Source organism: Longimycelium tulufanense (assembly GCF_014645795.1).
Lineage (GTDB): Bacteria > Actinomycetota > Actinomycetes > Mycobacteriales > Pseudonocardiaceae > Longimycelium > Longimycelium tulufanense.
The window spans coordinates 466183-520387 of the sequence record NZ_BMMK01000002.1 but is presented as its reverse complement, the minus strand read 5'-3'; the positions used below and the strand labels follow the sequence as shown (position 1 = coordinate 520387).

General features: G+C 71.2%; 51 protein-coding genes (1 of these 51 cut by a window edge). 35 read left to right on the top strand and 16 right to left on the bottom strand.

Features of this window, described 5'->3' with window-relative positions; translation table 11 throughout:
• Positions 1 to 2416: 2416 nt before the first annotated feature.
• A complete protein-coding gene (locus IEY55_RS04700; protein ID WP_189054177.1) occupies positions 2417 to 3118 on the bottom strand; it encodes an IclR family transcriptional regulator in 702 nt (233 codons plus the stop codon).
• An 87-nt stretch (positions 3119 to 3205) separates the two neighbouring features.
• Here IEY55_RS04700 and leuC point away from each other — a divergent pair, with 87 nt between their 5' ends.
• From leuC to IEY55_RS04685, 3 genes are all read left to right on the top strand, one after another.
• The gene (leuC, locus tag IEY55_RS04695) at positions 3206 to 4609 is read left to right on the top strand and encodes a 3-isopropylmalate dehydratase large subunit (protein WP_189054175.1); all 1404 of its coding nucleotides are present in this window, start codon (positions 3206 to 3208) and stop codon (positions 4607 to 4609) included.
• Positions 4610 to 4651: 42 nt separating this feature from the next.
• On the top strand, positions 4652 to 5254 hold the full coding sequence (leuD, locus tag IEY55_RS04690; RefSeq protein WP_189054173.1) for a 3-isopropylmalate dehydratase small subunit: 603 nt from the start codon (positions 4652 to 4654) through the stop codon (positions 5252 to 5254).
• A 308-nt stretch (positions 5255 to 5562) separates the two neighbouring features.
• A complete protein-coding gene (locus tag IEY55_RS04685; RefSeq protein ID WP_229686018.1) occupies positions 5563 to 6141 on the top strand; it encodes an HU family DNA-binding protein in 579 nt (192 codons plus the stop codon).
• A gap of 469 nt (positions 6142 to 6610) precedes the next feature.
• Here the strand turns inward: IEY55_RS04685 and IEY55_RS04680 are convergent, their stop codons facing one another.
• From IEY55_RS04680 to cofC, 4 genes are all read right to left on the bottom strand, one after another.
• Positions 6611 to 7603: an NUDIX hydrolase gene (locus IEY55_RS04680; protein WP_189054169.1), complete on the bottom strand. Its 993-nt coding sequence runs from the start codon at positions 7601 to 7603 to the stop codon at positions 6611 to 6613.
• Between the two features lie 5 nt (positions 7604 to 7608).
• Positions 7609 to 9933 (bottom strand): RNA degradosome polyphosphate kinase, encoded by a 2325-nt coding sequence (locus tag IEY55_RS04675; protein ID WP_373289959.1) that lies wholly within the window; start codon positions 9931 to 9933, stop codon positions 7609 to 7611.
• Between the two features lie 45 nt (positions 9934 to 9978).
• The gene (locus IEY55_RS04670) at positions 9979 to 10188 is read right to left on the bottom strand and encodes a hypothetical protein (RefSeq protein ID WP_229686017.1); all 210 of its coding nucleotides are present in this window, start codon (positions 10186 to 10188) and stop codon (positions 9979 to 9981) included.
• A 173-nt stretch (positions 10189 to 10361) separates the two neighbouring features.
• Positions 10362 to 11006 carry a 2-phospho-L-lactate guanylyltransferase gene (gene cofC / locus IEY55_RS04665; protein ID WP_229686015.1) on the bottom strand — a complete coding sequence of 215 codons (645 nt, stop codon included), beginning with the start codon at positions 11004 to 11006 and terminating at the stop codon, positions 10362 to 10364.
• A 156-nt stretch (positions 11007 to 11162) separates the two neighbouring features.
• Here cofC and IEY55_RS04660 point away from each other — a divergent pair, with 156 nt between their 5' ends.
• The 4 genes from IEY55_RS04660 to IEY55_RS04645 all read left to right on the top strand — a co-directional run bounded on the left by IEY55_RS04660 (position 11163) and on the right by IEY55_RS04645 (position 14755).
• On the top strand, positions 11163 to 11888 hold the full coding sequence (locus IEY55_RS04660) for a lysophospholipid acyltransferase family protein (RefSeq protein ID WP_189054165.1): 726 nt from the start codon (positions 11163 to 11165) through the stop codon (positions 11886 to 11888).
• On the top strand, positions 11885 to 12904 hold the full coding sequence (locus tag IEY55_RS04655) for an NAD(P)H-dependent glycerol-3-phosphate dehydrogenase (RefSeq protein ID WP_229686014.1): 1020 nt from the start codon (positions 11885 to 11887) through the stop codon (positions 12902 to 12904). Before IEY55_RS04660 ends, IEY55_RS04655 begins: the two co-directional genes overlap by 4 nt.
• Positions 12901 to 14028, top strand: a complete 1128-nt coding sequence (locus tag IEY55_RS04650; RefSeq protein WP_189054163.1) for a cystathionine gamma-lyase — start codon at positions 12901 to 12903, stop codon at positions 14026 to 14028. Before IEY55_RS04655 ends, IEY55_RS04650 begins: the two co-directional genes overlap by 4 nt.
• Positions 14029 to 14275: 247 nt before the next feature.
• Positions 14276 to 14755 (top strand): cysteine dioxygenase, encoded by a 480-nt coding sequence (locus IEY55_RS04645; protein ID WP_189054162.1) that lies wholly within the window; start codon positions 14276 to 14278, stop codon positions 14753 to 14755.
• A 120-nt stretch (positions 14756 to 14875) separates the two neighbouring features.
• Here the strand turns inward: IEY55_RS04645 and IEY55_RS04640 are convergent, their stop codons facing one another.
• Positions 14876 to 15535, bottom strand: a complete 660-nt coding sequence (locus IEY55_RS04640) for a pyridoxamine 5'-phosphate oxidase family protein (protein ID WP_229686012.1) — start codon at positions 15533 to 15535, stop codon at positions 14876 to 14878.
• A gap of 76 nt (positions 15536 to 15611) precedes the next feature.
• On the opposite strand from IEY55_RS04640, the gene pdxR reads away from it, so the two are divergent.
• Together pdxR and IEY55_RS04630 are read left to right on the top strand one after the other, a co-directional pair.
• Positions 15612 to 17027 carry a MocR-like pyridoxine biosynthesis transcription factor PdxR gene (gene pdxR / locus IEY55_RS04635; RefSeq protein ID WP_189054158.1) on the top strand — a complete coding sequence of 472 codons (1416 nt, stop codon included), beginning with the start codon at positions 15612 to 15614 and terminating at the stop codon, positions 17025 to 17027.
• Between the two features lie 83 nt (positions 17028 to 17110).
• On the top strand, positions 17111 to 18208 hold the full coding sequence (locus IEY55_RS04630; RefSeq protein ID WP_189054156.1) for a D-alanine--D-alanine ligase family protein: 1098 nt from the start codon (positions 17111 to 17113) through the stop codon (positions 18206 to 18208).
• Between the two features lie 229 nt (positions 18209 to 18437).
• On the opposite strand, the gene IEY55_RS04625 is transcribed toward IEY55_RS04630, so the two are convergent.
• On the bottom strand, positions 18438 to 19064 hold the full coding sequence (locus IEY55_RS04625) for a DUF3515 domain-containing protein (protein ID WP_229686010.1): 627 nt from the start codon (positions 19062 to 19064) through the stop codon (positions 18438 to 18440).
• Positions 19065 to 19084: 20 nt separating this feature from the next.
• On the bottom strand, positions 19085 to 19321 hold the full coding sequence (locus IEY55_RS04620) for an Lrp/AsnC family transcriptional regulator (protein WP_189054154.1): 237 nt from the start codon (positions 19319 to 19321) through the stop codon (positions 19085 to 19087).
• Positions 19322 to 19429: 108 nt separating this feature from the next.
• Here IEY55_RS04620 and IEY55_RS04615 point away from each other — a divergent pair, with 108 nt between their 5' ends.
• From IEY55_RS04615 to IEY55_RS04600, 4 genes are all read left to right on the top strand, one after another.
• On the top strand, positions 19430 to 20395 hold the full coding sequence (locus tag IEY55_RS04615) for a thiamine-phosphate kinase (RefSeq protein ID WP_189054152.1): 966 nt from the start codon (positions 19430 to 19432) through the stop codon (positions 20393 to 20395).
• A 57-nt stretch (positions 20396 to 20452) separates the two neighbouring features.
• The gene (locus IEY55_RS04610) at positions 20453 to 20956 is read left to right on the top strand and encodes a GNAT family N-acetyltransferase (RefSeq protein ID WP_189054150.1); all 504 of its coding nucleotides are present in this window, start codon (positions 20453 to 20455) and stop codon (positions 20954 to 20956) included.
• A gap of 82 nt (positions 20957 to 21038) precedes the next feature.
• Positions 21039 to 21560: a gamma carbonic anhydrase family protein gene (locus IEY55_RS04605; RefSeq protein WP_189054148.1), complete on the top strand. Its 522-nt coding sequence runs from the start codon at positions 21039 to 21041 to the stop codon at positions 21558 to 21560.
• A gap of 260 nt (positions 21561 to 21820) precedes the next feature.
• Positions 21821 to 22498, top strand: coding sequence for a uracil-DNA glycosylase (locus tag IEY55_RS04600; RefSeq protein WP_189054146.1), 678 nt, complete (start codon positions 21821 to 21823; stop codon positions 22496 to 22498).
• A gap of 49 nt (positions 22499 to 22547) precedes the next feature.
• Here IEY55_RS04600 and IEY55_RS04595 read toward each other — a convergent pair whose 3' ends face one another.
• Positions 22548 to 23327, bottom strand: a complete 780-nt coding sequence (locus tag IEY55_RS04595; protein WP_189054144.1) for a VOC family protein — start codon at positions 23325 to 23327, stop codon at positions 22548 to 22550.
• Positions 23328 to 23732: 405 nt separating this feature from the next.
• The gene (rpmB, locus tag IEY55_RS04590) at positions 23733 to 23924 is read right to left on the bottom strand and encodes a 50S ribosomal protein L28 (RefSeq protein ID WP_189054142.1); all 192 of its coding nucleotides are present in this window, start codon (positions 23922 to 23924) and stop codon (positions 23733 to 23735) included.
• A gap of 274 nt (positions 23925 to 24198) precedes the next feature.
• On the opposite strand from rpmB, the gene IEY55_RS04585 reads away from it, so the two are divergent.
• From IEY55_RS04585 to IEY55_RS04560, 6 genes are all read left to right on the top strand, one after another.
• On the top strand, positions 24199 to 25917 hold the full coding sequence (locus IEY55_RS04585) for a DAK2 domain-containing protein (protein ID WP_373289964.1): 1719 nt from the start codon (positions 24199 to 24201) through the stop codon (positions 25915 to 25917).
• A 155-nt stretch (positions 25918 to 26072) separates the two neighbouring features.
• Positions 26073 to 28286, top strand: coding sequence for an ATP-dependent DNA helicase RecG (recG, locus tag IEY55_RS04580; protein ID WP_189054138.1), 2214 nt, complete (start codon positions 26073 to 26075; stop codon positions 28284 to 28286).
• Positions 28287 to 28426: 140 nt separating this feature from the next.
• Positions 28427 to 31804 carry a pyruvate carboxylase gene (locus IEY55_RS04575; protein WP_189054136.1) on the top strand — a complete coding sequence of 1126 codons (3378 nt, stop codon included), beginning with the start codon at positions 28427 to 28429 and terminating at the stop codon, positions 31802 to 31804.
• Positions 31779 to 32648 (top strand): arginase family protein, encoded by an 870-nt coding sequence (locus tag IEY55_RS04570; protein WP_229686007.1) that lies wholly within the window; start codon positions 31779 to 31781, stop codon positions 32646 to 32648. The genes IEY55_RS04575 and IEY55_RS04570 overlap by 26 nt, the downstream gene beginning before the upstream one ends.
• 207 nt (positions 32649 to 32855) lie before the next feature.
• Entirely contained in the window at positions 32856 to 33896 is a 1041-nt protein-coding gene (locus tag IEY55_RS04565) for a LacI family DNA-binding transcriptional regulator (RefSeq protein WP_189054135.1), read from the top strand.
• A gap of 402 nt (positions 33897 to 34298) precedes the next feature.
• A complete protein-coding gene (locus IEY55_RS04560) occupies positions 34299 to 35375 on the top strand; it encodes an aldo/keto reductase (RefSeq protein WP_189054133.1) in 1077 nt (358 codons plus the stop codon).
• Positions 35376 to 35726: 351 nt separating this feature from the next.
• On the opposite strand, the gene IEY55_RS04555 is transcribed toward IEY55_RS04560, so the two are convergent.
• Positions 35727 to 36674: an ABC transporter substrate-binding protein gene (locus IEY55_RS04555; protein WP_229686005.1), complete on the bottom strand. Its 948-nt coding sequence runs from the start codon at positions 36672 to 36674 to the stop codon at positions 35727 to 35729.
• Between the two features lie 193 nt (positions 36675 to 36867).
• Here IEY55_RS04555 and rsmD point away from each other — a divergent pair, with 193 nt between their 5' ends.
• A complete protein-coding gene (gene rsmD, locus IEY55_RS04550; protein WP_189054129.1) occupies positions 36868 to 37437 on the top strand; it encodes a 16S rRNA (guanine(966)-N(2))-methyltransferase RsmD in 570 nt (189 codons plus the stop codon).
• Between the two features lie 109 nt (positions 37438 to 37546).
• A complete protein-coding gene (gene coaD / locus IEY55_RS04545; protein ID WP_189054127.1) occupies positions 37547 to 38029 on the top strand; it encodes a pantetheine-phosphate adenylyltransferase in 483 nt (160 codons plus the stop codon).
• Between the two features lie 132 nt (positions 38030 to 38161).
• Here the strand turns inward: coaD and IEY55_RS04540 are convergent, their stop codons facing one another.
• Entirely contained in the window at positions 38162 to 38617 is a 456-nt protein-coding gene (locus tag IEY55_RS04540; RefSeq protein WP_189054125.1) for a GNAT family N-acetyltransferase, read from the bottom strand.
• 88 nt (positions 38618 to 38705) lie between these two features.
• Between IEY55_RS04540 and IEY55_RS04535 the strand changes: the two genes are divergently transcribed.
• The 6 genes from IEY55_RS04535 to mutM all read left to right on the top strand — a co-directional run bounded on the left by IEY55_RS04535 (position 38706) and on the right by mutM (position 42634).
• On the top strand, positions 38706 to 39152 hold the full coding sequence (locus IEY55_RS04535) for a guanyl-specific ribonuclease (protein WP_189054123.1): 447 nt from the start codon (positions 38706 to 38708) through the stop codon (positions 39150 to 39152).
• 142 nt (positions 39153 to 39294) lie between these two features.
• A complete protein-coding gene (locus IEY55_RS04530) occupies positions 39295 to 40020 on the top strand; it encodes a DivIVA domain-containing protein (RefSeq protein WP_189054121.1) in 726 nt (241 codons plus the stop codon).
• A gap of 118 nt (positions 40021 to 40138) precedes the next feature.
• Positions 40139 to 40723, top strand: a complete 585-nt coding sequence (locus tag IEY55_RS04525; RefSeq protein WP_229686003.1) for a YceD family protein — start codon at positions 40139 to 40141, stop codon at positions 40721 to 40723.
• A gap of 2 nt (positions 40724 to 40725) precedes the next feature.
• Complete coding sequence (gene rpmF, locus IEY55_RS04520) at positions 40726 to 40908, top strand: 50S ribosomal protein L32 (RefSeq protein ID WP_189054117.1); 183 nt, start codon at positions 40726 to 40728, stop codon at positions 40906 to 40908.
• A 16-nt stretch (positions 40909 to 40924) separates the two neighbouring features.
• On the top strand, positions 40925 to 41674 hold the full coding sequence (gene rnc / locus IEY55_RS04515) for a ribonuclease III (protein WP_189054115.1): 750 nt from the start codon (positions 40925 to 40927) through the stop codon (positions 41672 to 41674).
• 81 nt (positions 41675 to 41755) lie between these two features.
• Positions 41756 to 42634 carry a bifunctional DNA-formamidopyrimidine glycosylase/DNA-(apurinic or apyrimidinic site) lyase gene (gene mutM / locus IEY55_RS04510; protein WP_189054113.1) on the top strand — a complete coding sequence of 293 codons (879 nt, stop codon included), beginning with the start codon at positions 41756 to 41758 and terminating at the stop codon, positions 42632 to 42634.
• Between the two features lie 161 nt (positions 42635 to 42795).
• Here mutM and IEY55_RS04505 read toward each other — a convergent pair whose 3' ends face one another.
• Complete coding sequence (locus tag IEY55_RS04505) at positions 42796 to 43653, bottom strand: esterase/lipase family protein (RefSeq protein ID WP_189054111.1); 858 nt, start codon at positions 43651 to 43653, stop codon at positions 42796 to 42798.
• A 452-nt stretch (positions 43654 to 44105) separates the two neighbouring features.
• On the opposite strand from IEY55_RS04505, the gene IEY55_RS04500 reads away from it, so the two are divergent.
• The gene (locus IEY55_RS04500; RefSeq protein WP_189054109.1) at positions 44106 to 44426 is read left to right on the top strand and encodes a PadR family transcriptional regulator; all 321 of its coding nucleotides are present in this window, start codon (positions 44106 to 44108) and stop codon (positions 44424 to 44426) included.
• Complete coding sequence (locus IEY55_RS04495; protein ID WP_189054107.1) at positions 44423 to 45568, top strand: HAAS signaling domain-containing protein; 1146 nt, start codon at positions 44423 to 44425, stop codon at positions 45566 to 45568. Before IEY55_RS04500 ends, IEY55_RS04495 begins: the two co-directional genes overlap by 4 nt.
• Before the next feature lie 105 nt (positions 45569 to 45673).
• On the opposite strand, the gene IEY55_RS04490 is transcribed toward IEY55_RS04495, so the two are convergent.
• The 3 genes from IEY55_RS04490 to asnB all read right to left on the bottom strand — a co-directional run bounded on the left by IEY55_RS04490 (position 45674) and on the right by asnB (position 48451).
• Positions 45674 to 45967 (bottom strand): LysR family transcriptional regulator, encoded by a 294-nt coding sequence (locus IEY55_RS04490; protein ID WP_189054105.1) that lies wholly within the window; start codon positions 45965 to 45967, stop codon positions 45674 to 45676.
• Positions 45968 to 46146: 179 nt separating this feature from the next.
• Positions 46147 to 46578 carry a MarR family winged helix-turn-helix transcriptional regulator gene (locus IEY55_RS04485; RefSeq protein ID WP_229686002.1) on the bottom strand — a complete coding sequence of 144 codons (432 nt, stop codon included), beginning with the start codon at positions 46576 to 46578 and terminating at the stop codon, positions 46147 to 46149.
• Between the two features lie 34 nt (positions 46579 to 46612).
• Positions 46613 to 48451, bottom strand: coding sequence for an asparagine synthase (glutamine-hydrolyzing) (asnB, locus tag IEY55_RS04480; protein WP_189054103.1), 1839 nt, complete (start codon positions 48449 to 48451; stop codon positions 46613 to 46615).
• Positions 48452 to 48704: 253 nt separating this feature from the next.
• On the opposite strand from asnB, the gene IEY55_RS04475 reads away from it, so the two are divergent.
• From IEY55_RS04475 to IEY55_RS04450, 6 genes are all read left to right on the top strand, one after another.
• Positions 48705 to 48863 (top strand): hypothetical protein, encoded by a 159-nt coding sequence (locus IEY55_RS04475; protein ID WP_189054101.1) that lies wholly within the window; start codon positions 48705 to 48707, stop codon positions 48861 to 48863.
• Entirely contained in the window at positions 48860 to 48958 is a 99-nt protein-coding gene (gene kdpF, locus IEY55_RS04470) for a K(+)-transporting ATPase subunit F (RefSeq protein ID WP_189054099.1), read from the top strand. The genes IEY55_RS04475 and kdpF overlap by 4 nt, the downstream gene beginning before the upstream one ends.
• Positions 48958 to 50616, top strand: coding sequence for a potassium-transporting ATPase subunit KdpA (kdpA, locus tag IEY55_RS04465; protein ID WP_189054097.1), 1659 nt, complete (start codon positions 48958 to 48960; stop codon positions 50614 to 50616). The genes kdpF and kdpA overlap by 1 nt, the downstream gene beginning before the upstream one ends.
• A 76-nt stretch (positions 50617 to 50692) precedes the next feature.
• A complete protein-coding gene (gene kdpB, locus IEY55_RS04460; RefSeq protein WP_189054095.1) occupies positions 50693 to 52825 on the top strand; it encodes a potassium-transporting ATPase subunit KdpB in 2133 nt (710 codons plus the stop codon).
• Positions 52826 to 52830: 5 nt separating this feature from the next.
• Entirely contained in the window at positions 52831 to 53466 is a 636-nt protein-coding gene (locus IEY55_RS04455) for a potassium-transporting ATPase subunit C (protein ID WP_189054093.1), read from the top strand.
• A gap of 172 nt (positions 53467 to 53638) precedes the next feature.
• Positions 53639 to 54205, top strand: partial view of a DUF4118 domain-containing protein gene (locus IEY55_RS04450; protein WP_189054091.1) — the start only. 2016 nt of this gene lie beyond the right edge of the window; the window shows 567 of its 2583 coding nt (coding positions 1-567); its start codon is at positions 53639 to 53641; its stop codon lies off the right edge, out of view.

The window sequence follows — 54205 nt, the reverse complement described above, 5'->3', positions numbered from 1 at the left end:
CTTTCTGACCTTGGCCGCCGCCCTCACCTGCTACAAGAGACTCACCAAGTGAGACACGCTCTTAGTCATCCCATCTTCGGTACTCGGTGTGGGCGTTGCGCGGGACGCTGTTGCTTGGCCGGCAGCTCCTGCTCGTGCGGGCTCCCCACGCTGCGTCAGCAGTCACAAGTCCTCGTCCGGACCTTGTGGCGAGGTGGGTCCGCTGCTTCTTCGGTACCCAGCGCGTCCACCCACCAGCACCGGCGGTGTGCGGGCCCGCACCGAGGTTGAGTCCCTCGTTCCCTTGTGCAGCGGCGACCGAGTTCCGGAGCCGGTGCCGACGCAACCGGCATGCTTCGTCCGGTTCCTGCCATCACCCGGAACTTCCTGATGATCTTCCTGCTTCTCTGGGGCAGCGGCAACACGCATGCTGCGGGCTTGGCGGCGAAGCGGCTCGGTCCGTTCCTGGCGTCTGGTAGCAACCCCTAACCTCCGGGGCGGTGCCAAGAGGACCTGTCTGCTTCTCTGGCGTGCAAGTCGGATGTTCCGGACTCGATACGGCGCGATCCATCCGGTTCCTGGGCTGCTAGCAACGACGACCCCGGGGGTCCGGAGCAGGTGTCAAAATCCCCCGCCGGGGTCCCTGGAGTTGGGTGGTAGCCGCCGGGTTCCCGGGGGGCTGGTGCGAAGGTGAGTCGTCCGCTTCTCTGCCGTCTCGCGGCAGGCACCGGGTTCCGGGTCCGGTGTCATGTTGCTGTGGTTTCCTTCTTGGCGTCGGTGTGGACCATGGGCGTTCTGGCTTCGGTGGTGAAGCAACCGGCCCTGTTCCTTGGGAGAAGCGGCGCAGGGCGTCAAACGGTGTTCCACTTGTTCTTGGCAGGGCGGGCTGCGGAGCGGCTGGCGGTGGATAGCTCGCGTGCGTGCGAGTCGAGGTCAACGCTCGAGGTTCGAGGCAGAGCGCAGCGTGTCATCACAGCCGGTGCGGGTGCCGGTCCTTCCGTTGCTGAGCGCCGGGCTTGATCTGGGCGGGGCGGCGCACCGGGCCTTGTTCGTTCTCGGCTGGCTGTCCGTTGTTCGGTCCGGGCCTTGGGGGACGGGTGTCGCGTGCGGGCGCAGAGGCCTGACAAGTTGCGCTGATGGGACTACTGGTTGTGCTCTCGGATGGGGAACATCTGGGACATCCGCCGTGGAGTTGTCGCGGGGCCCGGTGAGTTCTGGCCCTCCCCCTGTCGCCGGTGCTTGCGGCTGAAGCCCTGCGGGCGATGGGTGGGATGGGTGGCCGTGGCCTGTTGGCGCTGGTTGGTACCTCGTCGCACCGCCTGACACGTGCCACAGTGGAGGTCCTTTCCGGCTGGCGGCAACCCGCTTCCCAGCGCATCGGCCGCTCTGGGCGCACGCACGGCAGGCGGGGCAGCAGGCCGTATCGCCGGAAGAGAAGGTCTCCTGTCCTCCCGTCTGGGCCAGGCTCGGGCGGCTTGAGGATCGGGGCGGCCTCGACGGTGCGGTCCGCGGTAGCGGTGGGGGAGCGGAGTTCGGCTCACGTAAGGTCGATCTTGGGGCGACTGGCTGGTTGAACTGTGCGTAGCAGAGGTTCGGTCGAGGAGACTCGTAGAGCTTCGACTCGCGAACCTCGTTTCCGGGGCAGACGGTTGGCACCGGGCCGGTTCGTCGGTGTGCTCTGGCGCTGGAGCTCAGCTGGGCGACACGGTGTCCGGGTCCTTCTGTAGGCCCCGGCACTGCTTCGCTCCCGGGTGGTCTCGGGCTGAGTCCGATCGTCTTCCCCGTGGTGGAAGCTTTGCTTGGTAGGGCTGGCTACCTCCGTCCACGGGCATGGTGCCTGGCGGCGGCCGGCGTGCGGGATGCGGCGGAGAGGGTTGGGTGGACGGCCGTCCGCAGTTCTGCGGGTGGTGAATAGGCGGGGCTCAGCTTCGTGGGTACCGACAGATCCTGGCGGTGGCGCAAGCGAAGCCGCGGTGCTGGACGGCTGTCCCACAACGGGTCCTTGTGTCGGGACCGGTGGCCGTGAATCGACAACTTCCGAAGCTGGCCCGAGGTCGACATGGGCCCTGGGCGGGCACTACGCATGGAGCACCCATCAGTACACAAGGTCCCCGGGCGTAATCGGCAACTTTTGGGCGGAGATTGCGGGCTGCCAGGCCGGCGGGTGGCTTGCCGGCCGGGGTGGAGCGGGTGCGCGAGGCTCGGTTGTGGTGCTCGCGGGCCGTTGATCGCCGGCCTGGCAGCGTTGGTGGCTCGACGAGTTGTCCTTCGGCGCGGTGCTGGGGCCGTGCGCGAGGGGAACAGGGTCCTCGGGAGCCGTGGGTGGGCATGGGATCGTGCGGATCCCTGTCCCAGGTGGGGTGTTGTGTCTGCGCGTTGCTGTTTCGCCGATGACCAGTGGGTGGAGCTTCCTGGCCGGTCGGGGGCGGAATCGGGTTCAGAGCCGGCTTTGTAGGGCCTCGGCGGCCGCGAGGAGGTCGGCGGCCCAGCGGGCACCGGGACGGCGGCCCATGCGGTCGATCGGTCCAGACACCGAAACCGCGGCGACAACGGCGCCGGAGCCGTCGCGGACCGGGGCGGACACGCTTGCCACACCCGATTCGCGCTCGGCCACGCTCTGTGCCCAACCGCGGCGGCGTACCTCGAGCAAGGTGCGCTCGCCGAAGACCGCCTCGCCGAGGACGGAGCGTTGCGTGGCCGGATCGGCCCACGCGGCGAGCACCTTCGCGCCCGAGCCCGCCGTCATCGGCAGGCGGGCACCCACCGGCACGGTGTCGCGCAGGCCACTCGGTGGCTCCGCGGTGGCCACGCAGATGCGCTGCATCCCGTCCCGGCGGTAGAGCTGCACGCTCTCGCCGGTGATGTCGCGCAGCCGTGGCAACACCGCGGCCGCCGCGTCGAGCAGCGGGTCGGTGGCGCCGCCGGCCAGCTCGGCCAGTGCCGCGCCCGGCCGCCACCGACCGTCCGGCCCGCGGCGGAGCAACCGGTGCACCTCCAGGCCCACCGCCAGTCGGTGCGCGGTCGCCCTGGGCAGGCCGGTGCGGTTGCACAGCTCCGCCAGCCCACACGGATCTTTTGCTACTGCCTGCAGGACGGCCACTGCCTTGTCCAGCACGCCGATGCCGCTATGCTGTCCCACGAACCGATACTAACTTCCCGCCATGTGGGAAGTCTAGCTCGATCGGGTCCCTTGACCAAAAAATCCGACCCTCGACGAGGAGGAGCGATGGGTCGCACCCTCGCGGAGAAAGTGTGGGACGCGCACGTGGTACGCCGCGGTAGCGGCGACGAGCCCGACCTGCTCTACATCGATCTCCACCTCGTGCACGAGGTGACCAGCCCGCAGGCGTTCGACGGGTTGCGGTTGGCCGGCCGTGGAGTCCGCCGCCCGGACCTGACACTCGCCACCGAGGACCACAACGTCCCGACCGTGGGGATCGACCTGCCGATCGCGGATCCGGTGTCGCGCACGCAGGTGGAGACGCTGCGCCGCAACTGCGCCGAGTTCGGCGTCCGGCTGCACCCCATGGGCGACGCGGAGCAGGGCATCGTGCACGTGGTCGGCCCGCAGCTCGGCCTGACCCAGCCGGGAACGACCGTGGTGTGCGGCGATAGTCACACCTCCACACACGGCGCGTTCGGCGCGTTGGCTTTTGGCATCGGCACGTCCGAGGTCGAGCACGTGCTGGCGACCCAGACCCTGCCGCTGCGGCCGTTCCGCACCATGGCGATCACTGTGGACGGTGAGCTCCGGCCGGGCGTCACGGCCAAGGACGTCGTCCTCGCCGTCATCGCGCGGATCGGCACCGGTGGTGGCCAGGGCCACGTGTTGGAGTACCGCGGCAGCGCCATCCGGGCGCTGTCCATGGAAGCCCGCATGACCATCTGCAACATGTCCATCGAGGCGGGCGCCCGGGCCGGCATGATTGCCCCGGACGAGACCACCTTCGCCTACCTGAAGGGACGTCCGCACGCGCCGTCCGGGGCGGAGTGGGACGCCGCGGTGGAGTACTGGCGGACGCTGCACACCGACGGCGACGCCACCTTCGACCGTGAGGTGCGTCTCGACGCCAACACCCTGGCGCCGTTCGTGACCTGGGGCACCAACCCGGGACAGGGCCTGCCGCTGTCCGAGCGGGTGCCCGACCCGGAAGCCATTGCCGACGAGGTCGAGCGGGTCGCGGCGGAGAAGGCGCTGGCCTACATGGGGCTACGGCCTGGCACGCCGCTGCGCGAGGTCATTGTGGACACCGTCTTCCTCGGCTCCTGCACCAACGGCCGGATCGAGGACCTGCGTGCCGCGGCCGAGGTGCTGCGGGGGCGGAAGGTGGCCGAGGGAGTACGGATGCTGGTGGTGCCCGGCTCGATGCGGGTGCGCGCACAGGCCGAGGCCGAGGGCCTGCACGAGGTGTTCCTGGCCGCCGGTGCGGAATGGCGGGCCGCGGGCTGCTCGATGTGCCTGGGGATGAACCCCGACCAGCTCGGGCCGGGCGAGCGCAGCGCCTCCACCTCCAACCGCAACTTCGAGGGGCGGCAGGGCAAGGGTGGCCGCACCCACCTCGTCTCGCCGCTGGTGGCCGCCGCCACCGCCGTGCGCGGCGCCCTGTCCGACCCCACCGACCTGGACTGACCAGCGCCGGAGCACCACCAGACAGCGAAAGGCCCTCCCACCATGGAACCCTTCACCAGTCACACCGGGGTCGGCGTGCCGCTGCGCCGGTCCAACGTGGACACCGACCAGATCATCCCGGCCGTCTACCTCAAGCGGGTCAGCCGCACCGGCTTCGCCGACGGGCTGTTTGCCGCCTGGCGGAGCGAGCCGGAGTTCGTGTTGAACCTCGAGCCGTACCGGGCCGGCAGCGTGCTGGTGGCCGGGCCGGACTTCGGCACCGGCTCCTCCCGGGAGCACGCCGTCTGGGCGCTGGCCGACTACGGCTTCCGGGTGGTCGTCTCCTCCCGGTTCGCCGACATCTTCCGGGGCAACGCCGGCAAGCAGGGCCTGCTGGCCGCCCAGTGCGAGCAGTCCGATGTGGAGCAGCTCTGGAAGGTGCTGGAGAACGAGCCGGGCACCGAGGTGACCGTCGACCTGCGGGAGAAGACGGTCCGGGCGAAGGACTTCACCGCCGGCTTCAGCATCGACGACTACACCCGCTGGCGGTTGCTGGAGGGTCTCGACGACATCGCGCTCACGTTGCGCCGCGCCGCCGACATCGACGAGTTCGAGAAGGGCCGTCCCTCCTGGCTGCCCAGCACACAACCGGCGGGGACCCGGTAGCGGGCCCGGTAGCACTGTGCAGTAGTGCTGCGGCGAAACGTGGCCGTACCGGGCGGACTGCCGCGATTTCACCAGCGCAGCAGCCGTATTGCGGCAGTCCGCAACACCCGGCCACCAACCCCGCGAGCACCGCCAGACCCCCTCCCGAGCGGCCAGGAACGGCCAGAATGTCCCTCAGAGGAGCGGATCCAACACCGCCACAACGGCTTTTCGGGCGTGGCGCGTGGAAATCTGTCGCGGTACGGCTTACCGTTGCGGCAGTCGGCCCGACGGGGCCGTATGTGTGTTTCCCTCGGGAGGGACTGGAAGTGAACAAGGCCCAGCTCATTGAGGCGCTCGCCGAGCGTCTCGGCGGCGACAAGAAGACCGCGTCCGAGGCGGTCGACGGGATGACGGACATCATCGTCCGTACTGTCAACAAGGGCGAGAAGGTCAACGTCACCGGCTTCGGTGTCTTCGAGAAGCGGGCGCGTGCCGCTCGGGTGGCCCGCAACCCGCGCACCGGCGAGCAGGTGAAGGTGAAGCGGACCAACGTCCCCGCGTTCCGTGCGGGTACCACCTTCAAGGAGGTCATCGGCGGTGTGCGGAAGCTGCCCCGGGTGGCGGCCGCCGCGAAGAAGACCACCACCGCCAAGGCCACGACCACGCGCAAGACGACCGCTGCGAAGCCGGCGGCCAAGCGCACCGCGCGCACCACCGCCAAGGCCGCGCCGAAGCGCGCGACCACGGCCAAGCGCACCACCGCGCGCAAGACGACGGCGAAGGCGGCACCCAAGCGCGCCACCACGGCCAAGCGCACCACCGCCAAGGCCGCGACCGCGCGCAAGACGACCGCTCGCGCCACCGCGCGCAAGGCAACCACGCGGCGCACCACGCGCAAGAAGTGAGGCGCCCGGGGCGGCAACGCCCCTGTGCCCGCCCCCTCACGGGCGTGGCGGACCGGGGCCCGGTTGGCAGCAGAGCCGACCGGGCCCCGGTCCATTTCCGTGACCACCGCCCGGGCCGGGCCGGTCGGACGTCCCCCGGTGGGCAGCCCGGGTGCACGCGCCGGGACGCGCGTCTGACCTGCGGAACGGCTTGTCCAACGGGGCCTGGAAACGCATCTGGATGGGTGCCGATGTGCGGCTCGGGCCGAACCCCTTTAGCATCCCGTCGCTTTCCCTCGCGCCTCGTTACTACCGGCGTCAAGTAGTTCGCGCGGACCTGCCATACGTGCTCCGCCAAGTGGCGGCGGGCTTTAGCGTGGGGAGAATCACCAGCGGTTGTGTCGCCTTCGCCAGGACGGTTGCCGGTATGCGTTGCGCGTGAGCTTTCCCGGCCTGTCGACTTCGACCGGCCGAAGGTGGTGTGCGACGTTCAGGGGAGCGGGTCGGCGACGTAGTCGGCGGCGACGAGCTGCGGCGCGGGCACCCCGTTCCGAGCCGGTTCGGACGGTGCGCGGAACGACAGCACCCAGAGGCTTCCCTTGCGGCTGGGCAGCGTGCCGGTCTCGTCGGGCTGCTCGGACAGGTCGACACCGTCGGCTTGGGCCAGCCGGGCCACCATATCCGGGATGACGCCGCCCTGGCTGGACACCACCGGGGTTCCCGGCGTCGCGGCAATCTCCAGCAGGCGCCGCAGCCCCACCTCCGGATCGGGCCAGTAGCCCTCCTCGGACAGCAACGGTTCCGTCCGGATGCCCACGCCGAGGTCGTCGGCCAGCGCCTGCACGGTCTGCACGCACCGCACGCGGGGTGCCGAGTAGACCTGGTCCGCACCGAACAACGGCAGCAGCCGGCGCAACCCCTCGGCCTGCCGCCGTCCCCCGGCGGTGAGCGGGCGGAGGTCGTCGTCCCCGGACCAGCTCTCCCGCTTGCCCGCCTTGGCGTGCCGTACCAGCAACACCGTGCGGGTGCGCACGGGCAGCGTGGTGAAGGCGGCCAGCAGGTCCCGTTCGAGTCCGTAGGTGAGCCGCTGGGCGGCCGTTTCCGGCGGTAGCCAGCGCAGTTCGTCCACCTCCTCGGAGGGGACGAACTCGCCGTCGACCGTGTGGGCGGCGAAGAAGTCCACCCGCTTGCGGGCCCGCCCGCCTTCCCTGGTGGACACGTCGTAGTGGAGGGTGGGCAGGCGCCGCCCCAGAACGGCCCGAAAACCCGTCTCCTCGGCCACCTCACGGACCGCGGCGGCCGCCACGGTCTCCCCGTCGTCGAGCTTCCCTTTCGGCAGCGTCCAGTCGTCGTAGCGGGGTCGGTGCACCACCGCCACCTCGACGCCGTCCGGCACGACGGTGCCGTCGCCACCGGCGTCGCGCCACAACACCGCGCCTGCCGCCCGCACCTTCGTCCTGTTGGCCCGGTCGGTCACCGCCATGTCCCTCACGCCTTCGCGCCGTGCCGCCGCGCCAGCTCGGCCTGGTGATCCCGCACCTGCACGCCGTCCTCGGACGGGGAGGCGATCCAGGCGCCCTTCGGATCCAGTACCCAGCACCGGGTCTCCGGCGCCATCGCGGAGTCGAACACCGCGTCCAGTTCGGTGGTGAGCCTCGGGTCGGTCACCCGCACCAGCGCCTCGACCCGCCGGTCGAGGTTGCGGTGCATCATGTCCGCGCTGCCGATCCAGTACTCGTCGCCGCCGCGGAAGTGGAAGATGCGGGAGTGCTCGAGGAACCGGCCCAGGATCGAGCGCACCCGGATGTTCTCGCTCAGGCCCGGTACGCCCGGTTTCAACGCGCAGATCCCGCGCACCACCACGTCAACCGGCACCCCGGCCTGCGACGCCCGGTACAACGCGTCGATAACCTGCTCGTCCACCAACGCGTTCGCCTTGACCCGCACGCCGCAGGGCTGACCGGCGGCCGCGTAGTCGAGTTCGCGCTCGACCCGCGCGACGATGCCGCGCCGCACACCGTGCGGTGCCACGAGCAGCGTCCGGTAGGTGCCCTGTCGCGCGTAGCCGGTGAGGACGTTGAACAGGTCGGTCAGGTCCGCGCCGATGGACGGTTCCGCGGTGAGCAGGCCGAGGTCCTCGTAGATGCGCGCGGTCTTGGGGTGGTAGTTGCCGGTGCCGATGTGGCAGTAGCGACGGATCGTCTTGCCTTCCTGCCGCACCACCAGCGACACCTTGCAGTGCGTCTTGAGCCCGACCAGGCCGTAGACCACGTGCACGCCGGCCTTCTCCAGCTTGCGTGCCCACTTGATGTTCGCCTGCTCGTCGAACCGCGCCTTCAGCTCGACCAGGGCCACCACCTGCTTCCCCGCCTCGGCCGCGTCGATGAGCGCGTCCACGATGGGTGAGTCGCCCGAGGTCCGGTACAGGGTCTGCTTGATGGCCAGCACGTTGGGGTCGGCCGCGGCCTGCTCGATGAACCGCTGCACGCTGGTGGGGAACGCGTCGTAGGGGTGGTGCACCAGCACATCGCCCTCGCGCAGCATCGCGAACACGCTCTTGGGTGTCTCGCCCTCGCCGAAGGCGGAGTGCGTGGCCGGCACGAAGACGGCGTCCTTGAGCTGCGGCAGGTCCAGCGAGTACAGCTGCCACAGGCAGGACAGGTCCAACAGCCCGGGCACCTCGACGACATCGTGCGGGTCGACGTCGAGCTCGCGCAGCAACAGCTCCAGCACGTGCTCGCTCATGGTGTCGGCGACCTCCAGCCGCACCGGAGGGCCGAACCGCCGCCGCGCCAGCTCCCGTTCCAATGCCTGCAACAGGTCCTCGTCGCGGTCCTCCTCGACCTCCAGGTCCGCGTTGCGGGTCACCCGGAAGACGTGGTGTTCCACCACCTCCATCCCCGGGAACAGCTCGTCGAGGTGCGCCGCGATGAGTTCTTCCAGGGGCAGGAACGTGGCGAGGTCGGCGCTGCGGTCGATTTCCACGCGCACCAGCCGCGGCACGTTGTCGGGCACCTTCACCCGGGCGAAACGCTCGGTTCCGCCCTCCGGGTCGCGCACCGTCACCGCGAGGTTCAACGACAGCCCGGAGATGTAGGGGAACGGGTGCGCCGGGTCGACCGCGAGCGGTGTCAGCACCGGGAAGACGTGCTCGGTGAAGTAGTCCGACATCCGCAGCCGGTCCGGGTCGTCCAGATCGTCCCAGCCGACGATCCGCACGTCGTGCTTCTCCAGCTCCGGCCGGACCTGGTCCAGGAACACCTTGGCGTGCTGCTCCACCAGGTCCTGGGTGCGCGTGGAGATGCGGGCCAGCTGCTCGCGCGGGGACAGACCGTCGGCGCTGCGCACCGACAGCCCGGCCTCCTCGCGGCGCTTCAGGCCGGCGACGCGGACCATGTAGAACTCGTCCAGGTTGGACGCGAAGATCGCGAGGAACTTGGCACGTTCCAGCAGCGGCTGCGAGGTGTCCTCGGCGAGCGCGAGAACCCGGGCGTTGAAATCGAGCCAGGACAGCTCCCGGTTGAAATACCGGTTCTCCGGCAGGTCGGTGACCTGCGCGGGCCGGGTGGGGGCCGGTGGTGCCGAGGGCACGCCGTGCAGGCTGCCGTCCGTGTCCTGACCGTTGGTCAGGGTCCGCGCGGCGGTGGTGGTGCCTGCGCCACCGCGCGGCGTCGACGATTGCGGAGAACGCCGCCGGGCCGCGGCCCGACGGGTGCCCGTCGCGGTCCTGCCGGTGGTGGACCGCGGCGCGGGCGTGCGGGTATCCGGACCGTCGTCGGGGTCCGGGACCCGGTCCTCGCTGTTGCTGCTCACGGTCGGATTCTCCTTCACGTCGGGCGCCGCCCTGCGACCCCGACGTTACGCGCCAGTTACTGGCAATAGCACCGCGTCGACCACGCCATCCGTGCGGTGGACGGCCACCCGTTGCCCGGGTCGCGGTGCCCGCCACCCACCCGCGGCGACGGCGGTGGCAGGGGCGTCGACGAGCAGGCCGTCGTCACACAGCAGGACCACCGAGCCATCCGAATGGACGGTGTGGATCGTGGCTTGTTCCCGCTGTGCGTTCACGCCTCCATGCTAAGTGGCAGCGTAAGACCCGCCGGCTCGCGCGGTCCCATCGAGCAAGCGATACTCGCGTTCGGTAGCAGGGCGAACACGCTTCGCTCCCGACTCGTTCATTGTATTGCTCAGCATGCTTCGCGTGCGGCTGTCGGCGTTGGTCGTTGCGGGGCAAGGGATCTTCAGCCGGCTGCCGCGAGCCGGGTCGCGGTGCGCGCCCCCAGCCCCAGCCCGGCCGCGTACCTCAGGTCCGCCCGGGTGTCGACATCGCACCGCAGCGAGGGCCACGAACCGTCCAAGGTAGACGCCCCCGAGGCGCGGTGTGCGTCGGCCGAACCCGGCCCGAACCGGGGGTCGAGCACTCGCCCGGACGCGGCCACCAACAACGTGGTCCCGGCGCCCTGGCGGTCCAGGCAGAACGCCCGCCCGGCCGGCCGACCAGGATCCACCGCCGCCCGGAGTGCCGCGGTCAGCTCCGCCGGCCGCAGGGCGGGCAGATCGGACTGCAACGCCCCGACTGCCGAGTCCGGGTCCGCCGCGCGCAGCACCTCCGCGCCGTGCCGCAGCGCTGGGTTCAGGCCGGTGTCGGGCAGGTCCGGCAGTGTCTCGGCGCCCACCTCCCGCGCCGCCCCTGCCACCGTCGGGTCGGCGGTCACCACGACCAGGCGGCGCACGCCCTCGGCGCCGCGGGCGGCGGAGAGGGTGTCCAGCACAATGGCCAGCGCGAGCGCGGCGTGTGCCCCGCGGTCGCCGGCCACGCCGCGCAGCCTCGACTTCGCCGCGGTCAGCCGCTTCACCGGCACCAGCAGGTCCACCTCGGCACGCACGCCCCCATCCTCCTCCATGTGCGCGACGCCGCCCGGGGCCGGCTGGACTCCACGCCGTGGCGCGAGGAAGACTCGCACGGTGCGCCGATCGATCGGCGCACTGGTCGATCAGCGCGGATCTTCCGGTAAGCGACTGCGAGCCCACGAGGAGGACGGGTGGCTAAGGAGAAGGGCGGCTTCTGGGTGGGGCTCGCCGCGGCGATCTTCCATCCGGCGACCAGGCTGCTCGGTCGGCGGCGGCACGCCGGTCTCGAGCACATCCCGACCAATGGCCCGGCGTTGGTGGTCAGCAACCACGTCTCCTACCTCGACCCCGTCTACACCGCGGTGTTCGTGCACAAGCGAGGTCGCATTCCGCGCTTCCTGGCCAAGGACGCGCTGTGGAAGGTGCCGGTGCTGAAGCGGATCCTGGTGGCCGCAGAGCAGATCCCGGTCCGCCGCGGTAGCGCCGAGGCACAGCAGAGCCTCGCCGCCGCCTACCGGGGCCTGGACGCCGGCCATGTCGTCGTCATCTACCCCGAGGGCACCATCACACGGGATCCCGAGTGGTGGCCGATGCATGCCCGCACCGGGGTGGCGCGCATCGCCCTGGAGCGGGACGTTCCGGTGATTCCCGTGGTGCACTGGGGAACACACCAGGTCTACGACCACTACAACAAGAAACTCCGGCTACGCCCGCGCCGTGACATCGTCGTCCGCGCCGGCGAACCGATCGACCTGTCGGCGTTCCGCGGTAAGGACATCGACAGTGCCCTGCTCCGTGAGGTGACCGATCTGCTGATGACGCGCGTGCGTGACCTTCTCGGCGAGGTCCGCGGCGAGCAGCCACCGGGCGAGTTCCACCAGCCGGCAAAGCGTGCGCGCCGCGGGGAGACGCGGTGACGGCGGACGCGATCGGCCGGGTCGCGGTCCTCGGCGCCGGCTCCTGGGGCACCACCTTCGCCAAGGTGCTGGCCGACGCCGGCCGCGACGTCGTGTTGTGGGCGCGCCGGCCCGAGGTCGCCGCGACCATCCGCGACGAGGGGCACAACGCCGAATACCTGCCCGGCATCCCGCTCCCGGCGAACATCACCGCCACCGCCGACCCGGCCGAGGCGGTCGCCGGCGCCGACGCCGTGGTGCTCGCGGTGCCCAGCCAGACGTTGCGCGCCAACCTGGCCGGGTGGCGTGACCTGCTCCCGTCGACGGCGACCCTGGTCAGCCTGGCCAAGGGGGTGGAGCTGGGCTCGCTGGAGCGGATGAGCGAGGTGATCCGGGAGGTCGCCGAGGTCGACGAGGCACGCGTCGCCGTGGTGACCGGGCCGAACCTGGCGCGCGAGATCGCCGAGGAACAGCCCACCGCGACCGTCATCGCCTGCGCGGACCACGATCGCGCCGTCGCCCTGCAGCACGCGTGCTCCACGCACTACTTCCGGCCCTACACCAACACCGACGTGGTCGGCTGCGAGATCGGCGGCACCTGTAAGAACGTCATCGCGCTCGCCTGCGGCTTGGCGAGCGGGCTGGGCTACGGCAACAACACCATGGCCACGCTCATCACCCGTGGCCTGGCCGAGATTTCCCGACTCGGTGTCGCGCTGGGCGCGGATCCGCTGACGTTCGCCGGACTCGCCGGGCTCGGCGACCTCGTCGCCACCTGCGCCTCACCGCTGTCGCGCAACCGCACGTTCGGCGAGCGCCTCGGCCGTGGGGAGAGCCTGCGCGAGGCACAGGAACACGCGCACGGCCAGGTGGCCGAGGGCGTCAAGTCCTGCGCCTCGATCCGCGCCCTGGCCGGGCGGCACGGGGTCGACATGCCCATCACTAACGCGGTGTACCAGGTGTGCCACGAGGGTCTCGACCCGCGGCTGATGCCCGGCGAGCTCCTGGGCCGCGCGCGGAAGGCCGAGTTCGCGTGAGTACCGACCGGGACTGGGGCGACGGCACCCGCTGCGTCCACGCGGGCCTGCCCGCCCCGGTTCCGGGTGCGCCGCTGTTGCCGGGCCCGGTGTTCGCCGCGCCGTTCCACCTCGACCCCGAGCACGAGGGAACCGAACCGGACACCTACGGCCGGACCGGCAATCCCGGCTGGCGCGCGTTGGAACGCGCGATCGGCGAGCTGGACGGCGGAACCTGCCTGGTGTTTCCGTCCGGTATGGCGGCGATTGCCACCCTTCTGCGCACGCTGCTGCGTCCTGAGGACACTCTCGTGCTGCCCTCGGACGGCTACTACGCGGTGCGCGACCTGGTGCGCACCGAGCTGGGTTGGTTGCACGTGCGGGAAGTGCCAACCGCGGGACCGTGGCCGGACACGGTTTTCGACCGGGCGCAGCTGGTCCTGCTCGAGACCCCGTCGAATCCCGGGCTCGACGTCTGCGACATCCGCGAGCTGTCGCGGCGTGCGCATGCTGCCGGGGCACTCGTCGCGGTGGACAACACCACGGCGACACCACTGGGCCAACGACCACTGCTGTTGGGCGCGGACGTGGTCGTCGCCAGCGACACCAAAGCCCTGAGCGGGCACAGCGATCTGCTCCTCGGCCACCTCACCGTGCGGGACGCCGACCTCGCCGACGCGTTGCGCCACGCCCGTACCGTCGGCGGCGCGATCCCCGGGCCGTTCGAGACCTGGCTGGTCCACCGTGGCCTCGCAACCCTGGACCTGCGCCTCACGCGCCAGGCGGAGAACGCCGCCGCGGTGGCCGCCGTCCTCCGCCACCATCCGGCCGTGCGAGCCGTGCGCTGGCCCGGACTGCCGGACGACCCCGCGCGCGAACCCGCCACGGCACAGATGACGCGCTTCGGCGGGGTGCTCGCGTTCACCCTGGCCGACGCCGAAGCGGTGCGGCACTTCCTGAGCCGTAGCCGGCTCGTCGCCGCGGCCACGTCGTTCGGGGGGCTCCACACCACCGCCGACCGGCGTGCCCGATGGGGTGATGCGGTGCCGCCCGGGTTCGTCCGGCTGTCCACCGGCTGCGAGGACCCCGACGACCTGGTCACCGACATCTGCCAGGCACTGGAGGGCCTGGGCCGTCCGAAGTAGTGGCGTCCGCCACGTGGGCGTCTTACCAGGTGAACTCGACTTGACCCGTCCGGCGGCTCCTGGTTCTCTCGAGCGCGTGTTGACGCGCGCCAGGAAGCTTCGCCGGGGTCACGTCGACCTCCGTCGCGTTGCCAGCGCGCTCTGTCCGGCCCGGTGATGGCTCCATCCCAGCCAGTGCTCGCGGGCTGACGCCGCCCTTGGCGCCCCTGATCGGCTCGCGCGCTCCCGAGACATCCCGGAGACCGCCGTGTTCGCCGTTCCGCCCAACACCGTTGCCGAGCCCACCCAGCGGGCTCTCGCCCATCCCGCCCGCATCGCCCTGGAGTACGCCGCCGACCGCGGCCGCTGGCGTCACCTCCTGCGCTACGACCCGGTCGAGCGCTGGGTCGCCGAGCTGGAGAGCACCGAGGACCACGAGGTCTGGTTGATGTCGTGGCTGCCCGGCCAACGCACCGACCTGCACGACCACAGCGGCTCCACGGGCGCCTTCACCGTCGTCTCCGGCGTGCTGACCGAAACGGTTGCCCGCCGCGCGGGCGACGCCCCGGCCGCCGAGCTGGTGCACGCCATCGGCGTCGGCCAGACCCGCGTGTTCGGCCCCGGCTATGTGCACGAGGTCTCGAACGAGGGCCCGGATCCCGCGGTGAGCGTGCACGTGTTCCGGCCCGGGCGGCTGGGTATGAACGCCTACCGCATGACGCCCGCTGGCCCGGTCCGCCTCACCTGACCACCCCAGGTGCCAGGGCGGCGATCCGGGCCCGGAGAAGGGCGTTCGCCCTCGATCCGGCGTCCCCCGGTGTATCCCGAGCGAGGAGCGCCTCTAGGGTCGTGAGAAGCCGAATTGGCCTTATCCCACCCTGCGGAGCACGTGCTCGGGTGCCGTGGTGCCGGGTGGCAACGCAGGACACGGTTCGGGAGGGTTGAACACCTGGCGCAACGGCAGCACACCCGCCCACGTGACGTTCGCCGCCACGTCCTCCTCGTCGTCGCCGGGAGGCCCGGACCGCGTCTTCACCGCGGCTTCGCCCAGCTCGAGGGCGAGGACCGCGGTCTGGGCCAGTTCCCTGCGCGTGGGCCGGCGCGCGTGGTCCCAGGAACCCGGGGCGAGATTTTCGATGATCACCCGGAGCCCGTGCAGCTTCTCTTCCGCGTCCGTCACCGGCACCGCCCGACCGTGAATCACCGCGGAGCGGTAGTTCATGCTGTGGTGGAAGACCGAGCGCGCGTAGACGAGGCCGTCGAGCACCGTGACGGTCACACACACCTCCGCACCACCGGCAGCCGTGCGCAGGCTTCGCGCCCCGGTTGATCCGTGGAGGTAGAGCACGTCGCCGTCGCGGCCGTATCCGGTCGGAAGGACCCGCGGCGTACCGTCGACGATCACCCCGAGGTGGCAGATCAGCCCGGCGTCCAGCACGTCGTGGAGCGCCGAGCGGTCGGTGGCCGCGCGATCCTTGCCGCGCCGTACCGTGCTGCGTGACGTGGGGGAGAGGCTTTGGTTGATCACGTACCCACCCTGGGCGGAAAAGTGGCATGGTTGAAGGGCCACTGTGAACGGAACGCGAAAGGCCACTGCGGTGCCGGTGCCGTCCTCCCCCGCACTCCCGGCCGAGCTGCCCATCGTGCTCGACCGCGACGCGAGCGTGCCGCTGTCCGTCCAGCTGGCCGAGGCGTTGCGGGCCGCGGCGGTCGCCGGCCAGCTCCGCGCCGGCGACCGGCTGCCCTCCACCCGCATCCTCGCTACGCATCTCGGCGTGAGCCGGACCGTCACCGCGGCCGCCTACGAACAGCTGCACGCGGAGGGCTGGATCACCGGCCGCCACGGCTCCGGCACCTATGTCACGACGACGCCGCCCGGCACCCGGCGCCAGCCGCCGCGGCGGCCGCGGCGGGACGCGGCGACCGACGACACCGTCCACCTCGTGCCCGGCGCGGCATGGGCGGACGGGCTGGACCGTGCCGCGTGGCGACGAGCCTGGCGGGCCGCCGCCGACGAGCCGCCGCTGATCCTTCCGGAACGGGCCGGTCTGCCGGCCTACCGCGCCACCGTTGCCGAGCACCTGTTGCGGCACCGGGGACTCATGGTTCCCGGCGATCCCGAGGCGGCCGACACGATCCTGGCCACGGGAGGCACCACCAGCGCCGTCGCCGAGTTCGCGCAGGCGGCCCTGGAACGTGGTGACGTCGTTGCCGTGGAGGAGCCCGGGTACCAGCGTGCGGTCGGTGCGTTCCAGGCGGCGGGACTCCGCGTTGTCGGTGTGCCCGTCGATGCCGACGGGCTCATCGTTGATCGCGTGCCCGAAGGGGTACGGGCCGTGTTCTGTTCGCCGGCGCACCAGTACCCGGTAGGCAGCCGGTTGCCGGCGGCGCGCCGGGTCGAGTTGGTGCGCCGGGCGCGTGCCGAGGGCTGGTTGGTCATCGAGGACGACTACGACGGCGAACTGCGGTACGACGTCGCACCGCTGCCCCTGCTCGCCGCGCTCGCGCCGGATGTCGTCGTGCACCTGGGAACGACGAGCAAGATCCTCACGCCGACGCTGGGTGCGGGTTGGATGGTGGCGCCGCCGGGGATCGTGCGTGCGGTCCTGGACTACCGGGCACGGATCGGCGCCAGCCCCTCGACCGCCGGGCAGCGGGTGCTCGTCGCCCTGGCCCGGCACGGTGATCTCGGCCGCCACCTTCGCAAGCTGCGCCGGGAATTGTCGGAGCGCCGGGCCCTTCTGGTGTCAGCGTTGCGTGCCGCCGGTGTCGAGGTGATGGGTGACGACGCGGGGGCGCACGTGTTGGTGCCGTTGCCCTCCGCAGCTGCGGAACGGGAAGTCGTCGCCCGGGGCGCGGGACGAGGCTTGCGGTTGGACGTGCTCAGCCGTCACTATGCCGGGCGCCCCGCGGGGTACGGGATTCCGGTCGGTTACGCCGCGCCGGGCAGGTCACGCTTCGAGAAGGCCGTCCCGGTGCTCGTCGAACTGTTGCGAGCCGCCCAGGAGAAGCCACAGTAGAAGCCGGCCGGGGGCGCCGCATCCGGTCCGTCCCGGGCGCGGTGCCGTCGGACGCCGACAACACACAGGTAGGGTCACAACACATGACCGAGCGGAAGATCCGGGTGGCCGTCGTATTCGGCGGTCGCAGCACCGAGCACGGCGTCTCCTGCGTCTCCGCCCGCAGCGTCCTGACCCACCTCGACCGCGAGCGGTTCGAGGTGGTCCCGGTGGGTATCACCCGCGAAGGCGGGTGGGTGCTGGGCACCGACGACCCGGCCGAGCTGGAGATCCGCGACCGGGAGCTGCCGTCGGTGGCGGGCGACCGGGCCTCGCTGGTGCTGTCCGGCAACCCGACCCGGCGCGGGCTGGTGTTGCTGGAGCCCGGCCGGGAGGGCGAGGTGCTCTCCGGCGTCGACGTGGTCTTCCCGGTCCTGCACGGCCCGTGGGGCGAGGACGGGACCATCCAGGGCCTGCTGGAGATGGCCGACATCCCGTACGTGGGGCCCGGTGTCCTGTCCAGCGCGGCCGCGATGGACAAGGAGTACGCCAAGAAGCTGCTGGCGGCCGAGAACCTGCCGGTGGGCGACTCCGTCGTGCTGCGCCGCGACCAGGCCACGCTGACCGAGGAGCAGAAGCAACGCCTGGGGCTGCCGGTCTTCGTCAAGCCGGCCCGCGGCGGTTCCTCGCTGGGCATCACCCGGGTCGCCGACTGGGCGCGGCTCGACGACGCGATCGCCGAGGCCCGCCGCACCGACCCGAAGGTGTTGGTGGAGGCCGCCATCGTCGGCCGTGAGGTCGAGTGCGGCGTGCTGGAGTTCCCCGACGGCCGAGTGGAGGCGTCCCTGCCGGCCGAGATCCGCGTCACGGCGCAGGGCTTCGACTGGTACGACTTCGACGCCAAGTACCTCGACGACGTCTGCGAGTTCGACATCCCGGCCAAGCTCGACGACGACGTGACCGAGCGGTTGCGGGACATGGCGGTGCGTGCCTTCCGTGCGCTGGAATGCCAGGGCCTGGCGCGGGTCGACTTCTTCGTCACCGCGCGCGGCGAGCTGGTCGTCAACGAGGTCAACACGATGCCCGGCTTCACGCCGATCTCGATGTACCCGCGGATGTGGTCGGTGACCGGGATCGACTACGGCAAGCTGCTCACCACGCTGATCGAGACGGCGCTCGCCCGCGGAACCGGCCTGCGCTGACGCCTGGCCGGTGACGGTGGGCACCTGCCGTGCCATGCCCACGGCTTTTCTTGCAGGCAGGGGATTTCGCGCGCGATGGCCCCTCGCGAGGCTTGCGGCACCAGTTATCCACAACCGCCTGAGCTGTCCACAGCCGCGGCTCGGCACCTTGATCATCCGTCCCGCGCCGGTAGGCTGGAACGGGGTTCGCCCCCCGGGAAAGGGCGGGGGCTGTGCGAAGACGGCGGACTCAGCGGTTGGGATCGACGTCCTGGGCCGGAAGGACGCCCCGGATCACGTCCGACAGGTCCTGGATCGGGCCGACACCGCTCTCCTCGGGCAACGACACCGAGACGTACACCGGCCGGTCCACGACCACCCACGTCACGCTCGAGTAGTCGTAGTTGCTCAACCACTTCACGCCGTTGATCTCGGTGAGCTGCGAGGTCGGCACCAGCTCCCGCGGCTTGTCCACCCCGCACCGCAACACCACCGGCGCGTAGTCGGCGCCACCCCACGCGGCCGTGCCCTCCGGCGCGGGATCGGCGAGCTGGCGCCTGGGCAGCTTCCGGTTCGGTGCGGTGAGCCCGTCCGGCAGCGCGCCCAGCAACGCTCGGCACTGCTCGGATCCCGCCCGCGGCGCGGCCACCGGCTCGACCCGCAACGGCCCGTCGGCATTGGGCCGGGGGCTGGCCGGCGTCGTGGCGGCCGGGTCGCCAGTGGTGCTCTCCCCGGTGTTGAGCAGGATCCCGACGGTCGCGACCCCCGCCGCGAGCAGGACGGCCAAACCGGCCGCGGCCACGACGAGGGGTCGGGGTGGCCCCGCGGGACCGCTCGGCTGGGCTGGCTGCTCCGTCCGCTCCTGCTCGTTGCTCACCCGGCTACTACAACATGCCCTTATTTGATGTGGACCACCGGGCAGGTCAGGGTGCGCGTGATCCCGTCGACCGCCTGGATCTGGGCCACGACCAGCTGGCCGAGGTCGTCCACGGTGTCGGCCTCGGCCCGGACGATCACGTCGTACGGCCCGGTGACGTCCTCGGCGGTGATCACACCCGTGATCGTGCCGATCCGCTCGGCGACGGCAGCCGCCTTGCCCACCTCGGTCTGGATCAGGATGTATGCCTGGACCACGGCGCGCCCCTTCGTCTCTCCGGCTCTGCACGGGGTAGGAACAGTTGGGAACAGTGACGAGCAAACTACCCCAGCAGGTGAGCAACATGCTCGTGATCGGAGGCTTTCTTGGGTGCGGAGGGACCGTCCCCCGCGGACACTGTCGCCGGAGTGGGTGAGTTCGGGCTCATCAAACGGGTGACGGAGGGGCGCGCGCAGCCACCGACCACCGTGCTCGGTCCGGGCGACGACGCCGCGGTGGTGGCGGCGCCGGATTCCCGGGTGGTCGCGAGCACCGACGTGCTGGTCGAGGGGGTGCACTTCCGGCTCGACTGGTCCAGCCCGGACCAGGTCGGACGCAAGGCGGTCGCGGTCAACCTGGCGGACGTGGCGGCCATGGGTGCCACGCCCACGGCGGTACTGGTCGGCCTGGCGCTGCCGGCCGACACCCCGACCCGGCTGGCCGACGAGCTGGCTCGCGGCATGTGGGCCGAGGCGAACCGGGGCGGGGTCGGCATCGTCGGCGGCGACATGGTCACCGCCGGCCAGATCATGATCTCCATCACCGCCCTCGGCGACCTGCAGGGGCTGCCGCCGGTGACCCGGTCCGGGGCGCGGCCCGGCGACGTGCTCGCGGTCGCCGGCCGGCTCGGCTGGGCGGCGGCCGGGCTCGCGGTGCTCGGTCGCGGTTTCCGGTCGCCGGTGGCGGTCGTCGGTGCCCAGCGTGTGCCCGAACCGCCCTATGCGGCCGGGCCCGCGGCCGCCCGCGCCGGGGCAACCTCCATGATCGACGTCTCCGACGGCCTGCTCGCCGATCTCGGGCACGTCGCCGAGGCGTCCGCCGTGGGCATCGACGTACGCACGGAGTTGCTGGAGGTGCACCAGAAGCTGGTGGACGTGGCCAGCGCGCTGGGCGCCGACCCACGGCACTGGGTGCTCACCGGGGGCGAGGACCACGCACTGGCGGCCACGTTCCCCGCCGTCGACGCCGTGCCGGCCGAATGGCGCGTGATCGGGTCGGTGAAGCGAGGTCGAGGGGTGACCGTGGACGGTCGGCCCTATGCGGGCCCGCAGGGTTGGGAACACTGGAGATGAATGATTATGCAGTAAAAGGGATTGTTACCCGATCAGAGTTTTTCTAGTGTCCGGTCCGTGGAGTTGCGCATCGTTCCCTTCGACCACCCCGATGCCGTGGCGCTGAGCGCCGCGGTGCAGCAGGAGTACGTCCAGCGCTACGGCGACGAGGACGTCACCCCGATCGAGCCGGACGAGTTCACCCCGCCCCGCGGCCTGTTCCTGGTCGGCTACCTCGACGACGGTCCCGTGGCGTGCGGGGGATGGCGGGCCCGCGACAACGAGGAGGAGCACCTCCGCGTCGGCGACGCCGAGCTGAAGCGGATGTACGTGGTGCCGGAAGCCCGCGGCAACGGTCTGGCCCGGGCCCTGCTCGCGGAGCTGGAACGCACCGCCGCGCTGGCCGGCCGGCGCCGGGTCGTGCTGGAGACCGGCACCAAGCAGCCCGAGGCCATCGCGCTGTACCTGTCCTGCGGTTACATCGAAGCCCCACAGTTCGGCGTTTACCGGGGACATCCGTGCAGCCGCTGCTTCAGCAAGCTGCTCCCCGCGGCTACCCCCGACGCCCGGGCACAGGTTTGATGTAACGGCCGTCACCACCCGCTCGTCGCAACGGCCGCGCTACCTACTGTTGGGGAACTGCCGTCGGGGAGAGGAGCCGATCGTGGCGATCTACGCACTGGATGACATCGAACCGCGCATCGACCCCGACGCCTACGTCCACCCCGATGCGACCGTGATCGGCGACGTGCACATCAGCGCCCACGCCTCGGTATGGCCGCAGGCCGTGCTCCGGGGTGACTACGGCCGCATCGAGATCGGCGAGCGCACCAGCGTGCAGGACGGAACCGTGATCCACTGCACCGAGGTGCATCCCACGATCATCGGTGCGGAGTGCGTCATCGGGCACAACGTGCACATCGAGGGCGCCACCATCGGTGACCGGTGCCTGATCGCGTCCGGTTCCGTCGTCCTCAACGGTTCCGTGGTCGAGCGGAACGCCATCGTCGGTGCGGGTGCCGTGGTGTCCTTCGACGGCCACGTGCCCGCCCGCGCGATGGCGCTCGGCGTGCCGGCCCGGATCCGGGAGAACTTCGAGGTACCCGAAGGGTCGTTCCGCTTCGCCGTGGACAAGTACGTGGACAACATCCAGGTCTACCGCCAGAAGCTACGCCGTCTCGACTGAGTCGTGTCGCCCGGTGCGCTGGCACATCGCACGCCTGCAACACCCGGGTGTTACGACGTTTTCCAGAACCGAAGCACCGTCCGACTCGTGCGATCACACCGGTTGTTGGGTTGGGTAGCCGCTGCCGGGATATCGCACCCGACGGACCCCGCGACCCGAACCGGTGGGATGCGCGTGTTCGGTGCCGCAGGTGGCGCGGCTTCGTCCTGGTGGTGGGCCGCCGGTGCCCCCGAGGCAGCGGATCGATAAGCTCGTTCTCCGTGGCTGGACGTCCGTTGCAGGAGATCATCGAGGCCGGTTGGGCCACCGCGCTGGAGCCGGTGGCCGAGCGGATCAGCGCGATGGGCGAGTTCCTGCGCGCCGAGATCGCGGCGGGTCGCCGGTACCTGCCGGCCGGGGAGAACGTGCTGCGGGCGTTCAAGCAGCCGTTCGACGACGTGCGCGTACTGATCGTCGGGCAGGACCCGTACCCGACGCCGGGCCACGCCGTGGGGTTGAGCTTCTCCGTGGCGCCCAACGTGAATCCGTTGCCGCGCAGCCTGATCAACATCTTCCAGGAGTACAGCAGCGACCTCGGGTATCCGACCCCGTCCACCGGTGACCTGACCCCGTGGGCGGAGCGCGGCGTGTTGTTGCTCAACAGGGCGTTGACCGTCGCGCCCGGTCGCCCCAACTCGCACCGCGGCAAGGGCTGGGAGGAGGTCACCGAGCAGGCCATCCGCGCGCTCGCCGCGCGGAACAAGCCGCTGGTGGCCATCCTGTGGGGACGCGAGGCCCGCAACCTCCGTCCGCTTCTGGACGGGGTTCCGTGCGTCGAGTCGGTGCACCCCAGCCCGATGTCGGCCGACCGCGGCTTCTTCGGATCCCGCCCGTTCAGCCGCACCAACCAGCTCCTGGAGCGGCTCGGCGCCGACCCCGTCGACTGGAAGCTCCCCTGAACCACGTCCTCGCCCCGCTGGTCCACTGTGGACCAGAAGGGCGAGTGGCTCACCAGCCCTCGGGGGGTGGGGCGATGAGGGAGAAGAGGGCGCCCTCGGGGTCACTGCAGACCGCCATCCGGCCATAGGGGGAGTCTTGCGGCCCGGCAAGCGTCGTACCGCCGCGCCCGACCAGCACCCGCACAGCCACATCCGTGTCCCGCACACCGAAATAGACCTGCCAGTGCGAGGGCAGGTCGGCGGGCCACCCCGCATCCATGGTCATGATCCCGCCCACGTCCCGATCGGCGACGCGGAACGTGGTGTAGTCGAACAGGTCGCTCATCGGCGGTTCGATCCCCACCCCGAAGACCTGGGAGTAGAACCGGCGGGCCGCCGCGGCGTTGCGGCTGGCCAGCTCGTTCCACACGACCGCCCCGGGCTGGTTCACCACCTGCATGCCGATGTGCGTGCCCGCCTGCCAGGCGCCGAACGTGGCACCGGACGGGTCGACCGCCAACACCATGCGACCGAACTCCATGACATTCATGGCGTCCATGACCAGCTGCCCGCCGGCCTCGGGGATCGCCCGGGCGGTGGCGGTGGCGTCGTCGGTGGCCAGATAGGTCATCCACGCCGTCGGCATCGGCTGCTCCGGCGGAGGCTCGTAGATGGCGGCAACCGGCTTCCCGTCGACCAGCGCCTGCGTGTAGTAGCCCGTCTCGGGTGAACCGACCTCGTAGTCCCAACCGAGCACCGCGTGGTAGAAGTCCATGGCCGTCCGGCGGTCACCCGTCGACAGGTCGATCCAGCACGGCGTGCCCTGCGCGTACGACGTCCTCACCGACATCGCGACCTCCGCTGGCGCACGGGCGCGGGCAGCCCGTCCACGCCGGGCCCGATGCTGGCACCGGCGCGTGAGGCCCGCCACAGGAGGAGGCGTCCGCCGAGCCAGCTCCGCGGGAGAGATCAGTGGGGCGACCCGCCGCTCGAATGCTGCCGAGTTCGCCCCGGGCCGCCGGGAGACCGGCTGACCTGCGGCGGGAGCGACCGGAAGGCGCCGGCCTCGATCCGCGTCGGGCCTCGACGCCGGTCCGCACGACCTACTCGGCGGGCCCGTCCGGCCGCCCCGCCCGCTGCCGGGGCCCGGCCGGCGGCAGCGTTCCGCCATCGCGGAGCCGCGGGAGCGCCATGGCCCGGACAGCAAACGGCCCGGGCGAGAACCTCGCCCGGGCCGTGTCACGCCGGATCCGCGTCAGCCGCGGACGACCTTGCCCGCCTTCAGGCAGGAGGTGCACACGTTCATGCGGCGACGCTGGGAGATGCCCACCTTCGCGCGCACGGTCTGGATGTTCGGGTTCCACCGGCGGTGGGTCCGCCGGTGGGAGTGCGAGACCGACATGCCGAAGCCCGGCCCCTTGCCGCAGACGTCGCAGACGGCAGCCACGTCAGACACTCCTTCGTTCGTTGCTTCGAGCGCGCAACCGCACCGGAGGATGCGGGCGCGGAAAACGTGCATGACCCCGGGCCGGGCCGGGCGTCAACTCCGAACAGGGTAGCTGGTCGGATGTACGGCGACCAAACCGGCACCGGTCGAAGCCCGGACACCCTTCTCGGGAGTGGGAAACAGGTCACACCCGACCGCATCCGTGCGGCAGCGGACGGCAAGCCCTAGTCTCGCCCGGTCGGTGAAAGATCCATGACGGGAGGCGTGCCCGGTGCTGCAGGTGCTCGACGCGGCCGCCGTGTGCCGCTGGGCGGCCGCGTGCGTGGCCGCCCTCGACACCCACCGGGAGGACGTCGACCGGATCAACGTCTACCCGGTGCCCGACGGCGACACCGGCACCAACCTGCTGCACACCATGCGATCCGCGCTGGACGCACTGCTCCGCGTGGCGGCCACCCCCGACCAGGAAGCAGCCGCCGAGGAGAATGCGGCCTCCGATCAGGGCGCGCCCTCCCACCCGGATCCCGGCCTTGACGCAGAGCCCAGCCCCGCCCGGGAAGCCGCCCCCGGCGTGGGCGTGGATCGCGCCACCGCCGCGCTCGCCCGCGGCGCGCTGGCCGGCGCCCGCGGCAACTCCGGGATGATCCTCTGTCAGGTCCTGCGCGGCTTCGGTGAGGCGTTCCAGGGCACCCGGGAAGCGGATGGCCCGACCCTCTGCGCGGGACTGCACCGCGCCGACCAGCTAGCCGTCGCCGCCGTGACCGAGCCGGCGCCGGGGACCATCCTCTCCGTGCTGCACGCCGCGGCCACCAGCGCCCGCGAGTGCGGATCCGACTCCCTGGACGCCGTCGTGGGTGCCGCCGCCAAGGCCGCGGCCGAGGCACTGGCCCAGACCCCACACCAGCTCCCGGCACTGGCCAGGGCCGGCGTGGTCGACGCCGGCGGCCGTGGGCTGGTGATCCTGCTGGACGCCCTGCTCGGCGTGGTCACCGGACACCAGGAGGCCACCGTGCCCCCGGTACACCGCGTCCCGCGACCCGGCGCCGCCCTGCGGGCCGCCCGCGAGGGTGGCGATCCCGAGCACGAGTACGAGGTCATGTACCTGCTCGACGGCACCGACGACGCCCGGGCCACGCGGCTCCGGGCCGAGCTGGCCGGCCTCGGCGACTGCGTGTCGGTCGTCGCCGACGGGACCCCCGGCGGCACCGGCCTGTGGTCGGTGCACGTCCACTGCACCGACGTCGGCGCGGCGATCGAGGCCGGTATCGAGGCCGGCAGGCCGCACCGCGTCACCGTCATCCGGTTCGCCGACCAGATCGCGACCGAGCCCACCCGGTTCCCGCGCGAGCGCGCCGTGGTGGCCATCGTGGACGGTTCCGGGCTCGCCGAGCTGTTCCGCGGCGAGGGCGCGGTCGTGGTGACCGGACGTCCCTCCGCCGCCGACCTGCTCGCGGCCATCAGCGGCAGCCGCGCGGCACACGTGGCGGTGCTGCCCAACGCCGCGGACCTCACCGAGGTGGCCGAGCAGGCCGCCAACCAGGCCGTGCAGTCCGGCCAGGACGTCGTCGTCGTGCCCACCGCCTCCCCGGTCCAGGGGCTGGCCGCGGTGGCCGTGCACGACCCCGCCCGCCGGTCCTCCGACGACGTGGTGGCCATGGCCGAGGCGGCCGCCGCCACCCGCCGCGGCGAGCTGCTCGTCGCCCAGCGCGAGGCGCTGACCTGGGTCGGCCGGTGCCAGGCCGGTGACGTGCTGGGCCTGGCCGACGGCGAGGTGGTGTTGATCGCCGACGACGTGGTCGCCGCGGCCTGCCAGCTCGCCGACCGGATGCTGTCGGTGGGCGGCGAGCTGGTGACCGCGCTGCTCGGCCGGCACGCCCCGGCCGGCCTCGGCCAGGCCCTGGAGGAGCACCTCCGCGAGTCCCACCCCGAGGTGGAGCTGACCGTCTACTCCGGCGGCCAGCGGGACGTCCTGCTGCGCCTGGGCGTGGAGTAGGACGCCCGGGCGCGTTGCGTCCGCAGCTTCCCGACCCACGGGGCGGTGTTGGATTGCTCGGCTCCGGGCTTCGCCGCACGCCTTGCCGACGCGATGCTCGCTTCACCCGTCACCGAGCTGGGTTCCGTCGGCCCGGCACGGTTGAATTGAGGGCGATGACCACGCTCGAGGACAAGCTGGACCAGGCGCTCGGCGCGAAGAGCGCCAAGGCGCTGCGGTCCGCGCTGGATCTGGTCACGGTCCGGGACCTGTTGCGGCACTACCCCCGCCGCTACGCCCAGCGCGGCGAGCTGACCAGCATCGCCGGACTGGAGGTCGGGGAGCACGCCACCGTGCTCGCCCGGATCGAGCGGGCCAGCTCGCGCCGGATGCGCAGCCGTGGGGGCAACATCCTCGAGGTCCGGATCACCGACGGCTACCGCCGTCTGACCTGCACGTTCTTCAACCAGTCCTGGCGCGAGCGGGAGCTGCTGCCCGGCCGCACGGGGCTGTTCGCCGGCAAGGTCACCGCCTACCGCAGGCAGCTGCAGCTCGCCCACCCCGAGTACCAGCTGCTCGACGGTGACGCGGACTCCGAGACCGTGGAGGAGTTCGCCAACGCGTTGATCCCGGTCTATCCGGCGGCGCAGGGACTGCCGTCGTGGTCCATCGCCCGCTGCGTGCGCCAGGTGCTGGACACCCTCGACGAGCCCGCCGACCCGCTACCGGCGGGGCTGCGGGAGCGACACCGGCTGCCGGACCTCGGCGACGCCCTCTACGGCATCCACCAGCCGGCCGACTGGGGGGACGTGGAGCGGGCCCGCGGCCGGCTCAAGTGGGACGAGGCACTGGCCGTGCAGCTCGCGCTGGCGCAGCGGCGCCGCTCGGCGCAGTCCCGCCCGGCACCCGCCTGCCCACCGCGGGCCGACGGCATCCGCGACGCCTTCGACGCCCGGCTGCCGTTCGAGCTGACCGCGGGGCAGCGGGAGGTGGGCGAGGCCATCGCGACCGATCTCGCCGGCGAGCACCCGATGAACCGCCTCCTCCAGGGAGAAGTCGGCTCGGGCAAGACCATCGTTGCGCTGAGGGCAATTCTCCAGGTCGTCGACGCCGGCCGGCAGGCGGCCATGCTCGCTCCCACCGAGGTACTGGCGGCCCAGCACGCACGGTCCCTGCGCGACATGCTCGGCGACCTGGCCATGGCGGGGGAACTGGGCGCCGCGGAGCAGGCCACCAAGGTCACGCTGCTCACGGGCTCGCTGTCCACGGCGCAACGCCGGCAGGCGATGCTCGACACCGCCTCCGGCGATGCCGGCATCGTGGTCGGCACGCACGCCCTCATCCAGGAGAAGGTGTCCTTCGCCGATCTCGGCCTCGTGGTCGTGGACGAGCAGCACCGCTTCGGCGTCGAGCAACGCGACGCGCTACGTACCAGGGCCGGTGCGGACACCAGCCCGCACGTGCTGGTCATGACGGCGACCCCGATCCCCCGCACGGTCGCCATGACGGTCTACGGCGACCTGGAGGTCTCCGCCCTCCGCGAGCTGCCGGTCGGCCGCTCGCCCATCGCCACGAACGTGGTCCCGGTCGCCGAGAAGCCGGCCTGGCTGGACCGGGTGTGGCAGCGGGTCCGCGAGGAGGTCGGCGCCGGCTACCAGGCATACGTCGTCTGCCCCCGCATCGGGGACGACGGCAAGGACACCGAGGCGCCCGACGCCTCCTCCGGCGCGGCGGCCGACGAGAGCGGCGGCGATGGCGGGGAGGGCGGCGAACGCCGGCCACCCCTGGCCGTGCTCGACGTCGCCCCGATGCTCGCCGAGGGCCCGCTGTCCAGGCTGCGGGTGGCCGTCCTGCACGGCCGGCTGCCGGCCGACGAGAAAGACGCCGTGATGCGTGCTTTCGCCGCCGGTGAGAAGGATGTCCTGGTTGCCACGACGGTCGTCGAAGTCGGCGTGGACGTGCCCAACGCCACTGTGATGGTGATCATGGACGCCGACCGGTTCGGCGTCAGCCAGCTGCACCAGCTCCGCGGCCGGGTCGGCCGGGGCCGGGCGCCCGGGCTGTGCCTGCTGGTCACGGACGTGCCGGCGGGCACCACCACCCGGGAGCGGCTGGACGCCGTGGCCGCCACCCTGGACGGCTTCGAACTGGCCCGGCTGGACCTCGAGCTGCGGCGGGAGGGCGACATCCTGGGCGAGGCCCAGTCCGGCCGCCGCTCCTCGTTGCGACTGCTGTCGCTGCTGCGCGACGAGGACCTCATCGCCACCGCCCGCGAGGAGGCCCAGCGCATCGTGGCCGCCGACCCCGCCCTGACCAGCCACGGCGGCCTGGCCACGCTGGTCGCGGACCTGGTCGACGCCGAGCGCGCGGAGTACCTCGAAAAGGTCTAGACGGAGTTGACCGCTCCCTGTCACGCCCCCGCTCACGACGATTGAGATGACGTCCGTCACCTGGGACGACGCTCCCGGCGCGCGGGATACTCGCGATACGGTTCGACGACCGACCCTGACCACCATCGGGAGGAGCCGGGATGTTCCGCAAGGTCCTCGTCGCAAACCGGGGCGAGATCGCGATTCGTGCCTTCCGCGCGGCCTACGAGCTCGGCGCGGGTACCGTTGCCGTCTTCCCGTATGAGGATCGCAACTCCCTGCACCGGTTGAAGGCCGACGAGGCCTACGAGATCGGCGAGCCGGGTCACCCCGTACGGGCCTACCTGTCCGTCGAGGAGATCATCAAGGCCGCGCGCAAGGCCGGTGCGGACGCGATCTACCCGGGTTACGGCTTCCTGTCGGAGAACCCGCAGCTGGCCCAGGCCTGCCGGGACAACGGCATCACCTTCGTCGGGCCCAGCCCCGAGGTGCTGACCCTGGCCGGCAACAAGGCGCGCGCCGTGGCCGCGGCCCGTGCGGCCGGGCTGCCCGTGCTGCGCTCCTCGACGCCCTCGGCCGACCTCGAGCAGCTGCTGGGTGCGGCCGAGGAGATCGGCTACCCCGTCTTCGTCAAGGCGGTCGCCGGCGGTGGCGGCCGTGGCATGCGGCGCGTGGAGCGCCCGGAGGCACTGCGGGACGCCCTGGAGGCCGCGATGCGGGAGGCCGAGTCGGCCTTCGGCGACTCCACGGTCTTCCTGGAGCAGGCCGTGGTCGAGCCGCGGCACATCGAGGTCCAGGTGCTGGCCGACGGCACCGGCAACGTCATCCACCTGTTCGAGCGGGACTGCTCCGTGCAGCGCCGGCACCAGAAGGTCGTCGAGATCGCGCCGGCCCCCAACCTGGACCCCGAGCTGCGTGACCGCATCTGCGCGCACGCGGTCGCCTTCGCCCGGCACATCGGCTACGTCAACGCCGGCACCGTGGAGTTCCTGGTCGACCGCGCCGGCAACCCGGTCTTCATCGAGATGAACCCGCGGATCCAGGTCGAGCACACGGTGACCGAGGAGGTCACCGACGTGGACCTGGTCCAGTCCCAGATGCGGATCGCCGCCGGCGAGACCCTTGCGGACCTGGGTCTGCGCCAGGAGTCGATCACGCTGCGCGGCGCCGCGCTGCAGTGCCGGATCACCACCGAGGACCCGGCCAACGGGTTCCGCCCGGACACCGGCATGATCAGCGCCTACCGCTCGCCGGGCGGCTCGGGCATCCGGCTGGACGGCGGCACCGTGCACGCCGGTGCGGCGATCAGCGCGCACTTCGACTCGATGTTGGTCAAGCTGAGCTGCCGGGGCCGGGACTTCTCGACCGCGGTCGCCCGGGCCCGCCGCGCGCTGGCCGAGTTCCGGATCCGCGGTGTCGCCACGAACATCCCGTTCCTGCAGGCGGTGCTGGACGACGAGGACTTCCGGGCCGGCCGCGTCACGACCTCGTTCATCGAGCAGCGGCCGCACCTGCTCACCGCACGGCACTCCGCCGACCGCGGCACCAAGCTGCTGACCTACCTCGCGGACGTGACGGTCAACAAGCCCAACGGCGTCCGCCCGACCAGCCTGGACCCGGCCAAGAAGCTGCCCGACATCGACCTGGCGGCCGAGCCGCCGGCCGGCTCCAAGCAGAAGCTCACCGAGCTGGGGCCGGAGGGCTTCGCCCGGTGGCTGCGGGACAACCCGGCGGTCGGCGTCACCGACACCACCTTCCGGGACGCCCACCAGTCGCTGCTGGCGACCCGCGTGCGCACCAGGGACCTGCTGACGGTCGCCCCGCACGTGGCGCGGACGACCCCGGAGCTGCTGTCGGTGGAGTGCTGGGGCGGAGCGACCTACGACGTGGCGTTGCGGTTCCTGGCCGAGGACCCGTGGGAGCGGCTGGCAGCGTTGCGCGAGACGCTGCCGAACATCTGCCTGCAGATGCTGCTGCGGGGCCGTAACACCGTGGGCTACACGCCGTACCCGACCGAGGTGACCCGCTCGTTCGTCGAGGAGGCCACCGCCACCGGCATCGACATCTTCCGCGTCTTCGACGCGCTCAACGACGTCGAGCAGATGCGTCCGGCGATCGAGGCCGTGCGGGAGACCAACTCGGCCATCGCCGAGGTCTGCCTCTGCTACACCGCCGACCTGTCCGACCCGGACGAGAAGCTCTACACGCTGGACTACTACCTGCGGCTGGCGGAGCAGATCGTCCAGGCCGGCGCGCACGTGCTGGCCATCAAGGACATGGCCGGCCTGCTGCGGCCGCCGGCCGCGGCCACCCTGGTGTCGGCGCTGCGGCGGGAGTTCGACCTGCCGGTCCACCTGCACACCCACGACACCCCGGGCGGCCAGCTGGCCACCTACCTGGCCGCGATCCAGGCGGGTGTGGACGCGGTGGACGGTGCTGCGGCGTCCATGGCCGGCACCACGTCGCAGCCGGCACTGTCGGCGATCGTGGCGGCCACCGACCACACCGAGCGCACCACGGGCCTGAGCCTGAAGGCGGTCTGCGACCTGGAGCCGTACTGGGAGGCCGTGCGCAAGATCTACGCGCCGTTCGAGGCGGGCCTGCCCTCGCCGACCGGCCGCGTCTACAGCCACGAGATCCCCGGCGGCCAGCTGTCCAACCTGCGGCAGCAGGCGATCGCCCTCGGCCTGGGCGACCGGTTCGAGGACATCGAGAGCATGTACGCCGCCGCGGACCGCATCCTCGGCCGGCTGGTCAAGGTCACCCCGTCGTCCAAGGTGGTCGGTGACCTGGCGCTGCACCTGGTGGGTGCGGGCGTCAGCCCCGAGGAGTTCGAGGCCGACCCGGGCAAGTTCGACATCCCGGACTCGGTCATCGGCTTCCTGCGCGGCGAGCTGGGCGACCCGCCCGGCGGCTGGCCGGAGCCGTTCCGTAGCAAGGCGTTGTCCGGCCGGTCGGCGCCCAGGCGGATGGCCGAGCTGACCGAGGAGGACCTCACCGGGCTGAAGCAGGACCGGCAGGCGACCCTGAACCGGCTGCTGTTCGCCGGCCCCACACGGGAGTTCACCACCCACCGCGAGGCCTATGGCGACACCAGTGTGTTGCGCAGCAAGGACTTCTTCTACGGGCTGCGGCCGGGCGAGGAGTACTCGGTCGACCTGGAGCCGGGCGTGCGGCTGCTCATCGGCCTGGAGGCCATCGGCGAGGCGGACGAGCGCGGCATGCGCACCGTGATGGCCACGCTCAACGGCCAGCTCCGGCCGATCCAGGTGCGGGACCGCTCGGTGGCCTCGGACGTGCCGGTCGCCGAGAAGGCCGACCGGGCCAACCCCAGCCACCTGGCGGCGCCGTTCGCCGGCGTGGTCACGCTCTCGGTGGCCGAGGGCGACGAGGTGGAGGCCGGCCAGACGGTGGGCAGCATCGAGGCGATGAAGATGGAGGCCGCGATCACCGCGCCGCGCGGCGGCGTCGTCAAGCGGCTGGCCATCGGGTCCGTACAGCAGGTGGAGGGCGGTGACCTCCTGCTCGAGCTGGGCTGACGTGGTGCGGCTGCTGGCCGTCCCGCAGCACCAGGGGGCGATCGTTCCCGACGCCGGCCGGCTGCCCACGGGCTGTGCCGCGCTGGCCGACCTGGCCGGCGAGGTGCTCGGGCTGGCCGGGCACACGGTGGCCGTCGCCACCGGCGGCACCCCGCTGACCGGCGGCGTGGCCAACTTCGGCGGGCTGTTGGCCAACCGCTGGGCCCAGCTGGCCGCGTTACGGTCGGTCCGGGAGCCGGTGCTGCTCATCGGCGGCGACTGCGGAGTGGACGCAACGACCCTCGCGGTGGCCCGGCTACGCGTGGGGGAGGGGCTCGGCGTGGTGTGGTGGGACGCCCACGCCGACCTCCACACCCCGGCCACCTCGCCGTCGAACGCCTTCCACGGCATGGCTCTGCGGGCCGCGCTGGGCGAGGGCGATCGGGCACTCGTGGCTGATCCGCCGCTGCCGCCCGGTCATGCCGTGCTGGCTGGCACTCGCTCGATGGAGCCGGCCGAGCGGGAGGCGATCGACGACGGGCTCGCGGCCCTGGTCGCGCCCGAGCGGGCACGGGATGGTCGGGCGGTGGCGGAGGCGGCTGTGTCGACCGGTATGTCGCAGGTGTATCTGCACATCGACCTCGATGTCCTGGACCCGGAGGAGTTCCGAGGTTCGTGCGTCCCGGTGCCGGGCGGCCTGACGGTGGCCGAGGTTGTTGCCGGGATCGAGGCCGTGGCCGACGCACTGCCCGTTGTCGGGGTCGGTATCACCGAGTGCACCACCACCCGGCCCGCCGAACTGCAGCGGCTGGTTCCGTTGCTGGAGGCCGTGGGAGCCACCCTCTTCGCAGCGCGAGGACGCTGATCGCGGCTGCCGCGGCCGGGCCTGTTCCCGGCCCTGCCGCGGTTTCCGAGGGAAGCGGATCGGCGGTCGGGAAGCACTGCCTCGATACGGCGATTCCCACCGGCCTACCGGTGGCACGTGAGACCGTGGCGCGTGGAAGTGTCCACATTGGTCCACCGCCACGCCTAGGATCACCAGTGGCCCGGAACGTGGGAGAGGACGGGTGGTGTGTCGCGGGAACGGGGCCGGCGGCTGACCTCACGGGACGTGGCCAGGCAGGCGGGCGTCTCGCAGGCGACGGTGTCCAACGTCCTGAACCACCCGCACCTGGTGGCACCGGCGACCCTGGCACGGGTCCGTGCGGCCATGGACGAGCTCGGGTTCGTGGTGGACAGCGGTGCGCGGCGGCTGCGTGCCGGCCGGTCGGCCACGCTGGCGGTCTCCGTGCTGGATACGGGCAATCCGTTCTGGGGGGAGGTCGTGCGTGGCGTGACCGACTTCGCGGCGACGTGCGGCTACGTGGTCGTGCTGGGCAGTACGAGCGAGTCGCCGCAACGGGAAGCCGAGCACCTGCGCGTGTTCCGTGAGCAGCGGGCCGCGGGTCTGCTCGCGGCGCCGGTGGACCCGGATCTGTCGGGGCTGGCGCGGGCGGCCGCGGAGGGGCTGCCGGTCGTGCTTTTGGACTACCAGGATCCGGCGGGACGCCTGCCGTTCGTCGGCGTGGACGATGTGCGAGGCGCCGAGCTGGCCGTCGATCACCTCCTGGAGCTGGGTCACCGGCGGATCGCGTTCCTCAACGGACCGCATCGGATCGGGTGGTGCGTCGACCGGCTGGCCGGTGCGCGGCGGGCGGCGAGCGCTCGTGGCCTGGACGTGGTCGGCACGGTGCTCGAGGTTCCCGTCGACGCGCTCACCGCGTCGGAGGGCGACCGCGCGATGTCCGAACACGTGCTGAGACGCAGCGATGTCACGGCCGTTCTTTGCGTCAATGACATGGTTGCTTTGGGCGCGTTGCGCGCGTTGCACCGCGGCGGCGTGCGGGTCCCGGCGGACATGTCCGTCGTCGGCTACGACGACACCGCCTTTGCCGAGATGCTGCAACCTTCGTTGACCACGGTTCGTCAGGAGCCGTACCGGATCGGGCGGGAAGCCGCGCGGCTGGTGGTGCAGGCCATCGAGGAACCGGACGCGGCTCCGGGGCGGAACAGGGTGTTCGCACCCGAGCTGGTGGTGCGCGAGTCGACGGCACCGCCGCTCTCGAGGACCTGATCGCCGACGGGACCGGCCGGGCCAACCCACCGGGCGGCGGCGTTCGTCTGACGTCCCTCACGGTGCCCGTGAGAGCAGCGTCACATCTCCTTGGCATCGCGCTTGATACGTATCAATATGGACGTGCCAGCAAAGACAGACCCGCAGCGAGCGGGTCCTGCCCTGCCGCTTCCGGTGCCATCACCGAGGCGGGCGAGCGCATCGGAGCGCTTGTCCGCGAGTTCCCACCGTTGATCGCAGGTGACGTGATGTGGTCCCGCCGGGCGGCCTGGCTGTGGGGGAGAAGATTCTGACCTTCTTCTTTTCCGCGATCTGGCCAGGACGCATGCGCGTCCCGCCCCGTACGGGCGCGGGCGGGCGTCCGCGCCAGGAGTACGGATCCATCGGGAAGAGGACAGCGACATGCAGTATCGGCAGCTCGGTTCGGGATGCGGCCTGCGGATCAGCACCCTGACCTTCGGCACCCTGCCGATCGGGGGCCGGGGCGGTTTCGAGAAGGCGGGCACGGTCGACGTGGCCGGCGCGCGGCGCCTGCTCGACATCGCCCTCGAACACGGTGTCAACATGATCGACACCGCGAACATGTACTCCTACGGACAGTGTGAGGAGATCCTCGGGGAGATCCTGCAGGACTCCAGCTACGACGACCTCATGGTGACGACCAAGGTGCGCATGGTCGTCGAGGACGGACCCAACGGTGGCGGGCAGTCCCGCTGGCACGTTCTCGACCAGGTGGACAAGTCACTGCGGCGGCTGCGGCGCGACCACATCGACCTGTACTACCTGCACGAGTGGGACGGCCAGACGCCGCTGGAGGAGTCACTGCACACCATGGACACCCTCGTCCGGGCGGGCAAGATCCGCTACTACGGGGTGTCCAACTACACCGCCTGGCAACTGATGAAGGTGCTCATGACGTGCGAGCGCCACAACTTCGTCAAGCCGGTCGCGCAGCAGATCTACTACACCCCGCACGCGCGGGAAGTGGAGTACGAGCTGATTCCCGCCGCGCTGGACCAGGGCATCGGTGTGCAGGTGTGGTCGCCGCTGGCCGGCGGGCTGCTCACCGGGAAGTACCGGCGCGGGCAGGACGGGCCCGCCGACGCGCGTCAGGCGGAGAAGGACTGGCAGGACCCCGTCGTCAAGGACCGGGAGTCCCTCTACGACCTGGTCGACCTGCTGGGCCGGATCGCCGCCCAGAAGGGGCGGAGCATCGCGCAGGTGGCGCTGGCCTGGCTGCTGCAGCGGCCCGCCGTGTCCTCGGTCGTCGTCGGGGCCCGCGGGCCCGAGCAGTGGCTGGACTGCCTCGGCGCGGTCGATGTCTCGCTCACCGCGGACGAGATCGAGGCCATCGACGCGGCCAACCCGCCGGCCTTGGCCTACCCCTTCTGGCATCAGGCCATGTTCGCCAGCGAGCGGCTCTCCGACGCTGACCGCGTCATCGACGAAGTCATGTGGCGTTTCCACGACGTCGCCTGATTTCACGCGCGGGCTTGCCGGAGGGGACGTCCCGGCAAGCCCGCGCCAGCGTGGACCCGCGCTCGGCTGTGGCTGGACTCACGGTCACCGGATCCTCGCACCAAGCCAACAGGAGTTGACCGACCACACTGCGCCCGCACTCATCCGAGGGCACCTCGAAAGAATCCGGAACCGCAGGTCCTCCGTCGTGGTGCGTCGGCACGCCACGCCGGAGCGGCTCGACCAGTGTCCTCTGTGGACTTTCGCGGTGCTGACGGTACCCGGGCCCGCCCCGGCCCGGGAAAGCCGCGAGCCTGAGCCGGACCGGCTCGGGCTCGCGGTCCGCTGGTTCGCGGTTGGGCAGCACTTCCGTTACTTCCTCAGGATCTCGTTGAGATCCTCGAGGATCTTGTTGGCCGCGGTCAGGCCGATGCCGGTGTAGAAGTAGTCGTCGTTGACGCGGTGGGCGTCACCCTCGCGCACGGCCTCGAGCATCTTCCACTGCTCGCCCTCGGTCACGGCCTTCTCGCCGGAGATGTCCGGGCTGCCGAAGGACGAGTAGACCAGGACGTCGCCGTCGAGCTCGCCGATGTTCTCCCGGGAGACGCTGTTGAAGGTCTTCTCACCCTGCTGGCTGTCCGGGCGGCCCAGGCCGATGTCGGTGAGCACCGTGCCCAGGAAGGAGTTCGGCGTGTAGGCGCGGATGGTCTGCGAGCCGGCCACGAAGCGCACGGCGCTGACCTTCGTGGCGGCCGGGTCGCCCAGCGACGTGCCCAGCTCCTCGGTCTTCGCCCGGTAGTCGGCGAGCAGCTTCTCCGCCTCCGCCTTCTTGCCCAGCGCCTCGGCGTCGAGCAGGAGGTTCTCCTTCCACGTCTTGCCCACCGTCTCGGCGAACACCGTCGGCGCGATGGCGCTGAGCTTGTCGTAGAGCTGCTCGTGGCGGACCTTCGAGGACAGGATGAGGTCGGGCCTGACCTCGGCGATCAGGTCCAGGTTGGGTTGCGGGATCGTGCCGACCTTCTTGGTGTTGGCCAGCCTGTCGCCCAGGTAGGAGGGGAAGCCGGCGGAAACCTCGGTGGTCACCGCGCCGACCGGGGTGACCCCCAGCGCGAGCACCGAGTCCAGCTCGCCGGTGTCGAGCACCACCACCCGCTTCGGCTCGGCGGGCACCTTCGTCTCACCCATCGCGTGCGTGACGGTCCGCGCGGCCTCGTCGGCGGGGGCGTCGGACCCGCCGCCCCCGCAGCCGGCCAGGGCGAGCCCACCCGCGGTGAGTAAGGCGAGCAGGGTGGTCAACGGACGGATGCGGCGTGCGCGCACGGGTTCCTCCTCGTGGTCGGGGTCTTGCGGCCACCTCTCCCCAGAGCAGCAGCAGGTTAGCCTTCCCTTACCCCGTCCGGGGGGGTCGTGGAGGTAACGAACCCTCATCATCGCGTCCCGTGCCGATCTCGTAACCTCTCGTCGCCCCGGCTCCGGGCCCCGGCGGGGGTGGGGTGGGTGCGACGATGGGCCGGTGACGCGGATCGTGGCCGGAACGGCGGGTGGGCGGCGGATCGCGGTGCCGGCCAAGGGCACCCGTCCGACCTCCGAGCGAGTGCGGGAGGCGTTGTTCAGCGCGCTCGACTCGTTCCTCGACCTGGGCGGTACCCGCGTCCTGGACCTCTACGCCGGCTCCGGTGCCCTCGGCCTGGAGGCGCTGTCCCGCGGCGCCGCCCACGCGTTGTTCGTGGAGAGCGAGCGCCGCGCCGCCAACCTCCTCCGCCGCAACGCCGCCGGCCTCGGCCTGGACGGTGCCGAGGTCCGCACCCAGCCCGTGGCCGCCGTGCTCGCCGAGACGCCGGACGAGCCCTACGACGTGGTGCTCGCCGACCCGCCCTACGCCCTCACCGAGGACGAGCTGGCCGCCACCCTGGACCGGCTCGTGCACCGCGGCTGGCTCGCCCCGGGCGCGGTCCTGGTCCTCGAGCGCGACGCCCGCAGTCCCGAGCCGGCCTGGCCCGAGTCCCTCGTCGCGCTCCGCAATCGGAGGTACGGCGACACGGTGTTGTACTGGGCCGAATATTCGGCTGAACCCACGGGCTGACCTGGCGTCCGACTACCGCACGATGATCTTCTCCACGACCGGGTGACAACGCTCACGGTCGCGGTTCGACCTGGTGGCGTAGCCCTGCGCGACTGCTACGGTCCGGCTCATGAGGCGTGCCGTCTATCCCGGCTCATACGACCCGGTCACCAACGGCCACCTGGACATCATCAACCGGGCCGCCGGGGTGTTCGACGAGGTTGTCGTCGCCGTCATGATCAACAAGAGCAAGCGCACCCTGTTCAGCGTCGAGGAGCGCATGGACATGCTGCGCGAGGTCACCGCGCACCTGCCCAACGTGCGGGTGGACTCCTGGCACGGCCTGCTCGTGGACTACTGCCGGGAGAACGGGATCCAGGCCATCGTCAAGGGCCTGCGCGCGGTCAGCGACTTCGAGTACGAGCTGCAGATGGCCCAGATGAACCAGCGCCTCTCCGGGGTGGAGACCCTGTTCATGTTCACCAACCCCGAGTACAGCTTCCTGGCCAGCTCCCTGGTCAAGGAGGTCGCCACCTGGGGTGGCGACGTCTCCGGCCTGGTGCCGCCGCTGGTGGAGAAGCGCCTCCAGCAGCGGCTGGCCGAGCAGGCGTGAGTACACCCGCCAGACCAGCCGCGAGCCGGCCGGCGGCGGGGACCTGACACACCACGTGCGCGACCCGCGGACGCGGGTCGCGCACGTGACGTATGTTCGCCAGCAGCGCCCTCCACGCCGACCGGCTCACCCTCAACCCCGCAGGTTCAGCTTGAACCCGACGTGGCTGGGCTCGAATCCCAGCCGTACGTAGAAGCGCCGCGCATCCTCCCGTTCCGCGTTGGACGTGAGCTGGACGAGCGCGCAGCCCCGCCGCCGCGCCTCCTCGACCGCCCACCGCAGCAGCCGCTCACCCAGGCCCCCGCCACGCCGGTCCCGGCGCACCCGTACCGCCTCCACCAGGGCCCGGGTCGCGCCCAACAGGCTCAGCCCGGGCAGGAAGGACAGCTGCAGCGTCCCGACCACCTCACCGGCCTCCTCGGCCACCACCAGCAGCTGGCCGGGTTCGGCGTCGATCAGGTCGAACGCCGCCAGATACGCCGGATCACCCGGCCGCTCACGGCCGGAGCCCAACACGTCGTCGGCGAGCATGTCCACGATGGCCGGCACGTCCGCCCGCCGCGCCCGCCGGAACTCCACATCCGCCATCCGCCCTGTCTCCAAGGTTTCCAAGACTGTCCCCGAATTTCATCCGATCGTCAGAGGACGATCATTCCGCCGGCCTAGCGTCCGGCCTATGACCCGGATCACGAAGGCCGTGCTCGCCTCGCTGTTCACGGTGCTGGGCCTGCTCGGCGGCAGCACCCCGGGCAGCGCCGCCCCGGAAGTTCTCGACCAGGGCCAGACCCACCACGCGGCCAGCGCGGCCGTCCGCGCCGCCCGGTGCGGTGACACCTCCGGATTCCGTGGGGTCGCGCTCTCCAGCCTGCCGCCCGAGGCCACCGACACGGTCCGGCTGATCCAGCGCGGCGGCCCCTTCCCGTACCCGCGGGACGGGACCGTCTTCGGCAACCGCGAGGGCCTGCTGCCCGGCTGCCCGGGCGGCTATTACCACGAGTACACGGTCAAGACCCCCGGAAGTGCGACCCGTGGCGCCCGCCGCATCGTCACCGGCCACCGCGGCGAGTACTTCTACACCCCCGATCACTACCGCAGCTTCGTCCTGGTCAACATCCGCGGCTGACCGGCCACCACCTCGGCGAGATCACGCTCCGTGATCACTCCGCCCGGATCCGGGACACGCGCGGGGCGGCAATACCTGGGGGGCGTGGACCCGGGGTGCCAGACTGGGGCCGCACCTACCGGCCCTGGGCGAGGAGACCGACGTGTACCGGGTGTTCGAGGCCCTCGACGAGCTCGTGACCATCGTCGAAGAGGCGCGTGGCGTGCCCATGACCTCCGGCTGCGTGGTGCCCCGCGGTGACGTGCTGGAACTGCTCGACGACGTGCGGGACAACATCCCGAGCGAGCTGGACGACGCCCAGGACGTCCTCGACCACCGCGACGAGATCGTCGGCAACGCCCAGAAGGAGGCGGAGAAGCTCGTCGTCCAGGCCCGCAGCGACGCCGAGCGCATCGTCGGCGAGGCCCGCGAGGAGGCCGAGCACCTGGTCGCCGAGGCCCGGGCACACGCGCAACGCCTGGTGGAGGACGCCCAGGCCGAGGCCGAGCGCGCCGTGGCCGCCGGCCGCGCGCACTACGAGGAACTGACCGGCCGGGCCCAGACCGAGGCCGACCGGATGGTGCAGGCCGGCCGCGAAGCCTACGAGCGCGCGGTCGAGGACGGCCGTGCCGAGCAGGCCCGGCTGGTCTCCCAGACCGAGGTGGTGCACGCCGCCCGCGGCGAGGCCGAGCGCGTCGTGGACGAGGCCAACGCCGAGGCCGGTCGGCTGCGTGCCGAGTGCGACGCCTACGTCGACAACAAGCTCGGCGACTTCGAGGACCTGCTCGGCCGGACCCTGCGCACCGTCGAGAAGGGGCGCAAGCAGCTCCGCAGCCCGGTGGGCGGGCCGGCCGGCAACGGTCTGGCCGGCTTCGACTACCAGGTCTAGGGCCGCACGCGGGCGGTAGCGGGCGATTTCGTTCCGCGCCGCCCCGTCCCGTACCCTGGGCGGGCTGGCCGTACCCGCTCGCCAGCAACCAACCCCTAGGATGATGTCCGAGTTCGCCATGCCTGAGCCCAGTGCCGTGCCCGCTCACCCGGAACCCACCAGCCCGTGGGTGATCGACACCCGGGACCTGGGCCGTCGCGCCGGCAACAGTCGCCGCTACACCCGCGGTGCTCCGGCTCCGGCCGGCGGGCTCGGGTTCGCCGGCGTGATCATGGTGCCCGAGGGTGCCGACGTGGCGCTGGACGTCCTGTTGGAGTCGGTCGTGGAGGGGGTCCTGGTCTCCGGGACCGCGTCCGCGCCCACGGTGGGGGAGTGCTCGCGCTGCCTGGACGAGCTGTCCGGGCGGGTCGAGGTGGAGCTGCGGGAGCTGTACGCCTACCCGGAGAGCACCACCGAGGCCAGCACCGACGAGGACGAGGTGCACCGGGTCGTCGACGACCTGGTCGACCTCGAGCCGATCGTCCGCGACGCCGTGGTGCTGGCGTTGCCCCAGGCGCCGCTGTGCTCGCCGGACTGCCCGGGGCTGTGCCCGGACTGCGGCGGCAAGCTGGCCGAACTCGAGCCGGGCCACCGGCATGAGAGGATTGACCCTCGCTGGGCCGCGTTGAGGGAGCGGTTCGGCGACACCGAGGAGGAGAGCTAGTCGTGGCCGTCCCGAAGCGGAAGATGTCGCGGTCCAACACCCGCCACCGCCGCTCCCAGTGGAAGACCAGCGCCCCGGTGCTGGTGCCGTGCAACAACCGCGCCTGTCGACAGCCGAAGCTGCAGCACGTGGCCTGCCCGCACTGCGGCACCTACGACGGCCGCCAGGTCGTCCGGCCGGCCTGAGCGCGGGGCGGGCACCGTGGGGGCCAGGGCGTCCCGGGGTAAGCCGGTGGACCGTGCCCCGCTGCTCGAAGCGCTCGGTGTCGGGCTCGACCCCGAGCTCCTCACGCTCGCGCTCACCCATCGCTCCTACGCCTACGAGAACGGCGGGATCCCGCCGAACGAGCGGCTGGAGTTTTTGGGTGACGCGGTGCTCGGCCTGGTGGTCACCGACCACCTCTACCGCACGCACACCGAGCTTGCCGAGGGCCAGCTCGCGAAGCTGCGCGCCAGCGTGGTGAACATGCACGCGCTGGCCGGCGTGGCGCGCGGGCTGGGTCCCGGTGGGCTCGGTGCGCACCTGCTGCTGGGCAAGGGTGAGGAGCTGACCGGCGGCCGGGACAAGGCGAGCATCCTCGCCGACGGCCTGGAAGCCGTGCTCGGTGCGGTGTACCTGCAGCACGGCATCGAGGTGGCGCGGGCGCTGGTGCACCGGCTGTTCGCCGTGTTGCTCCAGGAGGCGCCGCTGCGCGGTGCCGGGCTGGACTGGAAGACCAGCCTGCAGGAGCTGACCGCCTCGGCCAGCCTGGGCGTGCCGGAGTACAAGGTCGCCGAGGAGGGGCCGGACCACCGCAAGGAGTTCACCGCGACCGTGCTGGTGGCCGGCGAGCCCTACGGCACCGGTGAGGGCCGCACCAAGAAGGAGGCCGAGCAGAAGGCCGCCGAGGCGGCCTACCGCGAGCTGTCGGCCAAGCTGGGACCGAACGGGCAGGGCCCGGTGGGGGCCTGACGCGCGAGCCGCGAGCTGACGGGCCGGGGAGAGTGCTCTCCGGCCCGGCTTCGCGTGCTCTGGTAGGGGTGAGGAGGGACCGTGCCCGAGCTGCCCGAGGTCGAGGTGGTGCGGCGGGGCGTGCACCAGCACGTGGCCGGCCGCACGGTGGCCGAGGTCGAGGTCCTGCACCCGCGGTCGGTGCGGCGGCACCTGGCCGGCTCCGTGGACTTCGCGGCCCAACTCGTCGGCCGGACCTTCACCGGTGTGGGCCGGCGCGGCAAGTACCTGTGGCTCGACCTCGACGAGGTGGTTCCCGGCGGGGACGCCGTGCTTGCGCACCTGGGCATGAGCGGCCAGATACTGGTGCAGCCGCCGGGCACACCGGACGAGAAGCACCTGCGGGTGCGGTTCCGGTTCGCCGACGAAGGCCCGGAGCTACGTTTCGTCGACCAGCGGACCTTCGGCGGTCTCGCGCTGGCCGAGCTGACCGGGTCTTTCGGCGTGCTCGTGCCGGAACCGGTCGCACACATCGCGCTCGACCCCCTCGACAGCGGCTACGACCCGGACCGTGTCGTCGCTGCCCTGCGGCGCCGGCGGACCGGGATCAAGCGCGCGTTGCTCGACCAGACGCTGGTGTCCGGCATCGGCAACATCTACGCGGACGAGGCGTTGTGGCGGGCGCGGCTGCACTGGGCGCGCCCGACGGCGACACTGCCCCGGGCCGCCGCGGGTGACCTGCTCTCGGCAGCCACCGAGGTGATGACCGAGGCGCTGGGTGAGGGGGGCACGTCCTTCGACGCGTTGTACGTGAACGTCAACGGCGAGTCCGGCTACTTCGACCGCTCGCTCAACGTCTATGGCAAGGAGGGCCAGCCCTGCCAGCGGTGCGGTGCGCCGATCCGGCGCGACGCCTTCATGAACCGCTCGTCCTTCAGCTGCCCCGCCTGCCAGCCGCGGCCCCGTAACGCGCACTTCTGACTATTGCCATGATTCCGGCAGAAAGAACCGGACCATTTCCCAATACATATGTTCCCGATACATAATGACGCTGGTCCGCACCGCCGCGGGGCACGTCGAAACGAACGAGAACCCCCGGTGGCGCAACCGGGGGTTCTCGCCCGACCTGGGCTGCGGTCGGGCTAGTTGCGTTGCAGCGCCTTGTCGGTGATCTTCCAGACCCCGGTGTCGAACGCCATGCCGATGTGCTCACCGAAGGACTGCGGCGAGACGTCCTGCAGGGTGATGTTGTCGACGTTGGAGCCCTTGAGGAAGCTCGTCGTGTACGGGGTGACGAACTCGTCGTGGATGCTCGCGATCACGGTGTAGTGGATGTTCCCGGGTGCCTCGTTCCCGGCGTTCAGCTGGTCGATGAACCCGGTTCCGTTGGTCAGCTCGGAACAGACTTTGCAGATCGAGGGCAGAAGCTTGGTGTCGAGACCGGGTACCAGTTTCTCGGCGAGGGTGTAGAGACCGGAGATGGTGAGGCCATGGTTCGGCGGTCCCCACGAGACGAAGTTGTGCACCTTGTCCGCGCCACCGAGGTTCTTGATGTAGTACCGCGGCACGATTCCGCCCTCGGAGTGGCCGACGATGTCGACCTGCTTCGCGCCGGTGGCGCCGAGAACCTTGTCCACGAAGTTGCGCAACTGGGTGGCGGAGTACTCGATGGGCTGGAGCCCGCCGAGCAGGTTGACCAGCGGGACGTCCTTGATCGTGCCGTAGGTGCCGGTGAAGACGCAGTAGCCCTGCGCCTTCAGGTAGGGGGAGTAGGCGCTGAAGTGCCCGGCGGCGGGGGCGAGGAAGCCATGCATGAGGATCACCGGTCGCGGGTGTTCCTTGCTGGGCTTGCAGTTCCAGTCGTTTGCCCCGAGCGGGGCCGGGTTCTCCTGGATCGGTGGCACGGAGGGGGCCGAGTCGGCGGACGCGGCGGCGACGGGACCCGCCACGGCCAGCCCGATGGCCACCGCGACAGCCATCACAAGCTTTCGTAGCTTCATTTGACGGTCTCCATATGAGGAGGGCTCGGGTAGGGGGACTCGGCCGAGTGGCGATGAAGCTACTTCTGAGTAAGTTCATTTGTCGAGAATCTTGTATGTGATATAGGTCACTTCTGATAAGATACCTTATCAAAATCTTCGAACCGTGCTGGCAGTGCGGTGGATCACCTCGGGCGAGGGATGTGCCCGCTCGGGAGCGGATGTCTGGCCCCGGCGGGAAGATCATCTACGCGCGGTGGATCACCGTTGGTCGCTGTCTGTTTTCGCCTTGTCGGGGGAACCCCCAAGCGGGCGACCCGCCTGACTGTCGGCAGGGAAGGACCTGGTCCACTCTGGCCGCTCTCCTCGCTCGACCTCGTCTCCATCGATCCGGCCAGTCGTCGACGAGGGGGAGTGGTGGCGAAGTACTACGCATTGCGGAGTAGTCTCCGGAGCGCACTTCTGGAGGCGGGATGGACACCAGTCAACTGCTGAAGGGCGTCCTGGACCTCGCGGTCCTGGCCGCGCTCCGCCACGAGGACGGCTACGGCTACGACGTCCTCCGCCGGCTCCGGCACGCCGGCCTCACCGACGTCGGCGACGCCTCGGTCTACGGCACCCTGCGCCGCCTCTACCGCGCCGGCCTCCTCACCTCCTACGTCGTGCCGAGCGAGGAGGGCCCGCACCGGAAGTACTACTCGCTCAATGCGCCGGGCAGGCAGCGGCTGGCCGGGTCGGCGACGGTCTGGCGCGAGTTCGCCGCCACCATGAACGACCTGTTGGAGGACCTGTGAACAGGACGGTCAGCCCCGCCGTCGAGTCCTACCTCAACCGGATGCGCCAGGCGCTCTCGGACCTCCCGCCGGGCGAGGTCGCCGAGGTCCTGGAGGACGTCACCCCGCAGCTCGCGGAGGTCGCGGCCGAACAACCGCCGGGCAGCGGCATCGAGACGTTGGTCGCCCGGTTCGACGAGCCGGAGCGCTACGCCGCCGAGCTGCGTACCGCCGCCGGCTACCCGGAAGGCGTTTCCCCGCCGCGTGCCACGACATCCGGCGTCGCGAGGCTCGCGTTGTGGAGCCTGGTGGTCGTCTCCGCGCTCGTCTTCGTCGAGACGGTAGCGGTGTTCACCCGTGCGGCCCACGCGTTGCCCGTCCCGGTCTTCCTGACGTCCCTCCTGCTGCTTCTGTCGATCCCGTACCTGCGGCGCACCGGTCCCCGGGTCCCCGAGGTGGCCGCGTTGTTCGAGGTCCGTGCGGTCGCGTCCCACCTCCGGTGGATCGAGCGCCTACCGCGCCAGGTGACCGACTACGTGCGTTCGCTGCAGCCGGCCTGGTGGCTGCTGCGGGCCGGTCTGGTCGCCGTGGCGCTGGTCGTGCTCAGCGGGACCTCCAGCAAGTTCCTGTTGCTCCTGGTGCTCGGCGCCGCGGTGGTCGTGGCATCCTGCTGGCTGGGTGAGCGCAGCAGGAGCGACCGTCGGTGGCTGTGGTTGGTCGTGCCGGCCAACGTGGCGGCCGGCGCCCTGTGCCTTCCCCTGTTCGCCGGTGGCATGTCCGAGATCGGTGGTGGAAACACCATCATCGGGTCCGTTCCCCCGCTGGGCACCTGGCACGACGGTCGACCGGTGCGGAACATCTACCTCTTCGACAAGGAAGGCCGGCCCCTGACCGACGTCCACCTCTACGACGAGGATGGTCGATCACTGGACATGTCGGGCACGTTCTGCCCGGAGTACGAGTACGCGATGCCGGGAAGACGCGATGGCAATGCCTTTCCCCGCCCGGCAACAACCTGGCGCAACGGGCACTGCGAGCAGGTCGAGGGGGTGCCGTTCTCCGTCACCGTCCCGAAGCCGTCCAGCCCCGGCGCAGCGCCACCGGCACCGACGAACCCCAGCCCGGCCGAGCCGTCGCCGGCCCAGCCCACGCCTACCGGCTGAGTGCGGGACGCGGGTCGCGGCGCGCTCGGGAAGAACCGCGACCCGCGAGCCCATCCGTCCGGCAACCAGGCCGGCGCATCCTGTCCGCTCGGCCCGGCAATCCGCTCACCCCAGCAGCGATGGCTCGTCGGCGAAGGCGCGCCGCTTGCCGTCCGCGCTCGACCGCATCAGGTCGAACAACCGCAGGGCCGCCCGGGCCCAGGGCAGCAGGCGTTCCGCCTCCGGGGTCGGCCGGCTGCCCGCGGCCTCTCGCCGGAACAGCCGTACCCCCAGCGCCCGCTCCAGGGACCGGACGTGGTAGCTGATCGCGGGCTGGGAGTACCCCAGCGCCCGCGCGGCCAGATCCATCCGCCCCAGCTCGGCGATGCGGACGAACGTCCGGAGCTCCCGTTCGTGCACCTTCCAGGCCCCCTCTCCTCGGATCCCCGTTTCCGGGGCGGGAGACACACATTCCCCCGGCGAGAGGGTGACTCCTCCACCATCCGGGCGGGCGCGTTCCCTGGAACACAACCCCTTCCGGTCGACTTCGGCGGAGTGCCTTGTGGAAAGATCACATTGGTGCTAACGGCCCGGCGTGATCAGCCGACGGAGCCGGCGAGCCGCACCAGCAGCGGTGTCGCCGCCAGCACGGTCGCCCGCTCCTGCGGCGTCAGCTCGGCCATCCGCTGGTCGAGCAGCTCGGCCTCGCGACGCGCGACCGACAGGATCCGCTCGCGGCCCTGGTCGGTGAGGGTGATGAGCACCGCACGACCGTCGGCCGGGTCGGCCTGGCGCCGCACCAGCCCCAACGGCTCCAGCCCGGCCACCACGGTCGTCGCGGTCGGCTGCGAGCACGGCACCCCCGCGGCGAGCTCGCCGATGCGCATCGACCCGTGTTCGGCCAACAGGGACAACACGATGAGCTGGGTGAGTGGGAGGGCGGTGGTGGACACGCGCAGCGCGCGATTCAGTCGGTGCACCGCCAGCACGAGCTGGAGCGCGTCCTCCTCGGTCACCTGGCGTGCCACCACCGACCAACTCCCACCCTGTCCGTTCGGTTTCCGGTTAGGACAGTTTGAGCGTTGGGCGCCGAATGTCCAACCACGTGGCGAAGTCGAGGATCTTCTCCAGCGAGCCGCGCTGGAGCCCGTCGACCTCGGCCGGCGCCCGCCGGGTCACCTCCGCCACCTGGTCGCGCCGGAACAGCCCCAGCACCTGGTGGTCGGCGGAGACGAGGTCGGACACCTGGCGTTGCAGCTCGGCCACGTAGTGCACATCCTGCGTCGACGGGTAGGGGCTCTTGACCCGCTCGGCCACCGACTTCGGCAGCACGTCCCGGGCCGCGCCGCGCAGCAGGCTCTTCTCCCTGCCGTCGAAGGTCTTCATCGACCACGGGGTGTTGAAGACGTACTCGACGAGGCGGTGGTCGCAGAACGGGACCCGCACCTCCAGGCCCACCGCCATGCTCATCCGGTCCTTGCGGTCCAGCAGCATCCGCACGAACCGGGTCAGATGCAGGTAGCAGGACCGGCGCATCCGGCGCTCGTGCTCGTCCTCGCCGTCGCGCCCGGGAACCTCGGCCACCGCCTCGGCGTAGCGGTCCCGGGTGTAGGCCGCCATGTCCAGGGCGGACGTCAGGTCGGGGTCGAGCAGCCCGGCGTCCTTGTGCGGGGCGTTCAGCGCGGTGGCGATCCACGGGAACATGTCGGCTCGCTGCACCTCGGGCTCGTGGAACCACCGGTAGCCGCCGAAGATCTCGTCGGCCGACTCGCCGGACAACGCGACCGTGGAGTGCTCCCGGATCGCCTTGAACAGCAGGTAGAGCGAGCTGTCCATGTCACCGAGGCCGGCCGGGAAGTCCCGCGCGGCCACCGCCGCCCGCCGCACCTCGGGGTCGGCCAGGGCCTTGTGGTCGAGCACGATGTCGCGGTGCTCGGTGCCGACGTGCTCGGCGACGTCGTGCACGTACGGGGTGTCCGGCGTGGGCCGCAACTCGTCGGCCTTGAAGTTCTCGGCCTGCCCGACGAAGTCCACCGCGAAGCTGCGGACCCGCTCGCCCCGCTCGGCCAACTGCAGCCCGGACAACGCGGTGATCGCGCTGGAGTCCAGGCCGCCCGACAGGAGTACGCACCTCGGCACGTCCGCCACCAGCTGGCGGCGCACGATGTCGTCCAGCAGCTCCCGCACCCGCGCCACCGTGGTCTCGGTGTCGTCCGGGTGCTCGACAGCCTCGAGCTTCCAGTAGGTGTGCTCCCGCAGGCCCGAGCGGTCCACGGTCACCACGGTGCCGGGCAGCACCTCCCGCATCCCGGCCCAGACCGCGTGACCCGGGGTCTTGCAGAAGCTGATCAACTCGCGCAGGCCGTCCAGCTCCACGACCGGCTCGGCCAGCGGGTTGGCCAGGATGGCCTTGGGCTCGGAACCGAACAGCACCCCGTCGTCGGTGGGGTACACGTACAGCGGCTTGATGCCCATCCGGTCCCGGATGAGCACCAGCTTCTCGACGCGGCCGTCCCAGATCGCGAAGGCATACATGCCGTTGAGGCGCTCGGCCAGGCCCTCGCCCCACTCCAGGTAGCCGCGCAGCACCACCTCGGTGTCGCTGGCGGTGCGGAAGTCGTGACCCCGGCGGCGCAGCTCGTCGCGCAGCTCGGTGAAGTTGTACGCCTCGCCGCTGTAGGTCATGGCGACCGTGCCGTCGGGGGTCTCCACGGTCATCGGTTGCACGCCGCCCTCGATGTCGATGACGGCGAGCCGGCGGTGTCCCAGCCCCACGTGCGGGGCCAGCCAGACGCCCGAGGCGTCCGGGCCCCGGCACTCCTGGGTCGCGGTCATGGCCGCGACCTCGTCACGCCGGGACGTCAGGTCCCGCTGGAAGGACACCCAGCCGGTGATTCCACACACGGTGTGTCACGCCTCCTTCATGCTCAGTTATATCAATCAGTGATTGATCTACTTCATTGAGGCAGGCTAAGTAACTTCCGTGCAACCTTGCGGCGACGTGAGGTGGGAAACAACACGCTCGGTAGTCGCTTCGTCGCGGTTGTGCGGCAGGAAGGTGGCCGAAGGTGATGCCGTGCGGCCTGGGTCACCGGTGCCATCAAGATCGCGTTAACGCGGATCAGGGCCGCATCAAGGAGGTGTCAGGTACGTCCGATTGGGCCACCTGCGGAGGCATCCTGGTGTTGAACCGGCCGCCAGCGGGGCGGCCCGTCACCAAAGGGGTGCGCAGATGGCCGATCTGGCCTACGCGGTCCTGCTGATCAGTGTGTTCCTGCTCTTCGCGCTGAGCCTGCGCGGATTGGAGCGGCTGTGAGCACCAGCCTCGCCGCGAACGTCCTCGGCGGGGTCCTGGCGTTGCTCCTGATCCTCTACCTGTTTCTCGCGCTGATTCGTCCGGCGAAATTCTGATGTCCCCCTTCGTGGCCGGCCTGGGCCAGGTCGGCCTCCTCGTCATGGCCTTGGCCGCCTGCTACCGGCCGCTCGGCGACCACATGGCCCGTGTCTACGGCGCGGAGGGCCACTGGCGCCTGGAGCGCGGTATCTACCGGCTGGCACGGGTCAACCCGGACTCCGAGCAGCGGTGGACGACCTATGCCGCGGCGGTGCTCGGCTTCTCCTTCGTCTCGATCGTGCTGCTGTACCTGATGCAGCGCCTGCAGCCGTTATTACCGCTGGGCTTCGGTCGTGGCGCGGTGGAGCCCGGCATGGCGTTCAACACCGCGGTCAGCTTCGTGACCAACACGAACTGGCAGTCCTATGCGGGCGAGGAAGTTCTCGGGCACACCGTGCAGATGGCCGGGCTGACCGTGCAGAACTTCGTGTCCGCGGCCGTGGGCATGGCGGTCGCCGTGGCGCTGGTGCGCGGCTTCGTGCGTGCCCGTACGGACCGGCTGGGCAACTTCTGGGTCGACCTGACCCGTGGCACCGTGCGGATCCTGCTGCCGATCGCCGCGATCGCCGCGATCCTGCTCGTCGCTTTGGGCACGGTGATGAGCCTGGCCCGCGGAATCCAGGTCGTGGGCGTCGACGGGATCACCCGCACGATCGCCCTCGCCCCGACGGCGAGCCAGGAAGCCATCAAGGAGTTAGGGACCAACGGGGGCGGGATCTTCAACGCCAACTCCGCGCACCCGTTCGAGAACCCCAACGCCTGGTCGAACCTGTTCGAGAACTTCCTGCTGCTGCTCGTCCCGGTCGCCCTGACCCGCACGTTCGGGCAGATGGTGGGCGACCGCAAGCAGGGCTACGTCCTGCTGTCGGTGATGGGTCTGTTGTGGACGGTCATGCTCGCCGCGTCCTGGTGGGCCGAGACGCACCCCAACGGTGTCGCGTCGCTGGCCGCCGGGGCAGCCATGGAGGGCAAGGAAGTCCGGTTCGGCATCCCCGCGTCGGTGCTGTGGGAGGTCAGCACGACCGGCACGTCCACCGGCGCGGTCAACTCGATGCACGACAGCTTCACCGGTCTCGGCGGGGGTGTCGCCCTGCTCAACATGCTGCTCGGCGAGGTCGCGCCGGGCGGCGTGGGTGCCGGCCTGTACGGCATCCTTGTGTTGGCCGTGATCGCGGTCTTCCTCGCCGGCCTCATGGTCGGCCGCACGCCGGAGTACCTGGGGAAGAAGCTCGGGCGGCGGGAGGTCACCGCGGCGGCCATCGCGATGCTGGCCATGCCGACGGTCGTGTTACTGGGTACGGGCCTTGCGCTGCTGCTGCCTTCGACCCCGGACTTCATGACCAACACCGGTTCGCACGGCCTGGCCGAGGTGCTCTACGCCTACGGCTCGGCCGGCAACAACAACGGCAGCGCCTTCGCCGGTATGACGGTCACCAGCGACTTCTTCCAGGCAACCCTGGGCGTGGCCATGCTGCTCGGACGGTTCCTGCCGATCCTGGCGGTGCTGGCACTGGCGGGCTCGCTGGCGCAGCAGCGCCGGGTGCCCGCGACCGCCGGCACGCTGCCCACCGGCAGCCCGCTGTTCGTCGGGATGCTCACCGGCACCGTCGTTCTCGTTGCTGCGCTCACCTTCCTTCCGGCGCTGGCGCTCGGCCCCATCGCGGAGGCGCTGTGAGCCACGCCCTTCCTTTCGCCCGGCTCGTTGCGCCGACCGGGTGCGGGTGTCCCGCACCAGCTCGAGAGGCACTGGCATGACCGCCACCACTCCGCTCCACACCCCGGAGCACGACCCCTACACCCCGAAGGAAGCGCAGGAACTGCACGCCGAGCGCACCGGGCGCAAGCTCGCGGCGGGCGTGTTCCACCCGCGGCAGTTACTCGTCTCGCTGCCGGATGCCTTCCGCAAGCTGCATCCACGGCACCAGCTGCGCAACCCGGTCATGTTCGTGGTCTGGGTGGGCTCGGTGCTGGTCACCGCGTTTACCGTGCTGGAGCCCTCGGTCTTCAGCATCGCGGTCGCGGCATGGCTGTGGTTCACGGTGCTGTTCGCCAACCTGGCCGAGGCGGTCGCCGAAGGCCGGGGCAAGGCGCAGGCCGAGTCGCTGCGCGGGCTGAAGACCGACACCGTCGCCCGACGGCTTGCCACGAACGGCACTGCCGGCACCGAGGAGGAGGTGCCGGCCGTCGACCTGCGCGTCGGCGACCTCGTCGTGGTCGAGGCCGGCCAGGTCGTCCCGGGCGACGGCGACATCGTCGAGGGCATCGCGACCGTCGACGAGTCGGCCATCACCGGCGAGTCCGCCCCGGTGATCCGGGAGTCCGGCGGCGACCGCTCGGCCGTCACCGGCGGCACCACCGTGCTGTCCGACCGCATCGTGGCGCGGATCAGCACCAGGCCCGGCGAAACCTTCGTGGACCGGATGATCGCGCTGGTCGAGGGCGCCGAGCGGAAGAAGACGCCGAACGAGGTGGCGCTGACCATCCTGCTGTCCACCCTCACGATCATCTTCCTGCTGGTCGTCGTGGCACTGCAGCCGATGGCCGGCTACTCCGGCCGGCAAATCTCGGTGATCGTGCTGACCGCGCTGCTGGTCTGCCTCATCCCGACCACGATCGGCGCGTTGCTGTCCGCGATCGGCATCGCCGGCATGGACCGCCTGGTGCAGCGCAACGTGCTGGCCAAGTCGGGGCGCGCGGTCGAGGCCGCCGGGGACATCGACACCCTGCTGCTGGACAAGACCGGCACCATCACCTTCGGCAACCGCCAGGCCACCGAGCTGATCCCGTTGCCCGGCGTGGAACAGGAGGAGCTGGCCGCCGCGGCCCGGCTGTCCAGCCTCGCCGACCGCACGCCGGAGGGGCGCAGCATCGTCGACCTCTGCGTCGTCGACCACGGCCTGCCCGCCGAACCCGGTGACGACGAGCGCGACGGCGAGTTCATCGCGTTCTCCGCCCAGACCAGGATGAGCGGCATCGACCTGGGCGACCGGCAGGTGCGCAAGGGCGCGGCCAGCACGATCAGGGTGTGGGTCACCAGCCACGGCGGGAACTACCCCGACCGGGCCGACGACATCGTCGAGCGCGTCTCCGCCGAGGGCGGGACCCCGTTGGCGTGCGCGGAGATCGACGACGACGGGCGGGCCCGCGTGCTCGGCGTGATCCGACTGTCCGATGTGGTCAAGCCCGGCATGAGGGAGCGCTTCGACGAGTTGCGGGCCATGGGGATCCGCACCGTCATGGTCACCGGCGACAACCCGCTGACCGCGCGCGCCATCGCCGAGGAGGCCGGCGTGGACGATTTCCTCGCCGAGGCCAAGCCCGAGGACAAGATGGCGTTGATCCGTACCGAGCAGGAGGGCGGCCGGCTGGTCGCCATGACCGGCGACGGCACCAACGACGCGCCCGCACTGGCCCAGGCCGATGTCGGCGTGGCCATGAACACCGGCACCTCCGCAGCCAAGGAGGCCGGCAACATGGTCGACCTCGACTCCGACCCGACCAAGCTCATCGAGGTCGTGGAGATCGGCAAGCAGATGCTGATCACCCGTGGCGCGCTGACCACCTTCAGCATCGCCAACGACCTGGCGAAGTACTTCGCCATCCTGCCGGCGCTGTTCGTGGCGCTGTACCCGCAACTGGACAAGCTCAACATCATGCGGCTGGCCACCCCGGAGTCGGCGATCCTGTCCGCGGTGATCTTCAACGCGCTGGTCATCGTGGCGTTGATCCCACGGGCGTTGCGGGGCGTGCGGTACCGGCCGATGAGCGCCGCCGGGCTGCTCCGCCGCAACCTGCTCGTCTATGGGCTGGGCGGCATCGTCACGCCGTTCCTCGGCATCTGGCTTGTCGACCTGCTGGTCCGGCTCGTCCCGGGAATCGGGTGATCGCGATGAAGTACCTGAACAACCTGCTCCGGCAGGCCGGTGCCGGCCTGCGGATCCTGCTGGTGATGACCGTCCTGACCGGCGTGGTGTACCCGCTGGCCGTGTGGGGCGTGAGCCGGCTGCCGGGACTGGGCGGCAAGGCGGAGGGCTCGGTGGTCGTGGCCGGGGGCCGGGCCGCCGGCTCCGAGCTGATCGGCATCGACCCGGTCGACCCGCGGGCGGCCATCGACCCCACCCGGGACCGCTGGTTCCACACCCGGCCCACGGCCATCGCGACCGAGGGCCTGGGCCCGGACGACGTGCTGGTCTCCGGCGGCTCCAACCGGGGCGGCGCGGACAAGGGTCTGCTCACCGAAGTCGAGCGGCGCAAGGCCCACATCGCCACCCGCGAGGGGGTCGACCCGAAGCAGGTGCCGGCCGACGCGGTCACCGCCTCGGCCAGCGGCCTGGATCCGCACATCAGCCCGGAGTATGCCGCGCTGCAGGTGCGGCGGGTGGCCCGCGAGAACGGCCTGCCCGAGCAGCGGGTCCGCGATCTGGTGACCGAACACACACGGGGCCGGGCGCTCGGCGTGCTCGGTGCGCCCGGCGTCAACGTCACCACGCTCAACCTGGCCATCCGGGACGAGGCCGGCCGTTGACGGTGGGCCGGAGGCTCCCGCGGACGGGGCACCGATGAGCAACGGCGCCGGAGTTCGCGGGGGCCGACCGGGTGTCCGGCGCCGACCCGGCGAACCCCGGGGACGGCTGCTTCGCCTCCAGGGTCTCCAGGGCCCCGACACCGACCCCGCGGCCACCCCCTGCGCTGCGGGAATGGCGGACACTGGGAACGTGAGTACCGACGGCTCGACTCCGCGACGCCGCGGGGAGCTGCGCATCTACCTGGGTGCGGCGCCCGGCGTGGGCAAGACCTACGCCATGCTCGGCGAGGCGCACCGCCGCCAGGAGCGGGGCACCGACGTCGCCATCGGCTTCGTGGAGACCCACGGCCGGCAGAAGGTCGCGGCCCTGCTGTCCGGGCTGGAGCAGGTGCCGAGGCGCCGCATGACGCACCGCGGCGTCGACTTCACCGAGATGGACACCGACGCGGTCATCGCCCGCCGGCCCCAGGTCGTGCTGGTCGACGAGCTGGCGCACACCAACGTGCCGGGCTCGCGCAACGCCAAGCGCTGGCAGGACATCCACGAGCTGCTCGACGCCGGCATCGACGTGCTGTCCACGGTCAACGTGCAGCACCTGGAGAGCCTCAACGATGTCGTCGAGGGCATCACCGGCGTCCGGCAGCAGGAGACCGTGCCGGACGAGGTGGTGCGCCGCGCCGAGCAGGTCGAGCTGGTCGACATCACCCCGGAGGCGCTGCGCCGCCGCATGGCGCACGGC

What these genes read in the sequence shown, in the direction of transcription:
- leuC (WP_189054175.1), top strand. Translation starts at nt 3,206, where the DNA reads ATGGGTCGCACCCTCGCGGAGAAAGTGTGGGACGCGCACGTGGTACGC.
- leuD (WP_189054173.1), top strand. Translation starts at nt 4,652, where the DNA reads ATGGAACCCTTCACCAGTCACACCGGGGTCGGCGTGCCGCTGCGCCGG.
- IEY55_RS04680 (WP_189054169.1), bottom strand. Translation starts at nt 7,603, where the DNA reads ATGGCGGTGACCGACCGGGCCAACAGGACGAAGGTGCGGGCGGCAGGC.
- IEY55_RS04630 (WP_189054156.1), top strand. Translation starts at nt 17,111, where the DNA reads ATGACCGAGCGGAAGATCCGGGTGGCCGTCGTATTCGGCGGTCGCAGC.
- IEY55_RS04595 (WP_189054144.1), bottom strand. Translation starts at nt 23,327, where the DNA reads ATGTCGGTGAGGACGTCGTACGCGCAGGGCACGCCGTGCTGGATCGAC.
- recG (WP_189054138.1), top strand. Translation starts at nt 26,073, where the DNA reads ATGACCACGCTCGAGGACAAGCTGGACCAGGCGCTCGGCGCGAAGAGC.
- IEY55_RS04575 (WP_189054136.1), top strand. Translation starts at nt 28,427, where the DNA reads ATGTTCCGCAAGGTCCTCGTCGCAAACCGGGGCGAGATCGCGATTCGT.
- IEY55_RS04560 (WP_189054133.1), top strand. Translation starts at nt 34,299, where the DNA reads ATGCAGTATCGGCAGCTCGGTTCGGGATGCGGCCTGCGGATCAGCACC.
- coaD (WP_189054127.1), top strand. Translation starts at nt 37,547, where the DNA reads ATGAGGCGTGCCGTCTATCCCGGCTCATACGACCCGGTCACCAACGGC.
- IEY55_RS04540 (WP_189054125.1), bottom strand. Translation starts at nt 38,617, where the DNA reads ATGGCGGATGTGGAGTTCCGGCGGGCGCGGCGGGCGGACGTGCCGGCC.
- IEY55_RS04535 (WP_189054123.1), top strand. Translation starts at nt 38,706, where the DNA reads ATGACCCGGATCACGAAGGCCGTGCTCGCCTCGCTGTTCACGGTGCTG.
- IEY55_RS04525 (WP_229686003.1), top strand. Translation starts at nt 40,139, where the DNA reads ATGCCTGAGCCCAGTGCCGTGCCCGCTCACCCGGAACCCACCAGCCCG.
- IEY55_RS04505 (WP_189054111.1), bottom strand. Translation starts at nt 43,653, where the DNA reads ATGAAGCTACGAAAGCTTGTGATGGCTGTCGCGGTGGCCATCGGGCTG.
- IEY55_RS04500 (WP_189054109.1), top strand. Translation starts at nt 44,106, where the DNA reads ATGGACACCAGTCAACTGCTGAAGGGCGTCCTGGACCTCGCGGTCCTG.
- kdpA (WP_189054097.1), top strand. Translation starts at nt 48,958, where the DNA reads ATGTCCCCCTTCGTGGCCGGCCTGGGCCAGGTCGGCCTCCTCGTCATG.
- kdpB (WP_189054095.1), top strand. Translation starts at nt 50,693, where the DNA reads ATGACCGCCACCACTCCGCTCCACACCCCGGAGCACGACCCCTACACC.
- IEY55_RS04455 (WP_189054093.1), top strand. Translation starts at nt 52,831, where the DNA reads ATGAAGTACCTGAACAACCTGCTCCGGCAGGCCGGTGCCGGCCTGCGG.